Origin of the sequence: Nocardiopsis alba, from assembly GCF_000710955.1 — a bacterium.
Classification (GTDB): domain Bacteria; phylum Actinomycetota; class Actinomycetes; order Streptosporangiales; family Streptosporangiaceae; genus Nocardiopsis; species Nocardiopsis alba.
Map to the genome: position 1 here is coordinate 614,951 of NZ_BAZE01000001.1, position 57,671 is coordinate 672,621.

The 57,671-nt window shown below is 70.2% G+C and carries 45 protein-coding genes (1 of these 45 cut by a window edge); 30 read left to right on the plus strand and 15 right to left on the minus strand.

Annotated elements, in window-relative coordinates; translation table 11 throughout:
- Positions 1–42: 42 nt before the first annotated feature.
- From TR33_RS02615 to hrcA, 3 genes are read right to left on the minus strand one after another with little or no spacing between them, the layout of a single operon-like run.
- A complete protein-coding gene (locus TR33_RS02615) occupies positions 43–786 on the minus strand; it encodes a 16S rRNA (uracil(1498)-N(3))-methyltransferase (RefSeq protein WP_042281130.1) in 744 nt (247 codons plus the stop codon).
- A complete protein-coding gene (gene dnaJ, locus TR33_RS02620; RefSeq protein ID WP_014908589.1) occupies positions 783–1,928 on the minus strand; it encodes a molecular chaperone DnaJ in 1,146 nt (381 codons plus the stop codon). The genes TR33_RS02615 and dnaJ overlap by 4 nt, the downstream gene beginning before the upstream one ends.
- Before the next feature lie 4 nt (positions 1,929–1,932).
- Positions 1,933–2,946 carry a heat-inducible transcriptional repressor HrcA gene (gene hrcA, locus TR33_RS02625; RefSeq protein WP_014910672.1) on the minus strand — a complete coding sequence of 338 codons (1,014 nt, stop codon included), beginning with the start codon at positions 2,944–2,946 and terminating at the stop codon, positions 1,933–1,935.
- Between the two features lie 177 nt (positions 2,947–3,123).
- On the opposite strand from hrcA, the gene TR33_RS02630 reads away from it, so the two are divergent.
- From TR33_RS02630 to TR33_RS02640, 3 genes are all read left to right on the plus strand, one after another.
- Positions 3,124–3,963 (plus strand): DUF3097 domain-containing protein, encoded by an 840-nt coding sequence (locus TR33_RS02630; RefSeq protein ID WP_042281133.1) that lies wholly within the window; start codon positions 3,124–3,126, stop codon positions 3,961–3,963.
- Positions 3,964–4,414: 451 nt separating this feature from the next.
- Positions 4,415–4,795, plus strand: a complete 381-nt coding sequence (locus tag TR33_RS02635) for a DUF4870 domain-containing protein (protein ID WP_084570180.1) — start codon at positions 4,415–4,417, stop codon at positions 4,793–4,795.
- A gap of 201 nt (positions 4,796–4,996) precedes the next feature.
- Complete coding sequence (locus TR33_RS02640) at positions 4,997–5,641, plus strand: DUF4870 domain-containing protein (protein WP_042281135.1); 645 nt, start codon at positions 4,997–4,999, stop codon at positions 5,639–5,641.
- 57 nt (positions 5,642–5,698) lie between these two features.
- Here the strand turns inward: TR33_RS02640 and hemW are convergent, their stop codons facing one another.
- Positions 5,699–6,931: a radical SAM family heme chaperone HemW gene (hemW, locus tag TR33_RS02645; RefSeq protein WP_014909662.1), complete on the minus strand. Its 1,233-nt coding sequence runs from the start codon at positions 6,929–6,931 to the stop codon at positions 5,699–5,701.
- 75 nt (positions 6,932–7,006) lie between these two features.
- Positions 7,007–8,068: a LacI family DNA-binding transcriptional regulator gene (locus TR33_RS02650; RefSeq protein WP_042281138.1), complete on the minus strand. Its 1,062-nt coding sequence runs from the start codon at positions 8,066–8,068 to the stop codon at positions 7,007–7,009.
- A 95-nt stretch (positions 8,069–8,163) separates the two neighbouring features.
- On the opposite strand from TR33_RS02650, the gene TR33_RS02655 reads away from it, so the two are divergent.
- From TR33_RS02655 to TR33_RS02670, 4 genes are all read left to right on the plus strand, one after another.
- Positions 8,164–9,765, plus strand: coding sequence for a glycoside hydrolase family 13 protein (locus TR33_RS02655; protein WP_026124942.1), 1,602 nt, complete (start codon positions 8,164–8,166; stop codon positions 9,763–9,765).
- A 215-nt stretch (positions 9,766–9,980) separates the two neighbouring features.
- Positions 9,981–11,216, plus strand: a complete 1,236-nt coding sequence (locus tag TR33_RS02660; protein WP_026124943.1) for a sugar ABC transporter substrate-binding protein — start codon at positions 9,981–9,983, stop codon at positions 11,214–11,216.
- Positions 11,217–11,218: 2 nt separating this feature from the next.
- Positions 11,219–12,832 (plus strand): ABC transporter permease subunit, encoded by a 1,614-nt coding sequence (locus tag TR33_RS02665; RefSeq protein WP_017534193.1) that lies wholly within the window; start codon positions 11,219–11,221, stop codon positions 12,830–12,832.
- Positions 12,829–13,731 (plus strand): sugar ABC transporter permease, encoded by a 903-nt coding sequence (locus TR33_RS02670; RefSeq protein WP_014909673.1) that lies wholly within the window; start codon positions 12,829–12,831, stop codon positions 13,729–13,731. Before TR33_RS02665 ends, TR33_RS02670 begins: the two co-directional genes overlap by 4 nt.
- Before the next feature lie 98 nt (positions 13,732–13,829).
- Here TR33_RS02670 and lepA read toward each other — a convergent pair whose 3' ends face one another.
- The gene (lepA, locus tag TR33_RS02675; RefSeq protein ID WP_014912000.1) at positions 13,830–15,671 is read right to left on the minus strand and encodes a translation elongation factor 4; all 1,842 of its coding nucleotides are present in this window, start codon (positions 15,669–15,671) and stop codon (positions 13,830–13,832) included.
- A 241-nt stretch (positions 15,672–15,912) separates the two neighbouring features.
- Here lepA and TR33_RS02680 point away from each other — a divergent pair, with 241 nt between their 5' ends.
- The 5 genes from TR33_RS02680 to holA all read left to right on the plus strand — a co-directional run bounded on the left by TR33_RS02680 (position 15,913) and on the right by holA (position 23,017).
- The gene (locus TR33_RS02680) at positions 15,913–16,890 is read left to right on the plus strand and encodes a hypothetical protein (protein WP_042281141.1); all 978 of its coding nucleotides are present in this window, start codon (positions 15,913–15,915) and stop codon (positions 16,888–16,890) included.
- A 220-nt stretch (positions 16,891–17,110) separates the two neighbouring features.
- Positions 17,111–17,380: a 30S ribosomal protein S20 gene (gene rpsT / locus TR33_RS02685; protein WP_014912146.1), complete on the plus strand. Its 270-nt coding sequence runs from the start codon at positions 17,111–17,113 to the stop codon at positions 17,378–17,380.
- 1,691 nt (positions 17,381–19,071) lie between these two features.
- Entirely contained in the window at positions 19,072–19,659 is a 588-nt protein-coding gene (locus TR33_RS27085) for a ComEA family DNA-binding protein (protein ID WP_234305727.1), read from the plus strand.
- Positions 19,660–19,665: 6 nt separating this feature from the next.
- A complete protein-coding gene (locus TR33_RS02695; RefSeq protein WP_042281146.1) occupies positions 19,666–22,014 on the plus strand; it encodes a ComEC/Rec2 family competence protein in 2,349 nt (782 codons plus the stop codon).
- A 40-nt stretch (positions 22,015–22,054) separates the two neighbouring features.
- Positions 22,055–23,017, plus strand: coding sequence for a DNA polymerase III subunit delta (gene holA / locus TR33_RS02700; protein ID WP_014909077.1), 963 nt, complete (start codon positions 22,055–22,057; stop codon positions 23,015–23,017).
- A gap of 20 nt (positions 23,018–23,037) precedes the next feature.
- On the opposite strand, the gene TR33_RS02705 is transcribed toward holA, so the two are convergent.
- Entirely contained in the window at positions 23,038–24,246 is a 1,209-nt protein-coding gene (locus TR33_RS02705) for an amidohydrolase family protein (RefSeq protein WP_014908523.1), read from the minus strand.
- 424 nt (positions 24,247–24,670) lie between these two features.
- A complete protein-coding gene (gene hflX / locus TR33_RS02710) occupies positions 24,671–26,212 on the minus strand; it encodes a GTPase HflX (protein ID WP_042281149.1) in 1,542 nt (513 codons plus the stop codon).
- A 397-nt stretch (positions 26,213–26,609) separates the two neighbouring features.
- On the opposite strand from hflX, the gene aceB reads away from it, so the two are divergent.
- The 8 genes from aceB (at position 26,610) to TR33_RS02750 (ending at position 36,327) form a co-directional block, all read left to right on the plus strand.
- The gene (gene aceB / locus TR33_RS02715) at positions 26,610–28,214 is read left to right on the plus strand and encodes a malate synthase A (protein WP_014909994.1); all 1,605 of its coding nucleotides are present in this window, start codon (positions 26,610–26,612) and stop codon (positions 28,212–28,214) included.
- 237 nt (positions 28,215–28,451) lie between these two features.
- On the plus strand, positions 28,452–29,939 hold the full coding sequence (locus tag TR33_RS02720) for an FAD-linked oxidase C-terminal domain-containing protein (protein ID WP_014909222.1): 1,488 nt from the start codon (positions 28,452–28,454) through the stop codon (positions 29,937–29,939).
- A gap of 38 nt (positions 29,940–29,977) precedes the next feature.
- The gene (locus TR33_RS02725) at positions 29,978–31,195 is read left to right on the plus strand and encodes an FAD-binding oxidoreductase (protein WP_042281153.1); all 1,218 of its coding nucleotides are present in this window, start codon (positions 29,978–29,980) and stop codon (positions 31,193–31,195) included.
- 39 nt (positions 31,196–31,234) lie between these two features.
- Positions 31,235–32,569 carry a (Fe-S)-binding protein gene (locus tag TR33_RS02730; RefSeq protein ID WP_014912932.1) on the plus strand — a complete coding sequence of 445 codons (1,335 nt, stop codon included), beginning with the start codon at positions 31,235–31,237 and terminating at the stop codon, positions 32,567–32,569.
- Positions 32,570–32,928: 359 nt separating this feature from the next.
- Complete coding sequence (locus tag TR33_RS02735) at positions 32,929–33,225, plus strand: lactococcin 972 family bacteriocin (protein WP_014911983.1); 297 nt, start codon at positions 32,929–32,931, stop codon at positions 33,223–33,225.
- Positions 33,226–33,244: 19 nt separating this feature from the next.
- Positions 33,245–33,532: a lactococcin 972 family bacteriocin gene (locus tag TR33_RS02740; protein ID WP_017534198.1), complete on the plus strand. Its 288-nt coding sequence runs from the start codon at positions 33,245–33,247 to the stop codon at positions 33,530–33,532.
- A gap of 57 nt (positions 33,533–33,589) precedes the next feature.
- A complete protein-coding gene (locus TR33_RS02745) occupies positions 33,590–35,665 on the plus strand; it encodes a bacteriocin-associated integral membrane family protein (RefSeq protein ID WP_017534199.1) in 2,076 nt (691 codons plus the stop codon).
- Between the two features lie 23 nt (positions 35,666–35,688).
- Positions 35,689–36,327 (plus strand): ABC transporter ATP-binding protein, encoded by a 639-nt coding sequence (locus tag TR33_RS02750; RefSeq protein WP_042281155.1) that lies wholly within the window; start codon positions 35,689–35,691, stop codon positions 36,325–36,327.
- A 43-nt stretch (positions 36,328–36,370) separates the two neighbouring features.
- On the opposite strand, the gene dapF is transcribed toward TR33_RS02750, so the two are convergent.
- Positions 36,371–37,195, minus strand: a complete 825-nt coding sequence (gene dapF, locus TR33_RS02755; protein ID WP_017534200.1) for a diaminopimelate epimerase — start codon at positions 37,193–37,195, stop codon at positions 36,371–36,373.
- Positions 37,196–37,279: 84 nt separating this feature from the next.
- Between dapF and miaA the strand changes: the two genes are divergently transcribed.
- Positions 37,280–38,275: a tRNA (adenosine(37)-N6)-dimethylallyltransferase MiaA gene (gene miaA, locus TR33_RS02760; protein ID WP_041561892.1), complete on the plus strand. Its 996-nt coding sequence runs from the start codon at positions 37,280–37,282 to the stop codon at positions 38,273–38,275.
- On the opposite strand, the gene TR33_RS02765 is transcribed toward miaA, so the two are convergent.
- Positions 38,260–38,988, minus strand: coding sequence for a class III extradiol dioxygenase subunit B-like domain-containing protein (locus TR33_RS02765; protein WP_014908984.1), 729 nt, complete (start codon positions 38,986–38,988; stop codon positions 38,260–38,262). The two genes, miaA and TR33_RS02765, sit on opposite strands and share 16 nt — an antisense overlap.
- Before the next feature lie 211 nt (positions 38,989–39,199).
- Between TR33_RS02765 and TR33_RS02770 the strand changes: the two genes are divergently transcribed.
- Together TR33_RS02770 and TR33_RS02775 are read left to right on the plus strand one after the other, a co-directional pair.
- Positions 39,200–39,943 carry a TetR/AcrR family transcriptional regulator gene (locus TR33_RS02770; protein ID WP_014908571.1) on the plus strand — a complete coding sequence of 248 codons (744 nt, stop codon included), beginning with the start codon at positions 39,200–39,202 and terminating at the stop codon, positions 39,941–39,943.
- A 19-nt stretch (positions 39,944–39,962) separates the two neighbouring features.
- Complete coding sequence (locus TR33_RS02775; protein ID WP_014912870.1) at positions 39,963–41,237, plus strand: cytochrome P450 family protein; 1,275 nt, start codon at positions 39,963–39,965, stop codon at positions 41,235–41,237.
- A gap of 61 nt (positions 41,238–41,298) precedes the next feature.
- On the opposite strand, the gene miaB is transcribed toward TR33_RS02775, so the two are convergent.
- Positions 41,299–42,765 (minus strand): tRNA (N6-isopentenyl adenosine(37)-C2)-methylthiotransferase MiaB, encoded by a 1,467-nt coding sequence (gene miaB, locus TR33_RS02780; protein WP_017534205.1) that lies wholly within the window; start codon positions 42,763–42,765, stop codon positions 41,299–41,301.
- A 414-nt stretch (positions 42,766–43,179) separates the two neighbouring features.
- On the opposite strand from miaB, the gene TR33_RS02785 reads away from it, so the two are divergent.
- From TR33_RS02785 to TR33_RS02805, 5 genes are all read left to right on the plus strand, one after another.
- Positions 43,180–43,923, plus strand: coding sequence for an amino acid ABC transporter ATP-binding protein (locus tag TR33_RS02785; protein ID WP_014912957.1), 744 nt, complete (start codon positions 43,180–43,182; stop codon positions 43,921–43,923).
- Between the two features lie 57 nt (positions 43,924–43,980).
- On the plus strand, positions 43,981–44,790 hold the full coding sequence (locus TR33_RS02790) for a glutamate ABC transporter substrate-binding protein (protein ID WP_014911163.1): 810 nt from the start codon (positions 43,981–43,983) through the stop codon (positions 44,788–44,790).
- Between the two features lie 80 nt (positions 44,791–44,870).
- Positions 44,871–45,545, plus strand: a complete 675-nt coding sequence (locus TR33_RS02795) for an amino acid ABC transporter permease (protein WP_014908179.1) — start codon at positions 44,871–44,873, stop codon at positions 45,543–45,545.
- Positions 45,542–46,627: an amino acid ABC transporter permease gene (locus TR33_RS02800; RefSeq protein WP_014909511.1), complete on the plus strand. Its 1,086-nt coding sequence runs from the start codon at positions 45,542–45,544 to the stop codon at positions 46,625–46,627. The genes TR33_RS02795 and TR33_RS02800 overlap by 4 nt, the downstream gene beginning before the upstream one ends.
- Positions 46,628–46,874: 247 nt before the next feature.
- Positions 46,875–48,992 (plus strand): S9 family peptidase, encoded by a 2,118-nt coding sequence (locus TR33_RS02805; RefSeq protein ID WP_042281158.1) that lies wholly within the window; start codon positions 46,875–46,877, stop codon positions 48,990–48,992.
- A 117-nt stretch (positions 48,993–49,109) separates the two neighbouring features.
- Here TR33_RS02805 and TR33_RS02810 read toward each other — a convergent pair whose 3' ends face one another.
- From TR33_RS02810 to TR33_RS02820, 3 genes are all read right to left on the minus strand, one after another.
- A complete protein-coding gene (locus TR33_RS02810) occupies positions 49,110–49,700 on the minus strand; it encodes a regulatory protein RecX (protein ID WP_014910113.1) in 591 nt (196 codons plus the stop codon).
- On the minus strand, positions 49,693–50,814 hold the full coding sequence (recA, locus tag TR33_RS02815) for a recombinase RecA (protein ID WP_014911524.1): 1,122 nt from the start codon (positions 50,812–50,814) through the stop codon (positions 49,693–49,695). The genes TR33_RS02810 and recA overlap by 8 nt, the downstream gene beginning before the upstream one ends.
- A 155-nt stretch (positions 50,815–50,969) precedes the next feature.
- A complete protein-coding gene (locus TR33_RS02820; protein ID WP_014908780.1) occupies positions 50,970–51,164 on the minus strand; it encodes a DUF3046 domain-containing protein in 195 nt (64 codons plus the stop codon).
- A 123-nt stretch (positions 51,165–51,287) separates the two neighbouring features.
- Here TR33_RS02820 and TR33_RS02825 point away from each other — a divergent pair, with 123 nt between their 5' ends.
- Positions 51,288–55,805, plus strand: a complete 4,518-nt coding sequence (locus TR33_RS02825; protein WP_199806090.1) for an ATP-dependent helicase — start codon at positions 51,288–51,290, stop codon at positions 55,803–55,805.
- Between the two features lie 62 nt (positions 55,806–55,867).
- Positions 55,868–57,487: a serine/threonine-protein kinase gene (locus TR33_RS25645; protein WP_051067458.1), complete on the plus strand. Its 1,620-nt coding sequence runs from the start codon at positions 55,868–55,870 to the stop codon at positions 57,485–57,487.
- A 73-nt stretch (positions 57,488–57,560) separates the two neighbouring features.
- On the opposite strand, the gene TR33_RS02835 is transcribed toward TR33_RS25645, so the two are convergent.
- On the minus strand, positions 57,561–57,671 hold the final stretch of the coding sequence (locus TR33_RS02835) for an ROK family transcriptional regulator (RefSeq protein ID WP_014911477.1). The gene runs 1,104 nt beyond the window's last position; only the last 111 of its 1,215 coding nucleotides appear in the window; the start codon falls outside the window, past its right edge; it ends in the stop codon at positions 57,561–57,563.

Sequence of the window (57,671 nt, forward strand, 5' to 3'; positions counted from 1 at the left end):
TTCGTTCTCTTCGTGTTCGCGGTCCGGCGGTGCCGGGTGCGGTCACCAGCGTCCGGTGCGCGCCTGGAGTACCGACAGTGCCGCCACTCCGGCCGTGGAGGTCCGTAGGACCGAGGGCCCGAGTAGGGCCCGTACGGCGCCGGCCTCGTCGAAGGCGGCGAGTTCGGCGTCGGATACTCCTCCCTCCGGCCCCACCACCAGGACGATGCCTCCGTCGTGGGGGGCTTCGGGGAGGGTGAGCGTGGAGAGCCGTTCGGCGCCGTCCTCGTGCAGGACCACGGCCAGATCGGCCGCGGCGAGCAGTTCGGCCGCGCCCTTGCGGTCGACCGGTTCGGTGACCTCGGGCATCCGGGCACGCCTGGCCTGTTTGGCGGCCTCTCGAGCGCAGGAGCGCCACTTGGCCAGGGCCTTGGAGCCTCGATCGCCCTTCCACTGGGTGACGCAGCGTTCGGCCGCCCAGGGGACGACGACGTCGACCCCGGCCTCGGTCATCGTCTCGACCGCCAGTTCGCCGCGGTCCCGTTTGGGCAGGGCCTGGATCACGGTGAGCCGTGGTCGCGGCTCGGGTTCGTCCAGGCGTTCGGAGACTCGGCAGAGGAGGGTGTCCTTGCCGACGACCTCCACCACCTCGCAGCGGACCCGGAGGCCGAGACCGTCGGAGAGATCGACGGTCTCGCCCTCACGGATGCGTCGGACGGCGGCGGCGTGCCGACCCTCGGGTCCGTCGAGACGGATCAGGTCGGCGGCCAGGGCCCCGGTCTCCACCAGGAAGACCGGCGGCGTCACTTGTTCGCGCCGAAGGCGTCACGGATCTTGGAGAAGAACCCGCCGTGTCCGGGGCTGAATCGTCCCGGGTTCTGGTCCTCGCCGCGCAGTTCGGCGAACTTGCGCAGGAGGGCCTCCTGCTCCTCGTCGAGCTTGCCGGGGGTCTCCACGTCGACCCGGATGCGCAGGTCGCCCCGGCCTCCGCCGTCGAGGTGGGTGACGCCCTTGCCCGGCAGGGTGATCACGTGTCCGGAGTTGGTCCCCGGGCGCAGGTCGATGTTCTCGGTGCCGTCGAGGGTGTCGAAGGCGAAGGAGGCGCCCAGCGCCGCGGCCGTCATCGGCACGGTGATGGTGCAGTGCAGGTCGTCGCCGCGACGTTCGAACGTCGGGTGGGACTTCTGCACGATCTCCAGGATGATGTCGCCGCGCGGTCCGCCGTTGGGGCCGACCTCGCCCTCGCCGGCGAGCTGGATGCGGGTGCCGTCGTCCACACCGGCGGGGATCTTGACGGTACGGGTGACCTTCTCCCGGACCCGCCCCTCTCCGGCGCAGTCTCCGCAGGGGTTGGTGATGACCGAGCCCTGGCCCGAGCACTGCGGGCAGGGGCGCGAGGTCATGACCTGGCCCAGGAAGGAACGCGTGACCTGGGAGACCTCTCCCTGGCCGTGGCACATCTCGCAGGTGGTGCGGTGCGAACCGGCGGCCGTCCCCTCACCCTGGCAGGTCTCGCACAGGATGGCGGTGGGGAAGGTGATCTCCTTGCTCACGCCGAAGGCGGTCTCGACCAGGTCCAGTTCGATGCGGATCTTGATGCTGCGTCCGCGCCGGACCCGTTCGCGCGGCCCACGCCCACCGGGCTGGCCGCCGCCGAAGAAGGCGTTCATGATGTCGTCGAAGGCGAAGCCGCCCGAGCCGCCGAAGCCGCCGGCCCCTCCCCCGCCGCCCGGAGCGAAGGGGTCCTGGCCCATGTCGAACATCCGACGCTTGTTCTCGTCGGAGAGGACCTCGTAGGCCTGGGTCACCTCCTTGAAGCGCTCCTGGGTCGCCGGGTCCGGGTTGATGTCCGGGTGCAACTCGCGCGCGAGCCGCCGGTACGCCTTCTTGATCTCGTCCTTGGACGCGTCGCGACGCACCCCGAGAACCTGGTAATAGTCTCTGGCCACTGAGTTACTGTCCTGCCAAAATCTGTCCGACATACCGAGCCACCGCACGGACGGCGCCCATCGTCCCCGGGTAGTCCATCCGGGTGGGTCCCACCACACCGATCTTGGCCAGCGACTGGTTTCCCACACCGTAGTCGGCCGACACGATGGAGGTGGATCGAAGCCCCTCGTGGAAGTTCTCCGCGCCGATACGCACGGTGAGCATCGAGGGGTCCTTCGCCTCACCCAACAAACGGATGAGGACCATGTTCTCTTCCAGTGCTTCGAGTACGTCCCGCAGGCTCGCCGCGAAGTCGACCGCCGCGAGGTTGGCGGTGCCCGCCAGGACGATCTTCTCCTCGTGCCGCTCGACGAGGCTCTCCAACAGGACCGAGAGGACGGCGATCGCGAACGATCGGTCCTCCGGCGCGACCTGGGCGGGCAGGTCCTCCACCGCGTCGGGCACGTCACCGAGGTGTTTGCCGGCGATGGCGCGGTTGAGCATGGAGCGCAGGTCCTCCACCACGCTCTCGTCGACGACGCCGAGGCCGTCGATGACCCGCTGTTCGACACGGCCGGTGTTGGTGATGACGACCATCATGATGCGGTGGCCGCCGAGGGGTACGAGTTCCACGTGCTGGACCGACGAGCGGGTCAGCGACGGGTACTGGACGATCGCGACCTGGCGGGTGAGCTGCGCGAGCAGCCGTACCGTGCGAGCGACGATCTCGTCGAGGTCCACGGCGCCGCCGAGGAAGGACTCGATGGCGCGGCGTTCCGCCGCGGAGAGGGGTTTGACCGAGGAGAGGCGGTCCACGAAGAGGCGGTACCCCTTGTCCGTGGGCACCCGTCCGGCACTGGTGTGCGGCTGGGTGATGTACCCCTCCTCCTCCAGCGCGACCATGTCGTTGCGAATGGTCGCCGGAGAGACACCGAGAGGGTGTCGGTCGGCCAACGCCCTGGAACCGACCGGTTCGTTGGTGTTGACGAAGTCCTCGACGACGGCACGCAGGACCGCGAGCTTGCGCTCATCCAGCAACTCGCCACCTCCTGGCACTCCGTGGTCCTCAGTGCCGATTCTATGCCCGACCGCAAACCCGCACGGCTACTCGCCGGGGGCAACGTCCGGGACGCCCTCTCTTCTTCCCGGTGGATCGGCGACCTACCGCACACGGTCGCCGGAGCACCGATCCTCTCACCAGTACACTGCACCACCGTGGCTACCAAGGGAACCGGTCGGTACGGCCGAGACGTTCTGGCGGAGGATCGACGACGACGCGGCGCGAGCGTGGTGCCCGAGGTACCGCTCGCTCGCGACCTGGTCGTGGAGGACGTCGAGGAGACGTTCTGTGGGGCCGTGGTGGCCTGGGACAAGGCCACGGTGACCTTGGAGGATCGGGCCGGTCGACGGCGGGTGTTCGATCTGGAGCCGGCCGCCTTCTCCCTGGAGGGGCGCACGGTGACCCTGGTGCGTCCTCGTGAGGCGCCCAAGGGGCCGTTGCGCAGCGCCTCGGGGTCGATCGCGGTGACCGACGCCCGTGCTCGTACGGCCAGGGAGAGTCGGATCTACGTCGAGGGCGCCCACGACGCGGAGCTGGTGGAGAAGGTGTGGGGTCACGACCTTCGTGTGGAGGGTGTGGCCGTGGAGTTCCTGGAGGGCGTGGACGATCTGCCCTCGGTGGTGGCGGAGTTCTCCCCCGGACCGGGGCGGCGTCTGGGCGTCCTGGTGGACCATCTGGTCCCGGGTTCCAAGGAGAGCCGGATCGCCGAGCGTGTCCAGGGCGAGGACGTGCTCGTGGTGGGGCATCCGTACGTGGACGTGTGGCAGGCGGTGCGCCCCGGGGCGGTGGGGATCCGGGCCTGGCCCGAGGTCCCTCGGGGGCTCCCCTGGAAGGAGGGGGTGGTCTCCGCGCTGGGTTGGCGGATGGAGACGGGCGAGGCCTGGCGGCGCATCCTCGGTTCGGTCCGCGGTTACGGTGATCTCGAACCCTCCCTGTTGGGGCGGGTCGAGGAGCTCATCGACTTCGTCACCGGCCCCCACCCCCTGGAAGACTGAGGTCCCGGGCGCCGTCGTGGTGTGTCCGCCCGACGTCCCGACCGTCGAACCGAGGAAGAGCATGAGCGAGACCCCGTCGAACCCCCCGTCCCCGGACGAGCCTCGGGGGCAGTGGCCGCCGCACCGGGACCAGAGAGGTGGTCCGGGGGCCTCTCCCGATCCGGGAGGTCCGTCGGGCGGGCATCCCGCGCCCCCTCCGCAGCGACCTGAGGGTTCTCCCCGTCCGGCCCCGCCCGCGGCCGGTGACCATCACACCCTCGGACGGCGGCCTTTGATGGGCGGGCGCCCGGACTTCGCCCCTCCGACTCCGCCCGTGCCCCAGGGGCCCCGTCAGGATCACCCGGCTCCGGCGCCACATCACCCGTCGGGCGGGCACCCCGCGCCGACCCCTCAAGCTCCCCAGGGCGCTCCGGTTCAGGGGGGACACCCCGGCCAGGGCGCGCCCCACCCCGTGTCCGCCGCCCCCGCGCCGGTCGGCGGTGGCCGCGACGTCCTGGCGGCGATGCTCGCCCACCTGTCCGGTTTCGTGTTCGCCTTCCTCGGTTGGATCCCACCGCTCGCCGTCTACCTCGCCGAACGCGAGCGTTCCCCGTTCGCGCGGCATCACGCTGCGGAGGCCACGAACTTCCAGCTCACCCTGCTGATCCCCTATCTGCTCTCGGGGGTGCTCTACGTCGTCCTGGGGCTCTTCCTCGGGGGTCTGGCCTGGATCGGCCCTCTACTCGTCGCCCTGATCTGGCTCGTGGCGATCGTCCTCGGCGTGATCGCGGCGTCGGGGGCGAACAACGGGGCCTGGAACCGCTACCCGTTCGCCCTCCGTCTCCTGAAGTGACCCTTGCGCCATGGGATCCATCGCGGGGTCCGCGGAACGTGCCGGCGGGCGACGTGTCGGTGACCGGCCGTACCCTTCTTCCGGAACACCCTCGAAAGTCGTGGTGTCCGTGTTCATTTCCGGTTTCCGCGCGGCCTCGAGGCCGAAGTACTCTCGGAACCGGCAGGTAGACCCAGTTCCCGCACCTCAAGGATTCCAGTCATGTCCTATCCCGGAAACCCCTCACCCGAAGATCCCTACGGTGGGCAGAACCAGGGCGGATACGGCGGGTATCCGCCGCCGCAGGGGGGACAGCCCTCCGGTGGGTATCCGACTCCGGGGCAGCCCGGCGGGTATCCGCCTCCCGGCCACCCCGGCGAGCACCCTCAGCAGGGCGGGTACCCGCCCATGGGCCACGAGCAGGGCGGTTTCCCGCCCCCCGGGCAGGACCAGGGCGGCTACCCGCCCCCTCCCGGTGGCTACGGCGGCTACGGCGGTTACGGGCCCCACCCCGGCGCGGCGGCCTCCTCCGCGACCACCGGTCAGCCCAACGCCGACGAGCGCAGCATGGGTCTGATCTCCCACCTGGGCGGTGGCCTCCTCGGCCTCCTGGTTCCGCTGATCATGTACCTGATCAAGAAGGACGAGTCCCCCTTCATCCGCGACCAGGCGGCGCAGGCGCTGAACTTCCAGATCCTGATCCTGATCGTCTACATCGTCTCGTTCCCGCTCATGCTCCTGATCATCGGCTACCTCACCTGGTTCGCCGCGTGGGTGTGCGCGATCGTGTTCGGCATCATGGGCGGTATGGCCGCGAACAAGGGCGAGTGGTACCGCTATCCGTTCAACGTCTCCTGGATCAAGTAGTCCTCGACGTACGAGAGGGGCCCGGCCTCGCCGGGCCCCTTCGTCGTGTCCGTCGGGTCAGGTGAGGTCGCGGACCACGGCGTCGGCGAGCAGCCGTCCCCGTCGGGTCAGGACGGCGCGGCCCTCGGCGTGCGCGCGGGGGTCCAGGAGCCCGTCCGCGACCAGCCGTTCCGCGGCCGCCAGTCCGTGGGCGTCGAGCAGCTCCAGCGGGCAGCCGGACTCCACCCGCAGTTCGAGCAGGATCCGTTCGAAGCGGCGTTCGGCGTCGGTGAGGATCTCCCTCGCCTGGGCGGGGGTCTCTCCGGCGGCCAGGCGGGCCGCGTAGGCGGCGGGGTGCTTGACGTTCCACCAACGGGTCCCCCCGACGTGGCTGTGCGCCCCGGGTCCCACGCCCCACCAGTGACCGCCGGTCCAGTAGAGCAGGTTGTGGGCGCTGCGTCCCTCTTCGGTGCGCGCCCAGTTGGACACCTCGTAGGGCGTGTATCCGGCGGACGCGAGGGCCTCGTCCGCCATGAGGTAGCGGTCGGCCATGGCGTCGTCGTCGGGTTCGGTGAGTTCGCCTCGGCGGACGCGGGCGGCCAGACGGGTCCCCTCCTCGACGATGAGCGAGTAGGCGGAGACGTGGTCGGGGCCGGCCCCGATGGCGGCCTCGAGCGAGGCGGCCCAGTCCTCGTCGCTCTCGCCGGGGGTGCCGTAGATGAGGTCGAGGTTGACGTGGTCGAACCCGGCCTCGCGCGCCCAGGTGACGCACTGTTCGGGGCGGCCCGGGGTGTGCCCGCGTTCGAGGACGCGCAGGACGTGCGGGCGTGCGCTCTGCATGCCGAAGGAGACCCGGGTGAACCCGGCCCGCCTGAGACGGCGCAGGTAGTCGGGGGTGACGGTCTCGGGGTTGGCCTCGGTGGTGATCTCCGCGTCGGGGGCGAACCCGAAGCGGTCGCCGATCGCGGAGACGATACGTCCCAGGTCCTCGGCGGAGAGCAGGGTGGGGGTGCCTCCGCCGACGAACACGGTGCTCACGCGAGGGCGGTCTCCGGCCAGGACGCGGTCGGCCGTCTCGATCTCGGCCACCGCCTGTCCGGCGTAGGTCTCCCGGGAGGCGGTGGCGGTGCCGTCCCGGGAGACGAGCTCGTCGGCGGTGTAGGTGTTGAAGTCGCAGTAGCCGCAGCGGGTGACGCAGAAGGGCACGTGGACGTAGAACCCGAGGGGTCGGTCCCCGAGCTCGGCGAGGGAGTGCGCGGGAAGGTCCCCGGTGCGAGGGACGGGTTCACCATCGAGGGCTACGGAAGGCATGTCCCCAGTGTCGCCGACCCTCCGTAGTGCCCCGACCGGTGTGTTCCGCCGGTCGAGCGGCCTCGGAGCCCCGGTTCAGCGGCCTCCGGCGACGCGTTCGGGGTCGCGGAGCGGAGGGTCCGCGAGCGTGGGGGCCGGCGGGGCGACGGCGGTCGAGCCGCGCACCACCAGTTCGGGGTCGAAGAGGTACTCGGTGTGCGAGACCGGGTGGCCGGCGATCTCGTCGCACAGGGCGCGGGCGGCGGCCATGGCCATGGCGGTGACGGGCTGCCTGACGGTGGTCAGGGGCGGGTCGGTGAAGGCGATGAGCTGGGAGTCGTCGTAGCCGACCACGGAGAAGTCCCGGGGGACGCGCAGGCCCCGCTGACGGGCGGCCCTGATGGCGCCGAGCGCCATGAGGTCGGATCCGCAGACCATGGCGGTGACCCCGCGTTCGATCAGACGGACGGCGGCGGCGTGTCCGCCCTCGACGCCGAACAGGGAGAGTTCGACCAGCCCGTCGCCGTCCAGTCCGTGTTCGGCCAGGGCGCGATGGAAGCCCTCCAGCTTGCGACGGACCGGCACGTAACGCTCGGGGCCGCTGGTGAAGCCGATGCGGGTGTGCCCCAGGGCGACCAGGTGGTCGACGGCCAGGCGGCCGGCCTCGCGGTCGTCGGCGGAGATGAAGGCGGCGGGGATGGCGTCGGCGTAGCCGTTGACCAGGACGATGGGCAGGCGTCTGGAGACCAGGGCCTGGTAGCGCTCGTGGGAGGCGCTGGTGTCGGCGTGTTTTCCGGAGATGAAGAGGATGCCCGAGACGTTGCGCTCCAACAGGAGTTCGACGTACTCGTCCTCCGATATCCCGCCGGGGGTCTGGGTGCACAGCACCGGTGTGTAGCCGCGTTGGGCCAGGGCGCTCTCCGCGGCCTGCGCGAACATCGGGAACACCGGGTTGTCCAGTTCGGGGGTGACCATGCCGACCAGGCCGGCGGAGCGTTGGCGCAACCTGGCGGGACGCTCGTAGCCGAGCACGTCCAAGGCGGTGAGGACGGCCTTACGGGTGTCGCCGCCGACGCCGGGCTTGTCGTTGAGCACACGCGAGACGGTGGCCTCGCTGACTCCTGCGTGCCGTGCGATGTCGGCTAGTCGTGGACCCATGCGCACAACTCTAGTGGAGATCGGCATCACATGACAGAAAGTTGACGGTAATCTTGCGCAAGAACTTGCAATCCTGATTGGGAAGGATCCCGTTGATGGAGCACAAGGCGCGTTGGTGGCGCGAGGCAGCCATCTACCAGATCTACGTGCGCAGCTTCGCCGACTCCAACGGTGACGGGGAGGGCGATCTGGCGGGCATCCGCGAGCGTCTTCCCGACCTCGCCGAACTGGGTGTCGATGCGATCTGGCTGACCCCCTTCTACGTCTCCCCCCTCGCGGACGGGGGCTACGACGTGGCCGACTACCGGGACGTCGACCCCAGGTTCGGCACCCTCGACGACTTCGACGCTCTCCTTCGGAGCGCCCACGACCTGGGCATCCGGATGATCATCGACGTGGTCCCCAACCACTCCTCCTCGGCCCACCGGTGGTTCCGCGAAGCGGTGGCGGCCGAACCCGGTTCCCCCGCCCGCGCGCGCTACATCTTCCGGGACGGCAAGGGCCCCGACGGGGAGGAGCCGCCGAACAACTGGAAGTCGATCTTCGGCGGCCCGGCCTGGACCCGGCTCCAGAGGCCCGACGGCACGCCCGAGCAGTGGTACCTGCACCTGTTCGACTCCGAGCAGCCCGACTTCGACTGGACCCACCAGGAGGTGCACGACGAGTTCGACGACGTGCTGCGCTTCTGGTTGGACCGCGGGGTGGACGGTTTCCGGATCGACGTGGCGCACGGGATGGTCAAGGATCCGGCGCTGCCCGACATCGACCCGGACGCCAAGGCCGATCTGCTCGACGGCAGCACCACACTGCCCTACTTCGACCAGGACGGTGTGCACGAGATCTACCGTCGCTGGTCGGCGCTGGCCGCCGAGTACCCGGGGGACCGCGCACTGGTGGCCGAGGCCTGGGTGGAGAACGCCGAGCGGGTGGCGCGCTACCTGCGCCCGGACGAGCTGCACCAGGCGTTCAACTTCGAGTACCTGACCGCCCCCTGGGACGCGAACCGTCTGCGCGAGGTGATCGACGGTTCGCTGGCCGCCAATGGAACGGTGGGCGCGACCACCACGTGGGTGCTGTCCAACCACGACGTCACCCGGCACGTGACCCGGTTCGGCGATGGCGAGCAGGGGCTCCGGCGCGCCAGGGCCGCGACCCTGCTCATGTTGGCGCTCCCCGGTTCGGTCTACCTCTACCAGGGCGAGGAGCTCGGGCTTCCCGAGGTCACCGACCTGCCGGAGGAGTCCCTCCAGGACCCGACCTGGAAGCGGTCGGGCCACACCGATCGCGGTCGTGACGGCTGCCGTGTGCCCCTGCCCTGGGAGGGGGACGTCGCGCCGTTCGGCTTCGGTCCCGAGGGGAGCGAGCCGTGGCTGCCGGTCCCCGAGCACTGGGGGGAGCTCTCCCGGGCCGCCCAGCGCGGTGTCGAGGGTTCGACCCTGGAGCTGTACACCGCCGCCCTGCGGCTGCGCCGTGAGCTGGAGGCGTTGGGTGACGGGTCCATGACCTGGCTGGACTCGCCCGAGGGCGTTTTGTGCTTCGAGCGCGAGCCGGGCGTCCGTGTGGCCGTGAACCTCACCGAGGCGCCGGTCGAACTGCCCTTCTCCGGCGAGGTGCTGGTGGACTCCGGCCCCGGTGTGAAGACGACCGACGACGTCCTGCGTCTGCCCGCCGAGACCGCGGTGTGGCTGCGCGTGTGACGCACCCCGCGGGGTCCTCCCCTTCGGTGGAGGACCCCGCCCTTGCCCCATCCGTTTCCGGGGTGTTTCCACATCTTTATCCCTGACGTCTGCAAAGCCTTTCAAAGTTTGCAAGGAGTTGCTAACGTCACATCACCGAGCATGCCCCCGCGTTGGTGCCGACCCCTCGGCGCACCGCATGCCCGACCCCGACAGGCCCCCGGAAGGAAGACACCATGAGATCCAGCAGAGTGTCGGCGGTCGCCGGAATCGCCGCGATCGCGTTGACGGCGAGCGCGTGCGGCGACGGTGACGCCGGTGACACGAGCGCCCCCACCCTCGTCATCTGGTCCGACCCCGAGCGGGCCGACGCCGTTCAGAGCGCCGCCGCCGCGTTCGGCGAGGCCAACGGCATCGAGATCGACGTCCAGAACGTCTCCTTCGACGACATCCAGGGCGACGTCGTCAACGCCCACCAGGCGGGCAACGCCCCCGACATCTTCGTCGGCGCCCACGACTGGGCCGGCAACCTCATGCGCAACGGCACGGTGCAGCCGATCGACCTGCCCGCCGACCGCGAGGCCGCGCTGGACGAGACCGCGTTGGAGGCCATGACCCTGGAGGGACGGCTGCTCGGCGTTCCGTACACGCAGGAGAACATCTTCCTCATGCGCAACACCGAGCTGGCGCCCGACGCCCCCGAGACCTTCGAGGAGCTCGTGGAGATCGGCACGGGGCTCAAGGAGGCCGGAGAGGCCGAGGAGGTCCTGGCCATGGCGGTCGGCCAAGAGGGCGACCCCTACCGGATGAACGCGCTCATGACCTCCGCCGGCGGCTACCTGTTCGGGCAGGACTCCGAGGGCGACTGGGACCCCGAGGACCTGGGCATCGGCTCCGACGAGACCATCGAGGCCATGGAGCTGATCGCCGAATACGGCGAGGCCGGCGAGGGCGTGCTGCGCCGCTCCATCGACCTGGAGAACGAGGCGGCCCTCTTCTTCGACGGGAAGGCCCCCTTCTTCGTGGCGGGCCCCTGGACCATCGGCGACGCCGAGGCCTCCGACATCGACTACGAGATCAGCGCCATCCCCGGCTTCGAGGGCAAGGACCCCGCGGCCCCCTACATCGGCTACCAGGCCTTCTTCGTGACCGACGGCAGCCCCAACAGCGCCCTCGCCGAGGAGTTCGTGGTCAACCACGTCACCGACCCCGACTTCATCCTCTCCCTGTACGAGGCCGACCCGCGAACCCCGGTCCAGCTCGAAGCCCTCGAGACGATCTCCGCCGAGAACCCCGCCATCGCCACGATGGCCGAGACCGGCGAGAACGGCATGCCCATGCCCAACATCCCCGAGATGGGCGAGACCTGGGACCCGCTGGGCATCGCCCAGGCCCGGATCATCGGCGGCGAGGACGTCCGTGAGTCTCTGGAGACCGCCCACGAGACCGTCGCCGAGCGGATCGGCGGATAAGGGTGGCGACCGACCGTTCCGGCGGCACGGGAACTCCCGCATCGGGAGCGACCGGCCGCCGGCATCCCGCGGAGAGAAGGTTCCAAGGCTCCCTCGGCGGCAGGATCGTCAAGATCCTCCTGCTCGGCCTGTTCACCGCCCTGGGCGTGTGGGCGGTCCTGCCGCTGTACCTGGCCGGCGTGTGGTGGGGCATCGGCCTCGTCGTGGCCGTGGTGGCGCTGGTCTACTACGTCTACCTCTCCGGACGCACCGTCCCCGCCAAGTACCTGGTGCCCGGCGTCCTGTTCCTGATGGCCTTCCAGATCTTCCCGGTGCTCTACACGATGAGCACCTCGCTCACCAACATGAGCGACGGGCATCGGGGGTCGAAGGAACAGGCGATCGCCTCCATCGAGGCGTTCTCGGTGGTCCGAGAGGACGACTCCCGGGAGTTCGCCCTCACCGTCGCCACCACGGGCGACCCCGACACCGGCGACCTGGTCTTCCTCCTCACCTCGCCCGAGGGAGACACCTACGCCGGTACCGAGGAGGGGCTGAACGAGCTCATCGGAGCCCAGGTCGACCCCTCGGGCCGGGTCACCGGCGCCCTCGGCTACACGATCCTGACACCCGCGCAGGTCAACGAGCGCAGCGGCGAACTCCAGGAGTTCGCGGTGCCCACCGACGACGGCTCCGGCATCCGCTCCAGCGGACTGTCCACCGCCTTCGAGGGCACCGCCGTCCGCGTCTACGACCAGGCCTGCGACTGTATCGAGGACACCGAGACCGGCACGGTCTACCACGCCGACGACGAACGGGGCGCCTTCTACGACGAGGACGGACGACGGCTCGCCCAGGGTTGGCAGGTCGGCGTCGGCCTGGACAACTTCTCCCGGTTCCTGCTCGACCCGTCCTTCGCCTCCTCCTTCTTCGGCACCCTGGTGTGGAACATCGTCTTCGCCGCCTCGGTCACCTTCCTGGTGTTCGTGGTGGGTCTGGCGGTGGCCCTGACCCTGCACGTTCCGAAGATGCGCGGCAAGACGTTCTACCGGGTCCTGGTGATCCTCCCCTACGCCATGAGCTCGTTGGCCATGTACCTGTTGTGGCGGGACATGTTCAACGTCGACTTCGGTCTCTTCAACCGGATGCTGGGGTTGCAGGTCGACTGGCTCGGGAACGTATGGGCCGCTCGGGCCGCGGTGATCCTGACCAACGTCTGGCTGGGCTACCCGTACATGTTCCTCGTCGCGACCGGCGCCCTCCAGGCCGTGCCCCGCGAGCTGGGCCAGGCGGCCCGGTTGGACGGCGCGGGCCCCTGGCAGGCCTTCCGCCACGTCACCCTGCCCCTGCTCATGGTCGCCATGACCCCGATCCTCATCGCCACGTTCGCTTTCAACTTCAACAACTTCAACGCGGTATGGCTGGTCACCAGGGGCGGGCCGTACGGTTCGGAGGGCACCGCCGCGAGCGGCGCCACCGACCTTCTCATCACCTACACCTACCGACTCGCGTTCAGTGAGGCCACCGCCCAGTACGGGTACGCGGCCGCGCTGTCGGTGATGATCTTCCTGATCGTCTCGGTGATGTCGGTGACCGGTCTGAGCAGGACCAAGGCCCTCCAGGAGGTGGACCGATGAGCGTCCCCGACACCACCGTCCGCCCCGTCCACCGGCGCTCCACCACCGACCGGTTCCTCCTATGGGCCGGCCGACTGGGGTGGCGCCACGCCGTGATGTGGCCCGTGGTGATCTTCGCGGTCTTCCCGGTGCTGTTCGTGGTCTCGGCCGCGCTGAACCCGATCGGCACGCTGAGCGGCTCCCGGCTGTGGCCGACCGGGGCGAGCATGGCCAACGCCCAGGACCTGTTCCAGAACACCCCGTTCGCCACCTGGTACGTCAACTCCCTGTTCTTCGCCATCGGGAACGCGGCGATCACCGTCCTACTGTCCGCGCTGGCCGCCTACGCCTTCAGCCGGATGCGGTTCAAGGGGCGACGCGTGGGACTGATCGGGCTCCTGGTCATCCAGATGTTCCCCCAGTTCCTGGCGATCGTGGCGATCTACCTGATGTTCTCCGACCTCGGAGAGCTCTATCCGGTGATCGGCTTCGACACCCGGTGGGGGCTGCTGCTGGTGTACCTGGGCGGCGCCCTGAGTATCAACACCTGGCTCATGAAGGGCTTCTTCGACACCGTGCCCAGGGAACTGGACGAGTCCGCCCAGATGGACGGGGCCACGCACGCCCAGGTGTTCTTCCGGATCATGCTGCCCCTGGTCACCCCGGTGCTGGCGATCGTGGGGCTCCTGGTGTTCGTCTCCACCATCAACGAGTTCCTTCTGGCCAGCGTCTTCCTCCGAGACACCGGGGCCCAGACCCTGGGGCTGGGGCTGTACCAGCTCGTGGACTCCCAGCGCAACGCCAACTTCGGCATGTTCGCGGTGGGCGCCGTCATGCTCTCCCTGCCCACGTTGGCGGTGTTCTGGTTCCTCCAGCGCTACATCAGCGAGGGCCTGACCACCGGAGCCGTCAAGGGTTAGCGGGGCCACGGAGAACGGAACGAGGGGCGTCCCCGCGTCGGGGGCGCCCCTCGTCGTCTCGTGTGCCGTCCCGAGAGGGGACGGCGCACGAACAGGCACTACTTCTTCTTCTTGTCCTCGGCCGAACCGCCGTCGGTGGACAGCGCGGAGATGAAGGCCTCCTGGGGCACCTCGACCCGGCCGACCATCTTCATCCGCTTCTTGCCCTCCTTCTGACGCTCCAGCAGCTTGCGCTTACGGCTGATGTCACCGCCGTAGCACTTGGCCAGCACGTCCTTGCGGATGGCACGGATGTTCTCACGGGCGATCACGCGGGCACCGATGGCCGCCTGGACCGGAACCTCGAACTGCTGCCGGGGGATGAGCTCGCGCAGCTTCTTGGTCATCTCCACGCCGTAGGCGTAGGCCTTCTCCTTGTGCACGATGGCGGAGAAGGCGTCCACGGCCTCGCCCTGGAGAAGGATGTCGACCTTGACCAGGTCGGCGACCTGCTCGCCGATGGGCTCGTAGTCCAGCGAGGCGTAACCCTTGGTCCGGGACTTGAGGGCGTCGAAGAAGTCGAAGACGATCTCGGCCATGGGGAGCGTGTAACGCATCTCCACACGGTCCTCGGACAGGTAGTCCATGCCCTGGAGCTCACCACGACGGTCCTGGCACAGCTCCATGATCTGACCGATGTAGTCGGACGGGCTGAGGACGGTGGCCTTGACCATCGGCTCGTGGATCGAGTCGATCTTCCCGGTGGGGAACTCGCTCGGGTTGGTCACCACGTGCTCGGCGCCGTCCTCCATCTCCACCCGGTAGATGACGTTGGGCGCCGTCGAGATGAGGTCGAGGTTGAACTCGCGCTCCAGGCGGGCGCGGGTGATCTCCAGGTGCAGCAGCCCCAGGAAACCGCAGCGGAAGCCGAAGCCCAGGGCCGCGGAGGTCTCGGGCTCGAAGTTCAGGGCGGCGTCGTTGAGCTGGAGCTTGTCCAGCGCGTCGCGCAACACCGGGTAGTCGGTGCCCTCGATCGGGTACAGACCCGAGAACACCATCGGCTTGGGCTCCTGGTAGCCGGAGAGCATGTCCTCCGCCGGCTTGGCCAGGGAGGTGATGGTGTCACCGACCTTGGACTGGCGCACATCCTTGACGCCCGTGATGATGTAACCGACCTCGCCGACGCCCAGACCACCGCACTTGGTGGGCTCGGGCGAGCTGACGCCGATCTCCAGGATCTCGTGGGAGGCCCGGGTCGACATCATCTGGATGCGCTCACGCGGGCTGAGCTTGCCGTCCACGACACGCACGTAGGTCACCACACCGCGGTAGGTGTCGTAGACCGAGTCGAAGATCATCGCGCGGGCCGGGGCGTCGGCATCACCGACCGGCGGCGGAATCTGGGCGACGATCTCGTTGAGGAGGGCCTCCACGCCCTCGCCCGTCTTGGCGCTGACCTTGAGCACGTCGGAAGGCTCACAGCCGATGATCCCGGCCAGCTCCTCGGCGTACTTCTCGGGCTGGGCCGCGGGAAGGTCGATCTTGTTGAGCACCGGGATGATGTGGAGGTCGTTCTCCAGCGCCATGTAGAGGTTGGCGAGGGTCTGGGCCTCGATCCCCTGCGCGGCGTCGACCAGCAGGATCGCGCCCTCGCAGGCGGCCAGGGAACGCGACACCTCGTAGGTGAAGTCGACGTGCCCCGGGGTGTCGATGAGGTCGAGCGTGTAGGTGAGGTCGTCCGCCGCGGTGAAGGGGATCCGCACCGCCTGGGACTTGATCGTGATGCCGCGCTCGCGCTCGATGTCCATCCGGTCCAGATACTGGGCGCGCATCTGGCGGTCCTCGACGACCCCGGTGATCTGGAGCATCCGGTCGGCCAGCGTCGACTTGCCATGGTCGATGTGCGCGATGATGCAGAAGTTGCGGATCAGCGCGGGATCGGTCCAGTTCGGCTGTGCCACCGTGCTCCGTTCGACAGGGGTCGGGTCAGGGTCGTGCGCGCCGGTGAGGGCGCCGCCCGCCGTGGCCTCGGGCGCACGGCATCCTTCATCATCCCATGGCGCCCGGACCGCCCTCACCGGATGTTTCCGGGAGGGGTACGGCAGTATGGGCGCGACAAGCGGATGTCGACGTCCAGGTTATGCGAACCGGCGACGGGAACGGGCCCGCCGGTGCCTTGGGAGAGCGGGTGACGTACGGGTGATGTGGTTTCTGAAACGGTTGATCGCCGGAGTGGCGGCGGTCCTGGTTCTGGTGGTGGCCGCGGGAGCGCTGCTGAGCCATCAGTACTCGGGGACGCCGCTGCCCTGGGCGGCCTCCCAGCAGACGGACGCGGCCTGGGTCGGTTCCTGGGAGGACACCGAGAGCCTCGCGGCGCTCCTGGACACCGGTGGTGTGGACACCCTGTACGTGTACGCGGGCGACGTGGCCGACGACGGGACCGTCGAACGCGTTCCGGAGACCGACGCCCTGCTGTCCTGGCTGGACACGCGCCATCCCGACGTGCGCCCGCTGGCCTGGCTCCGGTACGTGGAGACCGGCTCGTCCCTGATCCGCGACCGGTTCCCCGCCGAGGCGCGGGAGATTCTGGCCCCTCGCGTGGCCGAGGTGGTCGAGGACGGCTTCGCCGGCGCGCACCTGGAGATCCGCCCGGTGACGGTCAACGATCCGTCGATCCCCACCCTGATGGAGATGGTCCGCGAGGAACTGGGCGAGGAGCCCGTGCTGTCGCTCCAGGCCCAGCACGTGGAGCTGCTGCCCGGTGGCCGCATGCCGTCCTTCATCGCCGGCGGCGAGGAGAAGTACTGGTCCAAGGGCTATCTGGAACGGGTCTCGCGGCACGCCGACGAGGTCGTCCTTCCCGGTGTGGACGCGAACATGCCCACCGGCGGTATGTACGGCGGTTTCATGGTGCGCCAGGTGACCGAGTCGGTGGCGGCGCTCCAGGGCCGGGAGGACCTGACCCTGCGGTTCGGCGTTCCCACCTACGAGAACGAGGAGTGGGGACCCGCGAGCTCCGAGGAGAACGCCATGACCGCGATCGCCGGCGTACGGCTGGGACTCTCCGAGGCCGAACCCCCCGAGGAGATGGGCCGGGGCGTGGCCCTCTATCTGGCGGACGAGGCCGACGAGGACGACCTGGAGGCCTACCGGAACGGTTGGCTGTCACTGGCTCCGTGATCCGAGGTGGTCGACGCCTCGCGGTACGGGGCCCGAGTGGTCCGTCGAATGCGGCATACTGAGAAGTCCGTGTCTCGGACTTCCACGTTCGAATTTGAGCCCTGTGGACTCACACACCCTGCGTCGGCGCCCACGCGCGCCCCTCACGGATCGGCTGCCCGTGAGATGAGCCGTCTGTTCGACCGACGCGATGATCAGAGCAACTGGAGCACGTTTTCGCATGGCGAACATCAAGTCGCAGAAGAAGCGCATTCGGCAGAACGAGAAGGCCCGTGTCCGTAACCAGGCCGTGCGCTCTTCCCTGAAGACGGCCGTTCGTAAGTTCCGCGAGGCCGCCGAGGCCGGGGACGTCGAGAAGGCCACCGTGGCGCAGCGCGAGGCCGCCCGCGCCCTGGACAAGGCGACCAGCAAGGGCGTCATCCACAAGAACCAGGCCGCGAACCGCAAGAGCGCGATCGCCAAGCGCCTGCACTCGATCCAGTCCGCCTGAGGACCGAGCGATCCGAGCTTCACAGGGCCCGGTCTCCCCACGGGGAGGCCGGGCCCTCGTGTTCCCCCGCTCGGGGAGAACCCGGTCGACGGTCTCGGCCCGGTGAGTTGTCCACAGGGAGGAATCGGCCGGTGACAGAGGCGGACCCCGCTCTCTAGCGTTGTTCCATGACCGTTCCGCGCCGGTCACGGCGCCGTCCCTCCGTGCCGTCCCCCGAGGAACGTCTCCGTTCTCTCGGTCTGCGCCCGCCTCCGCACTCCCCACGTCCACGCGCTCTCCCGTGCCCACCCTCCCCCGCCCGGTCCGAGGCCGGTGTGCCGTGCGCCCCCTACTCCCTTCCGGGGACCACCTCCCCCTATCGGCCGCCTCCGAGGCATGAGGACGATCCTCCGGAGCGTCCCGACGGCCTCGTCGCCGAGAGGCACCCGATCTCCGAGCCGCGCGAAGGTCGCGCTCCCCGGCCCGAGGGCGCGCTTCCGGACGAGGGGGCCCGGATCGAGGGCCGCACGGACGAGATCCCCACCCCGCGTCCCGAGGGCGGGCCCTCGGGCACGTCCGGCCCCTCCCCCGAGCCCTCCTCGGCCGACCCCCGCGAGTCCCCTGAGGCCGCCCCGCGGGGCTCGGAGGTCATCGAGGAGCCCATCACCGAGAGGCTCACCCCCGGACCCGGACCCTCGAACGACCACCCGCCCCGCACCCGAGCGACGCATCCGCACCGGGGGACTCCACCCCTCGAACGCCCCACCGACCGACGGACCACCTCCCCCGGTACGGAGGGCCCCGAAGAACCCACCACCGAGAGGCTCCTCCTCGCCCCACGTCCCGGCCCCACGAACGACCTGCCGGTCCATCCTGAAGGGACACGCCCGGACCGGGGACGCCCCCTCCTCGGACGGTCCCTCGACCGACGACACGAGAACCGGCGGGCCGTCTCCCACACCCCGGAGTGCCTCGAAGAACCCACCACGGAGAGGCTCTCCCTCTCTCCGAGGCCCGGAGCGTACGGGGACCGTGTCCCCCACGACGCGCGCCGGGAGACCATCGGTCACCGCCCCATCACCCGTCCGCGAGCACGACCGAGGAAAGAACACCGTCGGGAGACCCCGTCCGACCTCCCCACCCCGGAGAGGCCCTCTCCGTCACCGGGGCGCGGGCCCACGAACGGTCACCCGGCCCTTCCTCGTCCTCGGGAGGGCGGTGAGGCCGCCCTTCACTCTCGGGAAGGGCTCGACGCCGCCACCGAGAGGCTCGCCTTCGCCCCGACCCGTGCCACGCCCGGGGACCACACCGTCGGAAACCTCCCCCCGTTTCAAGGTCCGAAGCCCTCCACCTGGGAGAGGCCCCGCACCTCATCGCCCTCCGAGCCCCGCGAGAAGGGCGGGCCCGTACCCTCTCCAGAGGGGGTCTCCACCGGGGAGGCCGATCCGGCCGAGGGGCGTCCTCCCTCCCCCGAGAGCGCGGAACCCCGACGAAGGGGGCGCCGGCCTGAGGATTCCCGTCGTGATCCGGCGGAGGAGACCGGGACTCGACTCTCCGAGGAGCTCATCTCCCCCTCGGCCGACCGGCCCCCGGACGTCTCTCCCGACCGCTCTCTCCCGGGGTACACCGAACTCCTCCCCGACGAGCCCGGCTCCCTCCTGGATCGGCTGACCCGCGGCCGGTTCGGCGAACTCGCTCCCCCGCGCCGCTCGGTGACGGTGTTACTGGTGCTGGGCGCGGTGGCGGTGGTGATCGCCTTCCTGACATTGCGCGAAACCCCTCGGGAGGTACCCGAACTCGAACCGGTCTCCCAGACCTCGGCGGAGGAGCTCGAAGCGGTCCCCGAGGGCGGATCCCCCTCCACCGCACCGGAGCCGGAGGGCGAGGTGGTGGTGCACGTCGGCGGCGAGGTGGCCGAACCCGGGCTGTACACCATGCCGGCGGGCTCCCGGGTGGCCGACGCCGTGGAGGAGGCCGGAGGAGCACGGGCCGACACCGACCTGGACCTGCTCAACCTGGCCCGTCCCCTGGCGGACGGGGAGCGGATCCTGGTGGGGGTCGAGGAGGAGCACACCGTCGACGGGGCCTCCGGCGAGGCGGGAGGTCCGATCGACATCAACCGGGCCGGAGAGACGGAGCTGCGGACCCTGCCGGGGATCGGTGAGAAACGGGCCCGGCAGATCCTCGCCCACCGCGAGGCCCTCGGCGGATCCTTCGGCTCGGTCGACGACCTGCTCGGGGTGGAGGGCATCGCGGAACGGACCCTGGAGAACCTGCGCCCCCACGTGACGGCGGGGTGAGCCGCCGTGACGACCTGGTTGGGGACCGACGGTCACGGACTCGACCGGCCGCCCGACCTCCGGTTGTTCGCCCCGGCCGCGGGTGCGTGGGCGGCCGCCCTGGCCGCGTTGGCCGTCCCCGCGTGGTGGGCCTGGGCCGGCGCGGGGACGGCCGCTCTCCTGGCCGCCGCCCTGTTCCTGTGGGGACGTCCTCCCTCGGTCTTCGGGCGGACGGTGGAGTCCCTGGCCCTGGCCGGAGCCGCGACCCTGGTCTGCGCGGCGACGGTGGCGGCGGTGGCCGGGTTCCACACGCACCGCACGGCGATGAGCGCGGCCTCGGAGGCGGCCGACCGGGGCGGGGAAAGGGCGTTCGGCGCGGTCGTGACGGTCGACCCGCGTTCTCGTGCGGGGATGCCCCGCCCCGGGCGCGCGGAGTGGGTGGTCCGGGCCCGCACCCTGTGGGTGGACGCGGAGAGCGGGATCCGCACCTCGGAGGTACCGGTGGTGGTGTTGGCCTCCGGTGAGGCGTGGGGCGACCTGTTGCCGGGGCAGACCTTCACCGCCCGGGGCGCCTTCCTCTCCGTCGAGGACGACCCGCTCACCGCCGCGCTGGTCTCGGTCCGGGGCCCTCCGGAGGAGGTGGGCGAGCCCGGCCGCGCACAGGTCTTCGCGGCCGAGGTGCGGGCCGGTCTGCGCGAGGCCGCCGAGGTCCTGCCCTCTCCCGAGAACGGGCTGCTGCCCGCTTTGATCGTCGGTGACGTGTCGCGGTTGCCGGAGGAGACCGCCGAGGACTTCCGAGCCACCGGCATGACCCACCTGCTCACGGTCTCGGGCGCCAATCTGGCGATCCTGACCGGGTTCGTCCTGGCCGTGGCCCGCTGGTCCCGGGCCCCGACCTGGTGTTCGGTGGCGGGCGGAGCTCTGATGATCTGGCTGTTCGTCCTGGTGTGCCGGCCCGAGCCGAGCGTGGTGCGGGCGGCGTTCATGGGCTCCCTGGGGCTGTTGGCGTTGGCGACCGGAAGACCCGGGGCCGGGCTGGGCGCGCTGAGCGCCACGGTGGTGGGGGTGCTCTTCGTGGCCCCCGGGCTGGCCGCCTCCTACGGGTTCGCGCTGTCGGTCCTGGCCACCGCGGGCATCCTGCTGCTGGTCCCCTCGTGGACCCGGGCCTGGTCCCCGCCTCTGTCGCGGCCGGTGGCCGAGGCGGCGGCGATCGCGGTGGCCGCGCACGTGGCGGTCGCTCCGGTCCTGGTCCTGCTGTCCGGCGAGGTGTCCTGGGTGGCGGTTCCGGCCAATCTCCTGGCGGCCCCGGTGGTCGCGGGTGTGACCGTGGCGGGGGCCGCGGTGACGGTGGTGGCCTCGTTGTGGCCGGAGGCCGCCGCCGTCCTGGTGCACCTGCCGGGCCTGGGGGTGTCCTGGATCGCTCTGGTGGCGGAGACGGGCGCCCGGGTACCCCACGGTGCCCTGTCCTGGCGTTCGGACGTGACGGGAGCCGTGCTGTCGGCCCTGCTCATCACGGCGTTCGTGGTGCTTCGGGGCGGGGTTCGTCGTGTGTTCGCCGCGGTGGTGGCGGCGGTACTGGTCCTGGGCGTGGCGGCCCGGTGCGTACCGGGCGGCTGGCCTCCTCCGGGGTGGGTCCTGGTCGCCTGCGACGTGGGGCAGGGCGACGCGTTCGTGGTCTCCACCGGCCCTGGGAGCGCGATGGTGTTCGATACGGGTGACGATCCGGATCTGGTGAACGGGTGTCTGGAGCGGCTGGGGGTGCGCGAGATCCCCCTGTTGGTACTCAGCCACGACCACGCCGACCACGTGGACGGCACCCCCGGGGTACTGCGACATCGTCGAGTGCTCTCGGCACTGGCCCCCGAGGGGTTCGAGGGCTCCTCCGTCGGCCGTCTGCTGATGGCCGAGGGGGTGGAGATCGGGGCCGCCGTACGCGGGGAGACCTATCGGGTGGACGGGTGGACGCTGCGGGTGCTGTGGCCCCCGAGGGGGCACCTGGGGACGGTGAACGACGGGTCCGTTGTGGTCCGGGCGGACGGCACCCACCTGTCGGCGTTGTTCACCGGGGACATCGAGGAGCCGGCCCAGAGCGCGTTGACGCGCGGTCCCGATCGCGACCTGTTGGCGGTGACGGTGTTGACCACTCCGCACCACGGGTCGAACACACAGGAGCCCGACTTCATCGCGGCGGTCGGCGCCGAGGTGGCGTTGACCTCCGTCGGCAGGGACAACGGCTACGGCCACCCGACCCCGTTCGCCCTGGGGTTGTTGGCGAGGACCGCTCGAGTGAGCGCCCGCACCGACCTCGACGGCGACGTGGCCGTGCTGGACTCACCGGTGCGGGTGGTCGCGCGCGGTCCCGCCCCCGAGGGGTGAACCGCACCGGCCGGTCGGTGGGTCGTGGCATGCTCGTTGTATGCCTGCACCCGCCCTCATCACGCTCATCGTCGGCGACGAGGAACTGCTCGTCGACCGGGCCGTGGCCGCCGTCGTCGCCTCGGCCCGGGAGGTCGACCCCGAGGTGGACGTCCACGACCTCGTGCCCGCCCAGGTGGGCCTGTCCACCCTGGTGGAGGTCACCTCCCCGTCGCTGTTCGGCGACCGCCGGGTGGTCGTCCTGCGTTCCTCCCAGGACCTGACCAAGGACCTGGCCGCGACCGTCGTCGACTACCTCTCCTCCCCCGCCGACGACGTGAACCTGGTGTTGACCCACGCGGGCGGCGCCAAGGGCAAGGCCCTGCTCCAGGCCGCGACGAAGGCGGGGGCGCACAGGGTGGACTGCAAGGGCCCCACCAAGGGTCCCGAGCGGGTGGCGTTCGTCAAGGGCGAGTTCTCCGCCGCGGGCCGGCAGATCACCGGCGACGCGGCCCAGGCCCTGGTGGACGCGGTGGGCACCGAACTACGCGAGATCGCGGCGGCCTGCACCCAGTTGATCGCCGACACCGAGGGACGTGTGGACGCGACCGCGGTGGCCCGATACCACTCGGGTAAGGCGGAGGCCTCGGGGTTCACCGTGGCCGACCGGACCGTGGAGGGCCGGCTCCCCGAGGCCCTGGAACAGCTCCGCTGGTCGTTGGCGGTGGGCACCGCCCCGGTCCTGATCAACAGCGCCCTGGCCGGCGCGGTACGCGGGATCGCGGTGGCGGCGCAACCGCCCCGGGGGATGAGCGAGGCGGACCTGGCCAAGCGGGCCAAGGTGCCGCCGTGGAAGATGCGCGGTCTGCGTCAGCAGGCGCGGGGTTGGAACGTCCGGGGGGTCACCCGGGCGATGGCGGTGGTGGCCGAGACCGACGCGCTCATCAAGGGCGGCGGCCGTGACCCCGAGTACGCGTTGGAGCGCGCGGTCATCGAGATCGCCCGGGCGCGCGGCATCCGCTGAGCCCGCCGGTCCCGGAGCGGTCAGCGGATGGTCCGTCCGCCCTGCCAGACGCGCAGGGTGCTCAACCCCATGGACCAGGCGAAGGCCCCTTCGTGGTCGGCGTCCCACTGGACGAGATCGGCGAGACGCCCGGGGGCGATGAGTCCCCGGTCGTCGAGCCCCAAGGCGTGCGCGCCGCCCACCGTGGCGGCGTTGAGCGCCTCCTGGACGGTCATCTCGAACATGGCGACGGCCAGGGAGATCACCAGGGGCATGGACGTGGTGCCGGCCTGCCCCGGGTTGTGGTCGGTGCCCAGACCCACCGGGACTCCGTGGTCGAGCAGGGAGCGCACCGGCGGGGTGCGCCGTTCGTGCAGGGCCGTGGTGGGGCAGGCCACGACCGGGGTACGGGTGGCGGCCAGGGCCAGCAGGTCCTCGTCGTCGGCCTCGTGGAGCAGGTCGACGGAGTCGCATCCGAGCTCGGCGGCCATGCGGACGGCTCCGTGGCGCGGACGTGAGCAGGCGTGCAGAGTGGTGCGCAGCCCCACCGACCGGCCCACGCTCAGCAGCATGTGGGCGTCCTCGGTGGTGAACTGTTGGTTGTCGCAGTAGATGTCCACCCCGTCGGCGCCGACCATGGCGGCGTCGCCGAGCCAGGAGGCCACGGTGCTCACGTACTCCTGGGGGCGGCCGAAGAACTCCGGGGGCACCCCGTGCGCGGGGAAGAAGGTGACGTGCAGGCGCGGCATCCCGGGTTCCTCCTCCAGGGAGCGCAGCAGTCGCACGTCGGCGAGTTCGCCGTCCCGGGTGAGGTGGTAGCCGGTCTTGGCCTCCACGGTGGTGCTGCCGGACAGCACCCAGTGGCGCAGGCGTTCGCGTACCGCGTTGCACAGGGTCCAGGGGTCGGTCCCGCGGGTGATGGTGACGGTGGTGGACACCCCTCCGCCCGCCGCGAAGATGTCGGCTCGGGTGGCGCCCTTGGCCCACATGTTGACCTCGGCGTAGCGGTCGCCCGCGTAGACCGGGTGACAGTGGGCGTCGACCAGGCCCGGTGTGACGAGCCCGCCGCCGATATTGACGATCTCGTCGACCTCGGTGAGGTCCTCCATCACCCCGGGGATGCGCTGGGGGAGGTCGGCCGCCGGTCCGACCCAGGCGATCCTGTCGTCATCGATGAGGACGGCCGCGTGGGTGATCAGCTCATGGCCCGTCCAGAGACGGCCGATGTTGGTGAGGAGTACTGCCGGCATGGGGTGGTCCGCCCTCGCCGGTCAGTTCCGGCCGAGAGCGCACGGAACGGGGGCGTGGGGTACGCGGGCGGGCATGGCGACCTCGATATCTGGATGCGGTTCCGGCAGGGCCGTGGACGGCTCGGGGCCGACTCGCGGTGCCGTGACGGTGGGGGTTCGACCGTCGGGGGACGGCGACCTCTGCCGGCCGGTGATCCAAAACCGTAGTCCATCCGTCGACATCGTGTACACCTCCCCGGTGGGAGGAATGCGAGCGATACCGACCGAAACTCGCAGGATCGTGAAGTGATGAAGGCCACCCGGACCGTGGGCGGCGCGTACGTCGTCCACGCCGCCGCCCCGGGCGGTGTCTCCCCCACAGAACGAAGGCCGGGGCCTCCCCTTTCAGGGAGACCCCGGCCTCGGTCCGTTCGTCCGGAGCGGATCAGACGCGGGTGAGCGCGTACTCCTCCAGCCTGGCGGCCAGCGGAGCGGGGACGAAGGCGTGCAGCTCGGTGCCCTCTCCGGTGTGCTCCTCGCCGATGATCCGGCCCTCCTCGTGAGCCCTGGCGATGAGGTCGCCGCGCGAGTACGGCACGAGCGCGCGTACCTCTTGGGCGATCTCGGGCAGGGCCTCGGCCAGGGCCGTCACCAGTTCGGGGATCCCCTCTCCGGTGCGCGCCGAGACCTCGACCAGGTCGGGGTGGCGGGTGCGCAGGGTCTTGAGGGTGTCCGGGTCGGCGGCGTCGACCTTGTTGACCACGATGAGCTCGCGGACGTCGCCGGCGTCGATGTCGGCGAACACCTCGCGGACCGCGCTGAGCTGCTGCTCGGGGTCGGGGTGGGACCCGTCGACCACGTGCAGGATCAGGTCTGCGTCGGAGACCTCCTCCAGGGTGGAGCGGAAGGCCTCCACCAGCTGGTGCGGCAGGTGACGGACGAACCCGACGGTGTCGCTCAGGGTGAACCCTCGACCGTCGGGGGTGCGTGCCTGTCGCACCGTCGGGTCCAGGGTGGCGAACAGGGCGTTCTCCACCAGGACCCCGGCTCCGGTGAGCCGGTTGAGCAGGCTCGACTTGCCGGCGTTGGTGTACCCGGCCAGGGCGACCGAGGGCACCTGACGGGTGCGTCGGACGTCGCGCTTGACGTCGCGGGCGGTGCGCATGTGGGAGAGCTGACGGCGCAGCTTGGCGATCTTGTCGTTGATGCGCCTGCGGTCGGTCTCGATCTTGGTCTCACCGGGGCCGCGCAGACCCACACCGCCGTTGCCGCCGCCTCCGGCGCCACCGGCCTGCCGGGACAGGGTGTGGCCCCAGCCTCGGAGTCGGGGCAGCAGGTAGCTGAGCTGGGCGAGTTCGACCTGGGCCTTGCCCTCGCTGCTGCGCGCGTGCTGGGCGAAGATGTCCAGGATGAGCGCGGTGCGGTCGATGACCTTGACCTTGACCACGTCCTCCAGCTGGATCAGCTGGCCCGGTGTGAGCTCACCGTCGCAGATGACGGTGTCGGCGCCGGTGGCCGCGACGGCGTCGCGGAGTTCGGCGGCCTTGCCCTTACCGATGTAGGTGGCGGGGTCCGGCTTGGCGCGGCGCTGGGTGAGGCCTTCGAGGACGAGCGCGCCGGCGGTCTCGGCCAGGGCCGCGAGCTCGGTGAGCGAGTTGTCGGCGTCGGCCTGCGTGCCGCGGGTCCAGACTCCGATCAGGACCACACGCTCCAGACGCAGGGAGCGGTTCTCCACCTCGGTGACGTCGGTGAGTTCGGTGGACAGCCCTTGGACGCGGCGCAGGGCGTGGCGCTCGGCCAGCTCCATCTCGCCCCGGTCAGGGGTGCTCTCGGGGTGTTCACGGCGGTCGCCGTCGGTACCCGGGGCCTCGTGGAACGCGTGGTCGGTACGGTCTCCGTCCTCGACGGTGACCGCCTCACGGAACGCGTCCTCACCGGGCCCTTCGTGGGCCTGACGGTCGCTTCCGTGGATATCGGCAGTATTCATATCCCTCCAGGTGGGTCAACGCGGCCATCGTCGGGTTTCTTCCCGTTCGCCCATGGGCGGGGTGGTGGGCGCGCGGGCCCGTGCCGTCCCCTTTGCGGGTGGGGCGCGTGTCCGCGGAGGCGCCCATGACTCGATGGTGGCACCTTGTTCGGGTGAAGGCACGTGAATTATCGCAGGTGGTGTGACACAAGCCACCACCCTCTACAACCGGGATGGCCTACCGAAGTCCGAGCGAAGCCAAAGAAGTCCGATATTTCATGCAGAAGTTTGACGAATCTTCCCACATCGAAAACATCGCACGTCATGGGTACCGCGAGTGACATTGACCGCTTGACGTCAAGATAGTAGTTTCACTTCCACATACCAGAAGCTTGTTTCGTATTGCGGAAGGTTTTCCATGGGTGCCACGCACGGGGTCGAGATCACGGGCCCCCTCAACGACCGGTTCGACGAGATCCTCACCGACGACGCCCTCGCGTTCATCGCCGAACTGCACCGCGCTTTCGAGTCCCGCCGCCAGGAGCTGCTGGCCGCGCGTAAGACCCGCGAGGCTCAGATCGCGGCCGGGGAGGACCTCGACTTCCTCCCCGAGACCAAGCACATTCGCGAGGACGACGGCTGGAAGGTCGCTCCGCCCGCCCCGGGCATCACGGACCGCCGTGTGGAGATCACCGGCCCGACCGACCGCAAGATGACCATCAACGCGCTCAACTCCGGCGCGAAGGTGTGGCTGGCCGACTTCGAGGACGCCAACACCCCGCTGTGGGAGAACATGATCCAGGGGCAGCTCAACCTGCGCGACGCCCTGGACCGCGCCATCGACTTCACCTCCCCCCAGGGCAAGACCTACGCCCTCAAGGAGGACTCCGAGCTCGCCACGATCGTCGTGCGCCCGCGCGGCTGGCACCTGGACGAGAAGCACATCCTCGTCGACGGTCGGCGGACCAGCGGCGGCATCGTCGACTTCGCGCTGTACTTCTTCCACAGCGCCAAGCGTCAGATCGCCAAGGGCAAGGGCCCGTACTTCTACCTGCCGAAGATGCAGAGCCACCTCGAGGCCCGTCTCTGGAACGACATCTTCGTCCTGGCCCAGGAGCGTCTGGAGATCCCCCGCGGCACCATCCGCGCCACCTGCCTGATCGAGACCATCCCGGCCGCGTTCGAGATGGAGGAGATCCTCTACGAGCTGCGCGAGCACTCCGCCGGCCTCAACGCCGGTCGCTGGGACTACCTCTTCAGCATCATCAAGACGCACCGCACCCGCGGCCGCAAGTTCCTGCTGCCCGAGCGCAACGCCGTCACCATGACCGCCCCGATGATGCGCGCCTACACCGAGCTGCTGGTCAAGACCTGCCACAAGCGCGGCGCCCACGCCATCGGCGGTATGGCCGCCTTCATCCCCTCCCGCCGGGACGAGGAGGTCAACCGGAACGCCTTCGCCAAGGTCCGTGACGACAAGTCCCGCGAGTCCGGCGACGGCTTCGACGGCTCCTGGGTCGCGCACCCCGACCTGGTCCCGATCGCCCGTGAGATCTTCGACGGCGTCCTGGGCGACAGGCCCAACCAGATCGACAAGCAGCGCCCCGAGGTCGAGGTGACCGCCGCCGACCTGCTCGCCGTCGACAAGACCCCCGGCGGGATCACCCTCGCCGGCCTGCGCGGCAACATCAACGTCGCCCTGCAGTACCTGGCCGTGTGGATGGGCGGCAACGGCGCGGTGGCCATCCACAACCTCATGGAGGACGCCGCCACCGCCGAGATCTCCCGCTCCCAGATCTGGCAGTGGCTGCACAACGACGTCACCCTCGACGACGGCCCCAAGGTCACCGTCGAGCTGGTCAAGCAGACCATCGAGGAGGAGCTGGCCGCCATCAAGGCCTCGCTGGGCGACGCCTACGACGAGGACCTGTACAAGCAGGCCAAGGAGCTGTTCACCGAGGTCGCCCTGGACGACGACTACGTCGACTTCCTGACGCTGCCGGCCTACGAGCGCATGCCGTAGGTCCTCTCACGGGGAGACGGAGGCCTTCATCGCCCGAGGCCCTCGGCCCTCCCCGTGAGCGGTTGACCGCTCCCACAGCGCCCCTCGCTCCGGCGGGGGGCGCTTTCGCGTCTTCCGCGACACGGAAGGACGCTCCGACCCTTGAAAACGACGACTCCACGGTCGTACGGTCCCCTTGCGAGGTCGCAGTCGAAGGACACCCCCTGTCCGTCCTTCGATCGAACCCGGGAGGCGCCCATGGCCACGACCGCACCCACGACGAGTTCGACGGCCTTGGCCGACCTCGTCCCCCGGCTGCGGGAGATCTGCGGTGAGGACGGCGTCCTCACCGACCTCTCCCGGCGCCGGGTCTACGAGAGCGACGGACTCACCTACCACCGCGCCACACCGGGGGTGGTGGTCCTGCCGACCACGACCGGCCAGGTCGCCGCGGTCGTCTCCCTGTGCGCCGAGCACGGCGTCCCCTACGTCCCCCGCGGCGCGGGCACCGGCCTGTCGGCGGGAGCGCTCCCCCATGCCGAGGGCGTCCTCCTCGTCACCTCCCGCATGCGTCGGATCGTGGAGATCGACCTGGAGAACGAGTGCGCCGTGGTCGAGCCCGGAGTGGTCAACCTCGACATCACCCGCGCGGTGGCCCCGCACGGCTACTACTACGCGCCCGACCCCTCCAGTCAGCAGGTCTGTTCGGTGGGGGGCAACGTCGCGGAGAACTCCGGCGGGGCGCACTGCCTCAAGTACGGGTTCACCGCCGGCCACGTGCGCGGGCTGGAGATCGTCACCCCTTCGGGCGAGGTCGTGGAGTTGGGCGGCAAGGCGACCGGGGCGCACGGTTACGACCTGATCGGCGCGTTCATCGGTTCCGAGGGGACCCTGGGCGTGGCCACCCGGATCACGGTCTCCCTGACCCGTTCACCCGAGCGCACCGTGACCCTGCTGTCGGCCTTCACCTCGATGGACGCCGGCGGGGAGGCGGTGGGCGCGATCATCGCGGCCGGGGTCCTGCCCTCGGCGATCGAGATGATGGACGCTCTGGCCATCGAGGCGGCCGAGGCCGCGGTGGCCTGCGACTACCCGGCCGGCGCCGCCGCGGTGCTGGTGGTGGAGCTGGACGGCCCGGCCTCGGAGGTCGACACCCAGGTCGAACGGGTCGTCGCCCTGTGCGCGCGGAGCGGCGCCTTCGAGACGAGGACGGCGGACGGCCCCGAGGAGCGCGCCCTCATCTGGAAGGGACGTAAGTCCGCCTTCGCCGCCGTGGGGCGGATCAGCCCGGCCTACATCGTGCAGGACGGGGTGGTACCGCGCACCGCGTTGGGCGAGGTCCTGGGCCGGATCGCCGCGCTGTCCGCCGAGAGCGGCATCCGGGTGGCCAACGTCTTCCACGCCGGGGACGGGAACCTGCATCCGCTCGTCCTGTTCGACGACTCCGAACCGGGAGCCGGGGAACGGGCCGAGGAGGTGTCCGGGGCCATCCTCGACCTGTGCGTCGAGCACGGAGGGTCCATCACCGGCGAGCACGGTGTCGGCGTGGACAAGGCCTGCAAGATGCCGCGCATGTTCGGCGAGGCCGATCTGGAGACCTTCGAGCTGTTCCGGCGGGCGCTGAACCCGGCGGGGATCGCCAACCCGGGCAAGCTGCTGCCCACTCCGCGCCTGTGCGGGGAACGGCCGGGGGTGCGCACCGGCGTGCATCCGTTGGTGGAGTCGGGGGAGGCGGAACAGTTCTGAGCGATCGATCCGGGGTGGAAGAGGCGGGAAGGACGAGCGTGGACGATCCGGACGTGAAGGACGTCTCCCTGAGAGAGGGCACCGACGAGGACGCCATGTGCGGGGTCGTTCCCGCGAGGGTGGCCCGCCCCGAGAACGTCGGAGCCCTGGCCGACCTGCTGGCGGCCGCGCGGGAGTCGGGGCTCACCGTCGCCGCGCGGGGCGGCGGCACGGCGATGGACTGGGGGACGGCGCCCCGTTCCCTGGACCTTCTGGTGGACACCTCGGGGCTGTCCTGGATCGACCACAACGCCGGCGACCTGGTGGTGGAGGTCGGCGCGGGAACGCCGGTCGCCGATCTGGAGCGTGTCCTGGCCGAGGCCGGTCAGCGGCTCTCCTACGATCCGGTGCGTTCGGGAGGCACCGTGGGAGGCGCCCTGGCCACCGGACTGAGCGGTCCCGGGCGGCTGCTCGCCGGGGCGTTGCGCGACCTGGTGATCGGGATGACCGTGGTGCGCGCCGACGGGGTGGTCGCCCGGAGCGGCGGCCGGGTGGTCAAGAACGTGGCCGGATACGACCTGGCCAAACTGCACACCGGTGGCTACGGGACCCTGGGGATCATCGTCTCGGCGACCTTCCGGCTGCATCCGAGGCCACCGGCGGTCCGTCTGGTGAGCGCCCCGGCCCCCTCCCCCGAGGCGGTGGAGCGGGCGGCGGCCGCCCTGCGCGCGAGCACGGTGGTGCCCTCGGCCGTGGAGTCGATACACCCTCTGGCGGGACCACCACGTCTGTACGTGCTTCTGGAGGGCACCGAGGAGGGGACGACGGAACGCGCGGACGTGACCGCGCGGGCCCTGGGCGGCACTGGGGTGGAGGTGGCCGAGGCGACGCCTCCCGGTTGGGGACTCGTACCGGACGAGGGCTGTCTGATCCGTGTCCTGGCACCTCCCGCGGAGCTGCCCGGGCTCGTCCACGATCTGGTGGCGGCGGCCGATCGCCTCGGGGGCCGGGTCGGGGCGACCGCTTCGCTCCCCGCCGGGACCCTGTACCTGTACACCGCTCCGGGGGCCTCCGCCGAGGCGGTCTCCTCGCTCTTGGAGAGGGCCCGCTCCGGCTCCGGGAGGTCCGCGACCCTCCTGCGCGCCGAACCCCACGTACGCGACGCCGACGTCGATGTCTGGGGCGAGGTTCCGGGACTGGCCCTCATGCGCGCGATCAAGGACTCCCTGGACCCCGACCACCGTCTGTCCCCCGGCCGTTTCGCGGGCGGGATCTGAGCCATGGACCACACGCCCCGTACCCCCTCGGAGGACTCCGTGACCGATCGACCGGACGAGAGCACGATCGCCCCCGGCCCCGAACGGTCCTTCGGCGACCTGCTCGGGGACTGTGTCCACTGCGGTTTCTGTCTGCCGACCTGCCCCACCGACGTCCTGTGGGGGCAGGAGATGGACTCGCCCCGCGGTCGTATCCACCTCATGGGACAGATGCACGAGGACGACGTGCTCACCGAGACCGCGGTCGGGCACTTCGACAACTGTCTGGGTTGTCTGGCGTGTGTGTCCGCCTGTCCCTCGGGGGTGGCGTACGACGCCCTGATCGAGCACACACGTCATCGGGTGGAGACCGAGTACGAGCGGCCTCGCGGGGAGCGCCTCCTGCGCGAGGCGGTGTTCTCCCTCTTCCCGCATCGGGGGCGCCTACGGGCGCTGCGCGGACCGTTGCGCGCCTACCAGGCCACCGGGGTCTCCTCCCTGGTGCGCCGTTCGGGCCTGTTGGACCGTCTCTCGCCCGGTCTGGCCGCCATGGAGCGGGTCGCTCCGAGGCTGTCCTCTCCCCCGCCGCCGCTGCCCGAGCTCGTGCCCGCCGTGGGCGAGCGCCGTGCGCGTGTGGGCATGCTGGTGGGTTGTGTCCAGGGAGCGTTCTTCCCCGAGGTCAACACCGCGACCGCCCGGGTCCTGGCTCTGGAGGGGTGCGAGGTGGTGATCCCGCGCTCTCAAGGCTGCTGTGGCTCCCTCTCCTCGCACTCCGGCCGTCTGGAGGAGGCGGTGGACTTCGCCAAGGGGCTCATCGAGGTGTTCGAGGCGCGCCAGGTGGAGCGGATCGTGGTCAACTCCGCCGGTTGCGGCTCCGGCATGAAGCACTTCGACCGGACCATGGCGGAGGCCGGTGAGAGCCGGGCCTGGGTGGATCGTGCCCGCGCGGTGTCGGAGAGGGTGGTGGATCTGGCCGAGTTCCTCGTGGATCTGGGCCCCCGCGCGGAGCGTCACCCCCTTCCGGTCCATGTGGCCTACCACGACGCCTGCCATCTCTCCCATGGCCAGGGCGTCACCGCCCAGCCCCGTGAGCTGCTTCGCGGGATCCCGGGGCTGACCGTGTCCGACCTGCCGAACCGGGAGGTCTGTTGTGGTTCGGCAGGTGTGTACAACCTGCTCCGTCCGGAGGCAGCGAACGCCTTGGGCGACCGGAAGGGCGAGGACGTGGCCTCGACCGGGGCGCGGGTCCTGGTGTCGGGGAACCCCGGCTGCTCCTTGCAGATCGCGGCGGCGATGGAGCGCGCCGGAAGGCCGGTGGTGGTGACCCATACCGCCCGTGTCCTGGACGCCTCCCTGCGCGGTCTGGGCGTGGAAGGGCTGCTCGGTTCCGGGTGATACCCGTGTGACGGAATACCCTTAACGAGATTCAACGAGAAACATCAATGTCGGGAGAAGAATCCCGACATGGGCGTACCGATAGCTTGGTACATATGTATCTCGTAGCCACATTCGGCCTTATGCATTTGCAGACATCTTGAGCTGCACGAACGACACACCGGGTCACCTCATGCATACGCGAGGAAAACTCGAACAAATCCATAAATGATCTCACCATCCCCCTCTCCACCTGCGGATATTCATTCGACTCGACCGCGTACACCCCGATCCGACTCGATTGACTCCAGAGAAAAGGGAGGCATAATTATTTTCAGGGCGACCGAAGGACCGTCCTGAATCCCCCACAGAAGGAAACCATGAGCAGAACGAAGAGAGCGATCGTCACCTTACTGGTCGCGGCGGGCATCGGCGTGGGAAGCGCGGGTGTCGCCTCGGCGGCCGTCGAATACGTGGGAGGTGGCGTCTGGGATCACGGCATCGTCTCCGACCGTGTCTACTCGAACTACCTCCACGACAGCAGGTGCCACGGTTCCACCGCCGTGGGAATTCGCACCGTCCGGTCCGCGAACACCGGAGCCGGCCTGTGGTCACGGGCGAGCGTCCAAAAGGCGAACACCAACAACCAGACGTACTGGCGTAATACCTGTGGCTGACCGAACAGGAGAATCCCCCATGAGACTCACCGAGTACCTCTTCGTGACCACACTGCTGACCGCGGGGATCGCCGCCGGTTCCGCCTCCGCCGCGAACGCGAGCAGCCCCGTCTGGAATTACGGCGTCACCGGCGCCGGGTTGTCGGGAACCAGCTACTCGCACTACTACCACCCCACCGCGTGCCATGGCGCCACCGCCGTGGGCCGCACGACCGTGCGCACCCCCGACGTCAGGGCCGGTGCCTGGGCCCGCGCCGACGCGCCCAGGGCGATCGCCAACAACCAGGCCTACCGCCGCACCTGCTGACCCCCATGATCCGGCCCGCCGGCGCCGAGCACCGGCGGGCCTTCGACAGGACCCCCCGTGCCCGACCGAACACTCACCTTCGCCTACACGGCCTGTGCCGTGTTCGCCGTGGTCATCGCCTTCCTCCTGGCCACGACCGCCGAACGCACCCTCTTCGTGCTCGAGGACTCCCCCGTCGTGTGGATCACCGAGAACGACGGGAGCCACGACACCGACGAGGTGGCCGCCACCGTCCAGCGTGTGGCCGACGAACACGACGCCGCGATCGGTTACGCCATCGCGGACGTCCGAGAGCCGACGACCAGGATCCACCTGTACCTGGCCGTGTCCGACCCCGACTCCCGCCACGCGGCCTGGTCCGAGGAGGGATATCCGACCTTCGGCCGCGGGTTCACCATCGACACCCACCCCATCGCCGACTTCGGCGATGTCGGCCCCAACGGCCACTACCTCGTCCTGGACGCGCCCGAGGCGGAAGAGGCCCTGCGGACCGAACTGGCCGCGCTCGGGCTCCATGAGGCTCCGGGTACACAGGCCGTCCGGATGTGGCACTACTTCACCGGCGGCCACCTGTTCCATCTTCTGATGGTCGCCCTGCTCGGGACGGTGACGGCGGCGGGCGCCGGCGTACTGCTCGGCTCCCGCGACTACGGGGTCATGCGTCTCCAAGGGCGCTCGTACCCATCGATCCTGGGCCACGACCTGCTCAGGACGGCCCGATCGACGGCCGTGGCTCTCGCGGTGATCGTCCTCGGCACACTCGTGTTCCTGGGCTGGTACAACGAATGGAACCAACTGGGGTTCTACTCCCGGACGGCCCTCCTCTTCCTCGGCGCTCTCACCGTTCCCTGCCTGCTGGTGCACGCGGCGACCCTGGCACTGGTGCACACCACGCGCATCCTGCCATCGCTCAAGGGGCGGCTCCCCCTGAAGGCGACGACCACGGCGATCTACCTGGTCAGAGCGCCCTCTCTCGTCCTGGCCCTGATCATCCTCGGGGGCGTGGCCTCCTATTCCCAGAACGTCCGCGACCTGGAGACGGCGCTGGAACTGCACGAGGAACAGGGCGAGACCTCCTTCCCATCGCTCAGCGCGAACTACGGCTGGGCCGACGATGAGGCCGTCGACGAGGAACTCGGCCCTTGGCTGCGCGAGGTCGACGCCTCGGGGGACATGGTGTTGGCCGTACACGGATATCCACTGCTGTCGACGCCCTACGATCCGCGGCCGTCCGGCGCGGCGTCTCCGGAACCTCCACTGCTCATCGTCAACGACACCTATCTGGCCGAACAGGAGGTGCTCTCGCCCACCGGTGAACCGTACGGCCCCGATGAGGACGTTCGCGTCCTGGTCCCCGAGAGCGCCACCCTCGACACCGAGGAGCTGGTCGAAGCGGTCCGGAGCCAGTGGGTCGAGACCTCGGACGCCTCCGACGTCGCCCTCGAGATCGAGGTGTTGCCGGCCGCCGCCGAGCAGACCCTGTTCACCTACTCGGCCAAGCGTTCCGACGCTCCACGGCCCTACCTGCCCCTGCTGTACGAGCCGGTCATGGTCGTCCTGCCCAACGGCGGTGTGCTCTCCGACGGCGCCTATGTCTCTCACATGACCCGGGGGTCCACGATCTTCCCCGACCCGGAGGTCGTGACGGAGTACCGGGACCGCGTCCCCGAGGCCTCGCGCTACCTGGCCATGGTGGAGACGCTCTCCACGAGCGCGCGGGACGAGCTCGCTCGTCATCTGATCGTGCTGCGCGGTGAGCTGTTCAACCTGGTGGGGGTCGCGGTGGTCCTCCTTCTCACCGGTATGGCGGCGTGCGTCGTCCACGTGCGCACGCGGGCCCAGGAGATCTTCGTCCGGCACATCAGCGGATGGACCTTCCTCGCGACCCACCGACGCCTACTGCTCGTCGAGGGCGCCCTCGCCCTGGGTTTCCCGGGCTGGGCCACGTGGGACACGCTCCGTCGACTCGCGGTCACCTCCGACCCCATGTACGGCGGTCCTCTGGAGGCCGCTCCCAGTGGGGCCGAGCCGTTCTACGCCCTGGGGATCGCGTTGGTCTGCCTGTCGGCCACCATCGCGGCACTGGCCCTCTTCCACCGTCGCATCGTCCGTGAAGGCGCCTCCCAGGCCTGAGGCCCGAAGAGACCGAGGAACCCATGATCACCCTGAACAAGCTCACGAAGTCCTTCGGCGCGCGCACGCTGTGGGAGGACCTCGACCTGAGCGTCGAACCCGGGCGGATGCTCGCCCTGGTCGGCGCCAGCGGCTCCGGGAAGACCACCCTGCTCAACTGCATGGGCCTATTGGAGAGGCCCAGTGGAGGGAGCGTCCGTTTCCGGGACACCGACGTCACCCGACTGGGCCCCGGGGGACAGCGCCGATTCCGACGTGACCACCTGGGCTACCTGTTCCAGGACTACGCCCTGATCGAGAACGCCACGGTGAAGGCCAACCTCGACGTGGCCGCGCGCCGGGGAGACCGGTCCGACACCGCGGAGGCGTTGGAGCGGGTGGGGCTGGGCGGACGCGAGAAGGAGAAGGTGCACCACCTGTCCGGTGGGGAACAGCAGCGCGTGGCCCTGGCACGTCTGATCGTCAAACGACCGTCGCTGGTGTTGGCCGACGAGCCCACCGGGGCCCTGGACCACGCCAACGGGGCGATGGTCATGGACGTCCTGCGCCGGATGAGCCGCGAGGGTCGTGCCGTGGTCATCGCCACACACGACGACGCCGTCCGTGACGCCTGCGACGTCGCCTTCGACGTGTCCACACTGAGGATGTTCTCTCCCCACTGACCGGACCTCGCCGTCCCGAGGGCCTTCCCGGGACGGCGAGGGTTCAGATCAGGGAGGTCTCGCCCTCGGCGACGATGACGGCGGGGCCGCTCAGACGGGCGCCGGAGGCGTCCAGCTCGACGGTGCACTCGCCTCCCAGGACACGGACACGCCAGGTGGCGCTCTGCCCTTCGGGGGTCGCCGCGGCCGCGGTGGCCACGATTCCGGTCCCGCAGGAACGGGTCTCGCCGGAGCCGCGCTCGTACACGCGCATGTCCAGCACACCGGGGGCGACCCGGTTGTACAGCTCGACGTTGGCTCCCTCGGGAAAGTCGTCCGCGTCGAGTTCGGGCGGGCGGGACAGGTCGAGGTCGGCGACCGGCTCGTCTATCTCGCAGGCCAGGTGCGGGTTGCCCACGGAGATCTGGGCTCCGTGGACGACCCCGCGGGCGAGCCCGGCCGAGGAGACGCCCTGACGCTCCACGCGCCCCATGTCTATGGTGATGTCGCCGTTCGCCTCGACGGTGACCCCCTTGGCCCCGTCACGGGTCCCGATCTCGAAACGGTCCGAGTCGACGAGGCCGACGTGCAACAGGTAGCGGGCGAAGACCCGGACCCCGTTCCCGCACATCTCCGCGATGCTGCCGTCCGCGTTGCGATAGTCCATGAACCACTCGGCCCGTTCGGCGGTCCGCGCGGCCGGGGCCAGCGTCTCGCCGAGCACACGCGTGCGCACCACTCGTAGGACACCGTCGCCGCCGATGCCCGCTCGGCGGTCGCACAGTGACCGGACGTCCTCCTTCGTGAGTTCGAGCTCCCCGTCCGGGTCGGGGAGGATCACGAAGTCGTTCTCTGTTCCGTGGCCCTTGGCGAATCGCATGTCGACCATCCTAAAACCGTATTTCCGGGCCGCCGACAGGCGCGAACACTCCACCTGGACGCGTGGCGTCCTCGGCGTGACTACGCTGGAGGGATGATCAAGGTGATCGCGGTCGTGGGCCCGACCGCTGTGGGCAAGTCGGACCTGGCCGTCGATCTCGCCTCCCGGTTGGAGGAACGTACGGGGCGTCGCGGCGAGGTGATCAACGCCGACTCGATGCAGCTCTACCGCGGTATGGACATCGGTACCGCCAAGCTCCCCGAGTCCGAGCGCCGGGGCGTGCCGCACCATCTCCTGGACATCTGGGAGGTGCACGAGCCCGCCGACGTGGCCAGCTACCAGACGCTGGCCCGCGAGCGGGTGGAGGATTGCGCCGACCGTGACGTCGTCCCCATCCTGGTGGGCGGGTCCGGCCTGTACGTGCGCGCGGTCCTGGATCACATGGACTTCCCCGGCACCGACCCCGAGGTACGGGCCCGGCTCGAGGCCGAGTTGGCCGACGTCGGCCCCGGTCTGCTGCACGCCCGTCTGACCGAGGCCGACCCGGCCGCGGCCCGCACCATCCTGCCCGGCAACGGGCGTCGGATCGTCCGGGCCCTGGAGGTCATCGAGCTCACCGGGCGGCCCTTCACCGCCAACCTGCCCGACCACACCTCCTTCTATCCGTGCGTCCAGTTGGGTCTGACGGCCCCTCGGCCGGAGTTGGACGAACGCATCGACCTGCGTGTGGAGCGGATGTGGGACGGGGGTCTTCTGGAGGAGGTGCGCCGGTTGGACCCGCTCGGCCTACGGGAGGGTCGTACCGCCTCCAAGGCCCTCGGATACGCGCAGGCGCTGTCCCAGCTGGACGGTGATCTCACCGAGGCCGAGGCCAAGGAGAGCACCGCGCGGGCCACCCGCAGGTTCGCCCGCCGACAGGAGTCCTGGTTCCGCCGCGACCCTCGGGTGCGCTGGCTGCCCTACGACGCCCCGAACCTGGTGGAGCGGGCGATGACCCAGGTCGAGTCGGCCCTGTCCGATCGTGTCGAGGAGGAGTCGGGCGAGGCCCTGGTGGACGTGGCCACCATGCTCCCCTACTCCCGGAGCTGAGCCCCCGGGGCCTCGGCCCCGTCGAAGTCGCTCCCGATCCAGGTGGCGACGAGGTATCCGACTCCGTAGGGCGCTTCGTAGGCGATCGTCTCCCCCTCGAAGGGCGCCCCCTCCGTCGCTCCGGCCAGGACCTGCCAGGCGGGGCGACCCGCGACCATGAGCTCGCGCGCCGTGTCGACCGTGAGTCCGGCCAGGTACGGAGCGTCGGCGCGGGCCAGGGCCTCGGCGACCGCGTCGTCGTAGGGCACGGCCCGTTCGTCCACGTACCCGGGTGAGTGTTCGTCGCGGCGCGCGCTGCCGTCCCCCATGACCAACAGGGCGACCCGTTCCGCCTCTCCCGCCAGCTCGCGCCCCAGTTCCACCGCGCGTTCCGGGGTGGTGTCCGCGGGCAGCTCCAGGTAGCCGTCGGGGACCGTGCCCGCGCGTTCGGCCAGTCGACGACCCACCGTCGCGGCCAACCCCAGTACCCCGGGGGCGGGTCCCACCCGCACGTCGACCCCATAGGCCGTCAGGTCTCCCCCGGCGTCCGATCCGTGACGCCGTTCGGAGTCCCCCCGCCCCACCACGTGGAGCCGGTCGGCCCCGCTCTTCACGAGCAGGGCGACGGCCCGGTCGCAGGCGGCGCGCAGAGGGTCGAGCTCGGCGGCCGCGCCCTGGGCGACCTCGGGGAACAGGACGGGCGGATGGGGGCACACGGCGGCGGCGATCAGCACAAGGGCGAGGCTATCGCTCCGAGCCCCGTCCGGTGCCCGCACACCCCTTGTGGACGGGCACCTTCCGACCTACTCTTGACCATGTGACCAGATTTGAAATCTGGTCACATGGTCAAAGACGATCGGCTCGGGAGCGGAGGTGCGGATATGGTCATCGCGTCAGCGCCGGTGGGGACCCCCGTCGGCGGTCCCCGAGCCGAAGGAGTCGTCCGTGACCCGGCCCACCGAGAAGCCCACCGACCGACGCGAACTGCGGGCCGACCGCATCCTCGACGCGGCGGGGGAACTGATGCTGGCCTGGGGGGACCGCAAGGTCACCATCGAGGACGTCGCCCGACGGGCCGGGGTCGGCAAGGGCACCGTCTACCTGCACTTCTCCACCAAGGAGATCCTCCTGCTGACCGTCGTCATGCGGGCCCAACTGGCGATGATGGAACGGATCCTGGCGTCCATGCGAAAGGATCCCGAGCACGTACGTCCCAGCGAGGTGGCGGGCCGGATGTACCGGGAGCAGTTCGACTCGCCCATCATGCGCTTCGTCCTGACCTCGGGGACGAACCCGCTCCACCGGCTCACGGAGGACGCGAGGGAGCTGGTCGGCGAGACCGTCGCCTACCGCTGGCGGACCCTGTTCGAGTACTGGGAACTGCTGCGCGAACACGGGGTCATCGCCGCCGACGCGGACGCCGGGGAGCAGGTCTACGCCTACAGCACCACGGTGATCGGCCATCTCATGGCCGAACCCCTCCTGCGCGAGCAGGGGCTCATCCCGCCCGGCCAAGAGGCCCGGGCCCTCCTCTTGACCCGAAGCGTCCGCTCCCTCCTCGAACGGGAGACGGTCCCGAACACGGAGATGCGAGCGCTGCAACCGAAGGTCGTCGCCCTCTTCGAACGACTGGCCGAGCGCCTGAGGACGGAGATCGGCGAGCAGAAGCGCGTCGAACGCGCCCCCTGAAACCCCGAAGGAGACCCCGATGACCGGCACGGCACGGAAGCGACCCGATCCCGCCTTCCTCGAGCTCGACCACGAGTTCGCCCACGATCCCCACACCGCCCTGGAGCGCGTCCGTGCCGCCGGAGGCTCCATGCCGGGCTCCCTGCGAGGCGCCCCCGCCCGGCTGTTCGTCGACGACGCCGACGTGCGCACCATCCTGAGCGACCGGCGTTTCGTCGTGGACTCCGCCTCCCTGGCCCCGTCATCGGACGAGGGCGCCGCCCTCTCCCGTGACGAGCTGCTGCGGCACCTGGGCATGGAACCCGATCTGGTCGTCTACATCACCCAGGGGCTCCTGGACAAGGACGGGATCGACCACGTCCGTCTGCGCAAGCTGGTCTCACGCGCCTTCACCGTGCGCCGGGTGCGGGAGATGCGTCCCAGGGTCCAGGCCATCGCCGACCGGCTTCTGGAGGAGCTTCCCGACCACGTCGAGGACGGTTCGGTCGACCTGTTGGAGCACTTCGCCTACCCCCTGCCCATCGCGGTGATCTGCGACCTCGTCGGCGTCCCCGAGGAGGAACGCGAGGTGTGGCGGCGTTGGAGCCACACCTTGACCTCCTTCGCCCTAGACGATCCGGCCCTGCTCAACCGGACCATCGGGGCCCTGGTCGAGGCCGCCCGGCGACTGATCGTCGGCCACCGGGAGCGGGAGTACGACGACCTCCTGGCCGATCTGGTCCGGATCAGCGACGACGACGGCGACCGTCTGTCGGAGGACGAGCTGATCACCATGATCTTCAGTCTCGTCATCGCCGGACACGAGACCACGGCCGGCCTCATCGGCAACGGCACCCACGCCCTGCTCACCCACCCCGAACAGCTCTCCCTGCTCAAGGACGATCCGACGCTGCTGCCCTCGGCCGTCCACGAGCTACTGCGCTGGTGCGGCCCGGTCTTCCAGACCCGGATGCGCTACCCCACCGAGGACGTCGAACTCCGCAGCGGCACGGCGCGACGTGGGGAGGCCGTCATCGCGATGATCTCGGGCGCGAATCGGGACCCGGAGACCCACCCCGAACCCGAGCGGCTCGACGTCACCAGGCACCGCGGCCGCCCCGGAGAGGCCCACGTGGCGTTCGGCCACGGACTGCACTACTGCCTGGGGGCGGCTCTGGCCCGCATGGAGGGCGAGGTGGCCTTCGGTTCACTGACCTCGACCTTCCCCGACCTTTCCCTGGACCCGGCCCGGCCGCCCGTACGTCGGCCCAACCCGGGGTTCAACCGTTTCGAGGACCTGTACGTGCGCCTGTGATCCTCCTCCGGACATGGACGAGGCCCCCGATGGACACCGGGGGCCTCGGAGCACGAACGGATCAGAGGTCGCAGCAACCGCCGGCCGGGGCCGGCTGCTCCTCGGGCACCCCGATCCGGGGCATCCCCAACATCACGTCGGGCTTCTCGATCTTCACCGGCCGCCCCTGACGGGCGTCCCAGGCGTCGCCGGCACGGGTACGGCGCAGGGAGCGGATCCCGGAGTCGGCGACCAGGTGGTGCGGGGCCGCGTAGGTCACCTCGACGGTGACCATGTCGCCGGGGCGGGGCTCCTCGGAGTCGCCCACGGCGAAGTGCACGAGCCGGTTGTCGGGGGCCCGGCCGGACAGACGACGGTGCTCGCCGTCCTTCTTGCCCTCGGCCTCGGCCACCATCAGCTCGACCTCGCGGCCGACCAGCCGCTGGTTCTCCTCCCAGGAGATCCGGTCCTGGAGGGCGACCAGGCGCTGGTAACGCTCCTTGACGACCTCCGGGGGGACCTGGTCCTCCATGGTGGCGGCCGGGGTTCCGGGACGCTTGGAGTACTGGAAGGTGAACGCCATCGCGAACCGGGACTCCCGGACCACGTGCAGCGTCTCCTCGAAGTCCTCCTCGGTCTCGCCGGGGAAGCCCACGATGATGTCGGTGGTCAGCGCGGCGTCCGGCATGGCGGCGCGCACCTTCTCCACGATGCCGAGGAAACGCTCCTGACGGTAGGAACGGCGCATCGCCTTGAGCACCTTGCTGGAACCCGACTGCAACGGCATGTGCAGCTGCGGCATGACGTTGGGGGTCTCGGCCATCGCCTCGATGACGTCGTCGGTGAAGTCGCGCGGATGCGGAGAGGTGAAGCGGACCCGCTCCAGCCCCTCGATCTCGCCGCAGGCGCGCAGCAGCTTGGAGAAGGCCTGTCGGTCGCCGAACTCACTGCCGTAGGCGTTGACGTTCTGGCCGAGCAGGGTCACCTCGGTGACGCCCTCCTCGACCAGGGCCCGCACCTCGGCGAGCACGTCGCCGGGGCGGCGGTCCTTCTCCTTGCCGCGGAGTGCGGGCACGATGCAGAAGGTGCAGGTGTTGTTGCACCCGACCGAGATCGAGACCCAGGCGGCGTAGGCGGACTCCCGACGGCTGGGCAGCGTGGACGGGAAGTGCTCCAACGACTCGGCGATCTCGACCTGCGCCTCCTTCTGGACGCGCGAACGCTCCAGGAGGGCCGGCAGGGAACCGATGTTGTGCGTTCCGAACACCACGTCCACCCAGGGGGCGCGGCGCACGATCTCCCCGCGGTCCTTCTGCGCCAGACATCCGCCCACGGCGATCTGCATCCCGGGGTTGGCGTCCTTGACCGGACGCAGATGCCCCAGGTTGCCGTAGAGGCGGTTGTCCGCGTTCTCCCGGACCGCACAGGTGTTGAAGACGACGATGTCTGCGGTGGTGTCCTCGGCTGCGCGCGCGTACCCAGCGTCCTCCAGCAGACCGGAGAGGCGCTCGGAGTCGTGGACGTTCATCTGGCAGCCGTAGGTCCGCACTTGGTAGGTACGACTCTGGCTCACCCTCCCAGGCTATCCGTTCCCCGACGACGTCCGTGCCGCCGCGAGAGGCGGGCCCGTGGGCGGGCGGGCTCTTCGGAACACCGTGCCGAAAAGGAGATGGACCCGGAATCGGCCCGCACATAATCCCCCTTTTCCCGATGTCGGGAGTGACCGTCTTCGGTCACGGGTATCTCCGAGACCGATCGAGATCGTTCAACAATCACCGGAGATCTCCTGGAAGCGCGACCGGAACTCTCCGGAAGACGGGATCAACACAGAGTGCGACAGGAACGAATCCATGCGTCACGGTGCATAACGGTTTCGCGGATTCCGTCGTAACAAGTCTGCTACTCCGGGGTCAGGTGGCGTTTTCGTGATGACACGGCAACATGGACCCATTAAGTTCCGAACATGACCTCAACTCCTCTCGTCGTGCTGGAGAACGTCAACAAGCACTTCGGCGACCTGCACGTGCTCCGCGACATCGATCTGACGGTTAACTCCGGCGAGGTGGTAGTCGTCATCGGTCCGTCCGGATCCGGCAAGTCGACGCTGTGCCGCACGATCAACCGGCTCGAGACGATCGACTCCGGCACCATCACCCTGGACGGACAGCCGCTCCCCGCCGAAGGCCGCGGACTCGCCAAACTGCGCAGCGACGTCGGCATGGTGTTCCAGTCCTTCAACCTGTTCGCGCACAAGACCGTGCTCCAGAACGTGACGCTGGGACCGCTGAAGGTACTCCGACAGTCGAAGTCCGAGGCCGAGGCACGCGGCATGGAACTGCTCGACCGGGTACGGATCGGCAACCAGGCCCACAAGTACCCGGCGCAGCTCTCCGGCGGCCAGCAACAGCGTGTGGCCATCGCGCGCGCCCTGGCGATGAACCCGAAGGTGATCCTCTTCGACGAGCCGACCTCGGCTCTGGACCCCGAGATGGTCCAAGAGGTCCTCGACGTCATGACCGACCTCGCGAGCGAGGGCATGACCATGGTCGTGGTGACGCACGAGATGGGCTTCGCCCGCCGTGCGGCCAACCGCGTCGTCTTCATGGCCGACGGCCAGATCGTCGAGGAGAACACCCCCGACGAGTTCTTCACCTCCCCCCGGTCCGAGCGGGCCAAGGACTTCCTGTCCAAGATCCTGACCCACTAGCTCGACCGCCAAGGTTCCCTCGTGTTCTTCGCACGCTCTCAGGAAGAGGTACCCCACATGCGAGCACGTCGCTCCACCAAGATCATCGGTAGCGTCGCCGCCCTGGCCATGGCCGCCGCCCTCACGGCGTGCAGTGGCGACAGCGACACGATCCGTATCGGTGTCAAGTACGACCAGCCCGGCCTCGGTCTCGACGAGGGCGGCACCCCCGTCGGCTTCGACGTCGACGTCGCCACCTACATCGCCGAGCACCTCGGTTACACGGAGGACCAGATCGAGTGGTCGGAGGCCGCCTCCGCCAACCGCGAGTCCTTCCTCCAGCAGGGCACGGTCGACATGATCCTGGCGACCTACTCGATCACCGACGAGCGCCGTGAGGTCGTCGACTTCGCCGGCCCGTACTACGTCGCGCAGCAGGACATCCTGACCGCGGCCGACGACACCGACATCGAGTCCCCCGAGGACCTCGACGGCAAGGTGCTCTGCTCGGCCTCCGGTTCGCGTTCGGCCAACAACATCGTCGACGACATGGGCATCGGCGCCGAGCTCCGCGAGGCCGGCAACTACTCCGAGTGCCTGGAGCTGCTGAGCAACGGCACCGTCGCCGCGGTCACCACCGACAACACCATCCTCGCCGGTTTCGCCGCGCAGAACCCCGGCAACTACCGCATGACGAACAACCCGTTCGGCGAGGAGCAGTACGGCGTCGGTCTCCCCAAGGGCTCGACCGAGCGCTGCGAGGAGATCAACGAGGCCATCACCCAGATGTGGGACGACGGCTCGGCCGCTCAATTCCTCGAGGACGCCTTCGGCGAGACCGACTTCGCCTACGAGGAGTCCACCCCCGAACTCGCGCCCTGCGCCTGAGAGTCCCTTAACTGACCACGCGCCCGTAGCGGCGGAGCCGCCCCCGGCCCCGCCGCTCGGCCCTTGACCGGCTGGGACCCATGGAAGCCTTTCTCAGCAATATCGACAGGGTTGTCGACGGTTTCTCATGGACCGTCCGGCTGACCCTCTTCAGCGCCTTCTTCTCGTTCGTCCTCGGTGTGGTGCTCACCGCGATGCGGGTCTCCCCCGTACCGCTGTTGCGCACGCTGTCCACCGTCTACGTCGAAGGCATCCGTAACAGCCCGCTCACCCTCGTCCTGCTCTTCTGCGGCCTCGGCCTCAACAGCGCGATGGGGTTGAGCCTGGCCGACTCCGTGGCCTGGGACGTGTTCTGGTGGGCCGTCATCGGTCTGTCCGCCTACACCTCCTGCTTCGTCTCCGAATCGCTGCGCGCCGGTATCAACACGATCCCGGTGGGCCAGGTCGAGGCCGCCCGTTCCCTGGGTCTGACCTTCACCCAGAACCTGCGGCTGATCGTCATCCCGCAGGCGCTGCGCACCGTGGTCGGCCCGCTGGGCAGTGTGCTCATCGCTCTGATCAAGAACACGACCGTCGCCTCCGTCGCGGGGTTGGGCGTTCAGGAGGCGTCCCGCCAGATGAAGCTGATGTTCGACCAGGGCATCGCCCCGGTCCTGCCGACCTTCGTCGGCTTCGCGATCGGATTCCTGATCCTGACCCTGCCGACCGGTTACTTCTTCGGCTGGCTCGCCAAGCGTGTGGCGGTGGTCCGATGAGCGCGCAGGCGGTTCTCTTCGACGTCCCGGGTCCCAAGGCCCGGGCCCGCAACAGGATCTACTCGGTCCTCAGCCTGCTCCTGATCGCGAGCGGCCTGGCCGCCATCTACCTGGGTTTCAACCGGACCCTGGTGATGGTGTCCTCTCCGGGCGACCTGACGAACACGGCGATCTGGGCGGTCAACCCGAGCGGCCAGTGGGCCGCCGACCGTTGGGCGCCGTTCATCGACCCCTCCACCTGGACCAACTACGTCCTTCCGGGTCTGATGAACACCCTGACCGCCGCGCTGATCGCCTCGGTGCTCGCGGTGCTCTTCGGTCTGGTCTTCGGTATCGGCCGGCTCTCCGACCACTGGTGGATCCGTATCCCGGCCGGGGCCGTCGTGGAGTTCTTCCGCGGCATCCCGCTGTTGATGCTGATCTTCTTCACGATGGCCATCCCCATCGTGATGAACCAGGTGTTCGGTCTGCCTCCGGCCCAGTTCCAGGTGACCGCGCTGGCGGCCGTGGTGACCGGTCTGACCCTGTACAACGGTTCGGTGCTGGCCGAGGTGTTCCGCGCGGGCATCAACGCGGTGCCCAAGGGACAGACCGAGGCCGCGCAGTCCATCGGTATGACCAAGACCCAGACGATGTGGACGATCCTGATCCCTCAGGCCGTCACCTCGATGATGCCCGCGATCGTGGCCCAGCTCGTGGTCCTGCTCAAGGACTCGGCCCTGGGTTACATCATCGCCTTCCCGGAGCTGCTGCGTAACTTCACGCTGGTGGCCACCCGGGAGAACAACGTCATCCCGGCGGCGATCGTCTGCGCGATCATCTACATCGTCATCAACCTGTCGCTGAGCCGTCTGGCGATCTGGTTGGAGCGTCGCAACGCGCGGCGGGGCAAGCCCTCCGCCAAGGCCACCGCCGCCGGCGGGGCCCCGGTCGCCGTGAACGGCGCGGCCGCGACCCCCACCGGTGACGAGGCGGCCGGGATCGCTCCCTCGGAGCCCCGGAACGAACCGCTCCCCGACGCGGAGGAGCGGGACGGACGGGACGACGACGGAACGGACGGCGACGGCTCCCAGAAGAGCTGAGTCCGCCGGAACCGACCTTCCCGAAGGCCCCGGCGAACCACGCTCGCAGCGTGGTTCGCCGGGGCCTTCCCCTATGGGGCGGCCCCTCATCGGGCATGGCCCCGGGAAGGTCGGGCGTTCCGGTCGCTCACCGGGCCCGTGGCCCGATGCGGCCCCGGAGACCGGTGATCCTGACTGCACAAGGCGGCCTCCCTGGCATTAAGGTCGATATGTCATCTGAAAGCACTCGACCCTTCCTGAGCGGGACATGTCTGAACTGTCGAGCCCCCACGGCTCCTGGCCCTCGCCCATCAGCGCCGGTGACGTCGCCCGAGGAGTGCGCCTTCCCGCCTACCCGTCCGTTCGGGGCGACGAGGTGTGGTGGGAGGAGTACCGCCCGGACGAGGACGGCCGCACGACCCTGATGCGGCGGGACGCGGACGGGACCGTGCACGACCTTCTTCCCTCCTCCTGGAGCGCGGGCACCAGGGTCCACGAGTACGGAGGACGCTCCTACCTCCCGGTCCCCCGCCGTGACGACAAGGCTATCCCCCGGATGGGCGTGGTGTTCTCCGCCCGTGAGGACCAGCGTCTGTATCTGCTGGAGCGCGGCGCCAAGGAACCCGTCCCGCTCACCCCCGAACCCGCGACCCGGGCCACCGTACGCTACGCCGACCCCGCCCTGTCCACGGACGGCAGGCACGTGTTGTGCGTGCGAGAGGAGCACACCGACGGGGAGGTCCGCCGCTCCATCGTCTCGGTCCCCCTGTCCGGCCGAGGCGCCCAGACCCCCTCCGCCGTTCGCGAACTGGTCTCCGGGGCGCGCTTCTACGCCTCCCCTTCCCCCTCCCCCGACGGCCGGCACCTGGCCTACGTGCGTTGGAACCACCCCCGGATGCCCTGGGACGGTACGGAACTGCGCGTGGGAGAGGTGACCGACTCCGGGCTGATCGGGGAGTACACCCTCAAGGGCGGGGTCGACGAGTCCGTCCTCTCCCCAGTCTGGGCCGACGACGAGACCCTGTACCTGGCCTCGGACTGGCCCGGGTTCTGGAACCTCTACCAGGCCGGGCTGAAGGGTCAGGCCATCGCCCTGTACCCGGCCGAGGAGGAGTTCCACGCGCCCCCGGGCCGCCTGGGCTCGCGCTCCTTCTGTGTACTGGACTCGGGACGTCTGGTGACCCTGCACGGGGACGTCTCGATGAGACCGAGCGTCTACGACCCCGACACTCTGGACCTGACCGGGATCTCCACCGAACTCACCTCCTGGTCGCAGGTGGACACCGACGGGACGAGCGTGGTGGCCGTGGCCGCCTCCGCCGACACCTCCCCCTGCGTCGTCCGGCTCGACCCGGAGCGCCGGAGCGTGGAGGTCCTGCGTCGTTCGATGACCGAGGGCCCCGACCCCGCCTACCTGCCGACCCCGATCCAAGAGACCCTCCGCGGACGCTACGGGGCGACCGTGCACGCCAACGTCTACCCTCCCACCCACCCGGACGTCACCACCGAGGGACCGGCCCCCTACGTGGTGTGGGCCCACGGTGGCCCCGTGAGCCACGCGGGTCGGGAACTCGACCTGGTCAAGGCCTACTTCACCAGCCGAGGGATCGGCGTGGTGGACGTGAACTACGGCGGTTCCACCGGGTACGGGCGCTCCTACCGTCGCCGCGTCAACAAGGAGTGGGGCGTCGTGGACGTGGCCGACTGCGAGGCCGCGGCCCGCGCCCTGGTCGAGCGCGGCGTCGCCGACCCCGAACGTCTCGCCATCCGAGGCCCCAGCGCGGGCGGATTCACCGCTCTCTCCGCGGTGACCGGCGACACCTTCGCCTGCGGGGTCTCCTATTTCGGGGTGACCGACCTCCTGGGACTGACCCGGACCACCCACGATTTCGAGTCGCGTTTCCTGGACAGCCTGGTGGGCACCCTCCCCGGCTTCGTCGAGACCTACCGGGAGCGGTCGCCGATCAACCGGGTCGACGAGATCGACGTACCGGTCCTGCTGCTCCAGGGCCTGGACGACCCGGTCGTCACCCCGGACCAGGCCTTCCGCATGGCGACCGGTCTGGGATCGCGCGGCGTACGGCACGCGCTCTTGGAGTTCGAGGGAGAGGCCCACGGGTTCCGCGGCGAGGAGGCGCGCGTGCGCTCCCTGGAAGCGGAACTCGCCTTCTACGGCGAGGTGTTCGGGTTCGAGACGGACGTGCCGTCCCTGGAATTGAGCACCGTCCCGCCAGAGCCCCGGGTCGAGAGGGCCGAGGCGACGACGGACGAGGCTGTGGGTGAGGACGAGGAGGACGATCTCCCCGTCGCGGAACGACTTCCCGAGGTCACCCCGGCCGCCGGGGTCGACGCCGAGACCGGAGAGCCCGCGCGGCCTCGGGAGTGAGAACGTTCGGGCCCGTACGGGCCCGACGAACCGAGGGCATGCGCTCGGTGGCCGCTTCGGCCCGTGTCCACACGGGCCGGGAGCGCTCGGGCCGCCGCGAGGGGTGGAGCGGCCTCCTCACAGGTCCGGGTCGGCGAGGAGGTCGCTCTCCTCGCCCTCGGCCTCCAGCTCCTCGCGGACGAGGCGATAGGACATCCCCGCCGGATATCCCTTGCGGGCCAACGCCCCCAGGGCACGTCGGATCCGTACCTCCTGGTCGCGCCCCCGGGTGCCGGCCAGTTTCTTACGGGCCAGGGCCCGAGCGGCCTCCCGCTCGTCCTCGTCGTCGATCTCGGCGACCGCCTCCCGTACGGTCTCCTCCTCCACGCCCCGGGTGCGCAGCTCTCTGGACAGAGCACGACGGGACAGACCACGGCTGTGGTGTCGGGAGGAGACCCACCCGCGCGCGAAGGCCGCGTCGTCGATCAGCCCGGCCTCCTCGATCCGGTCGAGGACCCGCGTCACGACCTCCTCCTCGTAGCCCCGACGGTGCAGGGAACGGTCGAGTTGGGCGCGGGTGCGCGGAGAGTGCGTGAGCATACGCAGGACCAGGTTCCGGGCCTTGTTCTCCATGTCCTCTCCGGACGGGCCCGCGGGCCCGTCCGGGGACTCGTCGGCGTTCACCGGATCCCGTCCGGTGCGGTCGGACGACCGTCGCCGCTCAGGCATCCGTCGCGGGCGCCTTCGCGGTCTTGACCGTCGTCTTCTTGGCCGGAGCGGCCTTGGTGGCGCTCTCCTTGGCCGGTTCGGTCTTGACCTCGTTCTCGGGGCCGGAGGCGCTGTCGTCGCCCGAGGGCACGCCCAGCTTCTCCTTGATCTTCTTCTCGACCTCGTTGGACATGTCGACGTTCTCGCGCAGGAACTTGCGGGCGTTCTCCTTGCCCTGTCCCAGCTGGGTGCCCTCGTAGGTGTACCAGGCGCCCGACTTGCGCACGATGCCGTGCTCGACACCGAGGTCGATCAGGCTGCCCTCACGGGAGACCCCGACACCGTAGAGGATGTCGAACTCGGCCTGCTTGAAGGGCGGCGCGACCTTGTTCTTGACCACCTTGACCCGGGTCCGGTTGCCGACCGCGTCGGTACCGTCCTTGAGGGTCTCGATCCGACGCACGTCCAGACGGACCGAGGCGTAGAACTTGAGCGCACGTCCGCCCGAGGTGGTCTCGGGGGAGCCGAACATGACTCCGACCTTCTCGCGAAGCTGGTTGATGAAGATCGCGGTGGTACCGGTGGAGTTGAGCGCGCCGGCGATCTTGCGCAGCGCCTGCGACATCAGCCGGGCCTGGAGACCCACGTGGCTGTCGCCCATCTCACCCTCGATCTCGGCCCGGGGCACCAGGGCCGCCACGGAGTCGATGACGATGATGGAGATGGCGCCGGAGCGGATGAGCATGTCGACGATCTCCAGCGCCTGCTCACCGGTGTCGGGTTGGGAGAGGAGGAGGTCGTCGGTGTTGACGCCGATCTTCTTGGCGTACTCGGGGTCCAGGGCGTGCTCGGCGTCGACGAAGGCGGCGATACCGCCCTGTTTCTGGGCGTTGGCCACCGCGTGCAGCGCGACGGTGGTCTTACCGCTCGACTCCGGGCCGTAGATCTCCACGACCCTGCCCTTGGGCAGTCCTCCGATGCCCAGGGCCACGTCCAGCGCGATGGCGCCGGTGGGGATCGCCTCGATCGGCGGGCGGTCGTCGTCGCCCAGGCGCATGACGGAGCCCTTGCCGAACTGCCGCTCGATCTGCGCGAGCGCTGTTTCGAGAGCCTTGTCTCGGTCTCCAGAAGCCACGGGATTCCCCTGTTGGGTCGATGCTTTCTTCTTCATGATGCGCATGACGCTACGCGCTCGGTACGACAATCGCGACGCTCAACGTCCGCTCTCGGTGCACCCACCCTACCCGAACTCCTGTTCGATTCAGGGCCGGCACTCCGTGCCTTCTCCGTTCAGCGGGCCGTCGCGGGGAGGTCGAACGCGTCGCACACGGCACGCCAGACCTCCTTGGCCGCGATCCCGTCGGCCAGGGCGCCGTCGACGGTGCGCGAACCGAGCCCCTCGATCACGTAGTCCTTGGCCAGACTGTGCGCGTAGGCCTCGCCGAACTGCTCGTACATGTTGTTCCAGAAAACGGTGAGTCTCATCGGCCCCAGTATGGGTGATCGCCGCCCCCTCACGGAGGTCGTCCACAGGACGGATCGCGTCGCTTCGGGAGGCGGGCGTGTCCTCGCCCCCGTTCCGTCACCGGTCTTGGGCAGACTGACCGGATGACCGATGTGACCGATCCCCTGGCACCCTTCGGCCCGGCGACGCGGACCTGGTTCGAACGGGCCTTCCCCTCCGGCCCCACCCCGGCCCAGGCCGAGGCCTGGGCCTCGGTGTCCCGAGGCCTGGACACCCTGGTGGTGGCCCCCACCGGTTCGGGGAAGACCCTGTCGGCCTTCCTGTGGGCCCTGGACCGGCTGTCGCACACCCCTGTGCCGGAGGAGCGTTCTCACCGGTGCCGGGTGGTGTACGTGTCCCCGCTGAAGGCCTTGGCCGTGGACGTGGAGCGCAACCTGCGCCGCCCCTTGGCCGGGATCGCGGAGGAGGCCGAGGCGTCGGGCGAGTCGTTGTCCCCGGTGACCGTGGGCGTCCGCACCGGGGACACCCCCGCCCGGGAGCGCCGCGCGTTGGCCTCGCGCCCGCCGGACGTCCTGATCACCACGCCCGAGTCCCTGTTCCTGGTGCTGACCTCCAAGGCCCGGGAGGGGTTGGCGGGGGTGGAGACGGTCATCATCGACGAGGTGCACGCGCTCGCCGGGACCAAGCGAGGGGCCCACCTGGCGTTGAGTCTGGAGCGGCTGGGCGCCTTGACGGAACGTCGTCCCCTGCGGATCGGTCTGTCGGCCACGGTCCGCCCCCGTGAGGCCGTGGCCGGATATCTGGGCGGGGCACGGATCGTCGCCCCGCCGGACACTCCGAGGATGGAGCTGAGGGTGGAGGCCCCGGTCCCGGATCTGGACGAGCCGGGCGGCCCGCCCTCCCCGTCCGAGGGGGCGACGTCAGACGCCGGGGCACGAGGGTCGGTATGGCCGCACGTGGAGCGCCGGGTGCTGGACCTGGTGGAGGCGCACCGCTCCACCATCGTGTTCACGAACGGTCGCCGCTCCGCCGAGAGACTGTGCGCCCGCGTCAACGACCTGTACGCCGAACGCGTCGGCGCGACCCTGCCCGTCGAGGAGGTCGCCGCGCTGGTCTCCGGACAGTCGGGGCAGGGCCGGGGAGGAGAGGCCGTCATCGCCAGGGCCCACCACGGGTCGATGTCCAAGGCCGAGCGGGCACGGATCGAGGACGACCTCAAGGCGGGCCGGCTGCGCTGCGTGGTGGCCACCTCCAGTCTGGAACTGGGGGTGGACATGGGCGCCGTCGACCTGGTGGTGCAGGTGGGCGCTCCCCCGTCGGTGGCGAGCGGTCTGCAACGGGTGGGGCGCGCCGGCCACCACGTGGGCGAGGTGTCGCGCGGGGTGTTCCTGCCCACCCATCGAGGCGATCTGTTGGCCTCCGCCGTGATCGCCGGTCGGATGCGCGAGGGCGGGATCGAACGCCTGGAGGTGCCGCGCGATCCGTTGGACGTGCTGGCGCAGCAGATCGTGTCCATGGTGGCGATGGACGACTGGACGGTGACGGATCTGGCGGCGTTGGTACGCCGGGCCTCTCCGTACGCGGACCTGTCCGATCGGGTTCTGGACGCGGTGCTGGACATGGTGTCGGGGCGTTACCCGTCGGACGAGTTCGCCGAGCTGCGCCCCCGTCTGGTGTGGGACCGGGAGGAGGGGATCCTGCGGGCCCGCCCGGGGGCCCAGCGACTGGCCGTGATCGGCGGCGGGACGATCCCGGACCGGGGGCTGTACGGGGTGCACCTGGTATCGGACGGGTCGGGAGGGGCTCCCACCAGGGTGGGCGAGCTGGACGAGGAGATGGTGTACGAGTCGCGGGTGGGCGACGTGTTCGTCCTGGGTTCGTCCTCCTGGCGGATCGAGGCGATCACCGCCGACCGGGTCCTGGTCTCTCCGGCGCCGGGGCGACCGGGGCGGCTGCCGTTCTGGAAGGCCGACACCACGGGGCGTCCCGCCGAGCTGGGCCGCGCGGTGGGGGCTCTCGCGCGTGAGCTGGGTTCCCGGTCGGAGGAGGAGGCGCTGACGCTGGCCGGTGAGAGCGGGGCGGGCCCCTGGGCCGCGGAGAACCTCGTGGCCTACGTGGCCGAACAGCGCGAGGCCACGGGCGAGGTCCCCGACGATCGCACGGTGGTGATCGAACGCTTCCAGGATCAGGTGGGCGATTGGCGCGCGGTGGTGCACTCCCCCTGGGGCGCCCGGGTGAACGGGCCGTGGGCGATGGCGATCGCCGCCGGGCTCCGGGAACGGTTCGGAATCGACGCGCGGGTGGTCCACGGTGACGACGGGATCGTGCTGAGCCTTCCGGACGTGGCCGAGGGCGGGATCGGCCGTCTCGGCGAGCTGGTGGACCTGGTGTCCCTGGACCCGGAGACGGTGGAGGGGACCGTCGCCGAGGAGCTCACCGGGTCGGCGCTGTTCGCCTCCCGGTTCCGCGAGTGCGCGGCGCGGGCCCTGTTGTTGCCCAGGCAGAGGCCGGACCGTCGGATGCCCTTGTGGCAGCAGAGGTTGCGGGCCGGGCATCTCCTGTCGGTGGCGGGACGGTACGGATCGTTCCCGATCGTGTTGGAGACGGTCCGCGAGTGCCTGCGCGACGTGTTCGACGTACCGGCGTTGACGGAGCTGTTGACCGACCTCCGGGCGCGACGGATCCGTGTGGTGGAGGTGCGCACCCCTCGGGCCTCTCCTTTCGCCCGGACGTTGTTGATGGAGTACACGGCCGCGTTCCTGTACGAGGGGGACGCCCCCGCGGCGGAGGCGCGGGCCCAGGCGCTCACCCTGGATCCGTCGTTGCTGCGGGACCTGTTGGGCGGCGCGGATCTGCGGGAGCTGTTGGACCCCGAGGTCGTGGAACGCATCGACGGTCTGTTGCAGCGGACCGCCGCCCCGGTGCGGGACGAGGAGGGGACGGCCGACCTGCTGCGCGAGGTCGGACCGTTGAGCGACGAGGAGGCCGAGGCCCGAGGGGTCCGCCGGGAGTGGCTGCTCGATCTGGAACGGGCCGGACGCGCGGTGCGCGCGAGGGTGGCCGGGGTGGAGCGCTGGTGCGCGGTGGAGGACGTGGCCCGTCTGCGCGACGCCTTGGGAGTCCCACCGCCTCCGGGGGTGCCCGAGGCGTTCCTGGAGCCGGTGGAGGCCCCGCTGCTCGACCTGGTCTCCCGGTACGCGCGCACGCACGGACCGTTCACCGTGGAGGAGGCGGCGTCCCGGCTCGGGGCGGAGGACGGCGTGGTGGAGGAGGCCCTTCGGACCCTGGAGGATCGAGGTCGGCTGTCCCGGGGCGGGTTCCGGCCCGGCGGTTCGGGGACCGAATGGTGCGAGGTCGACGTGCTGCGCCGGTTGCGGCGCGGGTCGATCGAACGGTTGCGTCGCGAGGTGGAGCCGGTCGCGCCCGAGGCGTTGGCGACGTTCGTCCCACTGTGGCAGCGGGCCGCTCCGGGCGAGCGGTCACGCGGTCCGGACGCGGTGTTCGAAGCGGTGGAGTCGCTGAGGGGGACCCCTCTGGTGGCGTCGAGCCTGGAGTCCCTGGTGCTGCCCGCCCGTGTGGAGGGGTACGTCCCGGCGGAGTTGGACGCCCTGACCCAGGCGGGAGAGGTGCTCTGGGCCGGCGCGGGGTCGTTGCCGGGCGGGGACGGGCGGCTGATGCTGTTCCCCGCCGAGGACGCCCCGTCGCTGACGCCCGAACCCGTCCCGCCGGAGGAGGGGTCGATGACGGCGACCGTCCTGGAGGTCCTGCGGGGCTCGGGGGCCCTGTTCTTCCGGGACGTCGCCGACCGCGCCGCCCGTGCGTCGGGGGGCGCGTCGGTCTCCGACGCCGACCTGGTGGCGGCCTTGTGGGAGCTGGTGTGGGCCGGATGGGTCACCAACGACACCCTGGCCCCGCTGCGCGCGTCGTCGGGTTCGGGCCCCGTGCCGAGGCGTTCGTCCTCGCGCGGGCGTCGACGTCCGACGTTGCCGACCCGTTCGGGCCCTCCCACCGTGGCCGGGCGTTGGTCGTTGCTGCCCGCCCCCGACCCGGACCCGACCCGGCGCGTACTGGCACGGGTGGAGTCCCGGCTGGAACGCGACGGTGTGCTGGTCAAGGGGCGGCAGGGCCAGGGGTTCACTTCGGACGAGTATCGGGTGCTGCGCTCCCTGGAGGAGGCGGGCCGGGTCCGTCGGGGGTACTTCGTGAAGGGTCTGGGCGGGGCCCAGTTCGCCCTTCCCGGAGCGGTGGACCGGCTGCGCGCCTCGTCCCGCGAGGCGTCGGACGGGGCGTTGGATCCCGTGGTGCTGGCCGCCTCGGACCCGGCGAACCCGTTCGGCGCCGCACTGCCCTGGCCCGAGGCCGCCCGGAGCGGGGAGGGCGGCCGTCCGGGGCGCAGCGCGGGGGCCGTGGTGGTGATCGACGGAGGTCGGCCCACCCTGTACCTGGCGAAGGGCGGGCGGACGGCCACGACGTTCGGGGCCTCTCCCGAGGCGTTGGTCCGGGCGACCCGAGCGGTGGCCGGGCTGATCGGCGAGGGCTCGCTGGAGTCGTTGACGGTGGAGCGTGCCGACGGCGGGGAGGTGTTCGGCACCCCGTTGGACGCCGCTCTGGTGGCGGCGGGTTTCCACGTCACCCCCAAGGGGCTGCGGATACGGCGTTGATCGTCGAGGTGGGCCGGGCTCCGGAGGAACGACCCGAAGGTCCTGTTTGAGAGAATGGGCCCATGACCCCCACAGATCCCTTCGATCCCCGGCGTCCGACCGAGGACCTCTCCCGCTCCGGGCGGCAGAGGTTCACCGACCGTTACGAGATCCGTGACGAGCTCGGCAGCGGCGCCATGGGCACGGTGTGGCGTGCCCACGACACCCGGCTGGACCGCGAGGTGGCGATCAAGGAGGTCCACCTCCCCGACGGCATGCCCCCTCGTGAGCGTGAACGCGCCCGGGCCCGCATGATCCGCGAGGCCAGGGCCGCCGCCCGCGTCCCCCACCCCTCGGTGGTGACCGTGCACGACGTGCTGGAGGTGGACGGGGTCCCCTTCATCGTCATGGAGCTGCTGTCGGGCGAGTCTCTGCGCGACCGTCTGGCGCGGTCGGGTCCTCTGTCCGAGACCGAGGTCGAGCGGATGGCCCGCCCCTTGTTGGGCGCGCTGTGGGCGGCCCACCGGGTGGGGGTGGTCCACCGCGACGTCAAGCCCGCCAACATCATGCTGGTCGACGGCGGGACCCGCCCCGTGCTGACCGACTTCGGCATCGCCAACCTGCCCGACCACGGCGGGACCGCTCTGACCGGGACGGGGACCGTGCTGGGGACCGCCGCCTACGCGGCGCCCGAACGGTTGGAGGACGAGGACGCCGGTCCGATCTCGGACCTGTGGAGTCTGGGCGCCACCCTGTTCGCCGCGCTGGCCGGAGAGTCGCCCTTCAAACGGGAGACTCTCACCTCGACGCTCACGGCCGTACTGACCATGCCGATTCCACCGCCGCCCGCCCGGGGGCGATTGTCGGAGGTGGTCTCCGGTCTCCTGGCCCGTGACCCCCGTGCGCGTCTGGTGCCCGAGCGGGCGCTGGCCCTGCTCGACTCCCCCACCCCGAGCACGTCGCCGACGCCGGTGCCGCCGCCTCCGAGCGGGCGCCGTGACCTCCGGGCCCCGTTGTGGATCGGTTCCGTGGCCCTCGTGCTGCTCTCCCTGGGCGGCCTCACGGCCTGGAGCCTGCTCCCCGATCGGGAGGCGGAGGGCGAGGCCGCCGTCGACGTCTCGGACGTGGAGAGCCCCTCCCCCACCCCGTCGGCTTCGGAGGAGGTGGGCACGGTGTCACGTGAGGACGTCCCCGAGGGGTTCGTCCGGTTCCGGGACCGGAGGGTGGAACTGCTCGTCCCCGAGGACTGGGAGGCACGGGAGGCCGAGCAGGAGGGCGCCTCGGGGAACACCCGACTGGCGGGGTACGAGTTCGACACCGGGGTGGAGACGGGCACGGCGACCGTCCTCGTCAACCGCTACGACCTTCCCCTCTACGACGCGGAGGCCGCCGTGCTCCGTATGGAGGAACTGCTCGAGGGGGACGATTCCTTCGACGAGGTCGAACGATTGGCGCTGGACGTGACCCCCGAGCGGGACGGTGTCGACAGCGCCGTCTACGAGGTGCTCTTCCGCCACGAGGAACGTGAGGTCCCGGAGCGCTGGATGTTCACCCGGGAGATGACCCGACACGGCGGGAGCATGTCCTACAGGGTCAGCCTCAACTTTCCCGCGGAGCTGCGCGAGGAGTACCGGGACGACTTCGAGGTCGTGCTGGACTCCTTCACGCCCCTCACCGACGACGAGGGCGACGAGACCGAGTAGACGCACGACCGCGCCCCGGCGGGTGAGGAGGGCCGGGGCGCGGGAACGTCGTGGATCCTTCGGTTCGCTCCTCTCAGACGGTGGAGGAGAAGACCTCTTCACGGGCGCGCTCCAGGCCGTGCAGCAGGGCGCCGCGCACCACCGGACTGCCCTGGACCGACCCCAGGGCCACCTCGGGGGTGTT

Bases quoted from the DNA above. Each gene is read 5' to 3' on its own strand.
- TR33_RS02825 (WP_199806090.1), top strand. From the start codon at position 51,288: ATGACCGATGTGACCGATCCCCTGGCACCCTTCGGCCCGGCGACGCGG.
- dapF (WP_017534200.1), bottom strand. From the start codon at position 37,195: ATGGTCGACATGCGATTCGCCAAGGGCCACGGAACAGAGAACGACTTC.
- TR33_RS02795 (WP_014908179.1), top strand. From the start codon at position 44,871: ATGGAAGCCTTTCTCAGCAATATCGACAGGGTTGTCGACGGTTTCTCA.
- TR33_RS02670 (WP_014909673.1), top strand. From the start codon at position 12,829: ATGAGCGTCCCCGACACCACCGTCCGCCCCGTCCACCGGCGCTCCACC.
- aceB (WP_014909994.1), top strand. From the start codon at position 26,610: ATGGGTGCCACGCACGGGGTCGAGATCACGGGCCCCCTCAACGACCGG.
- TR33_RS02660 (WP_026124943.1), top strand. From the start codon at position 9,981: ATGAGATCCAGCAGAGTGTCGGCGGTCGCCGGAATCGCCGCGATCGCG.
- TR33_RS02820 (WP_014908780.1), bottom strand. From the start codon at position 51,164: ATGAGACTCACCGTTTTCTGGAACAACATGTACGAGCAGTTCGGCGAG.
- hflX (WP_042281149.1), bottom strand. From the start codon at position 26,212: ATGAATACTGCCGATATCCACGGAAGCGACCGTCAGGCCCACGAAGGG.
- TR33_RS02650 (WP_042281138.1), bottom strand. From the start codon at position 8,068: ATGGGTCCACGACTAGCCGACATCGCACGGCACGCAGGAGTCAGCGAG.
- TR33_RS25645 (WP_051067458.1), top strand. From the start codon at position 55,868: ATGACCCCCACAGATCCCTTCGATCCCCGGCGTCCGACCGAGGACCTC.
- holA (WP_014909077.1), top strand. From the start codon at position 22,055: ATGCCTGCACCCGCCCTCATCACGCTCATCGTCGGCGACGAGGAACTG.
- TR33_RS02790 (WP_014911163.1), top strand. From the start codon at position 43,981: ATGCGAGCACGTCGCTCCACCAAGATCATCGGTAGCGTCGCCGCCCTG.
- TR33_RS02680 (WP_042281141.1), top strand. From the start codon at position 15,913: ATGTGGTTTCTGAAACGGTTGATCGCCGGAGTGGCGGCGGTCCTGGTT.
- TR33_RS02655 (WP_026124942.1), top strand. From the start codon at position 8,164: ATGGAGCACAAGGCGCGTTGGTGGCGCGAGGCAGCCATCTACCAGATC.
- TR33_RS02810 (WP_014910113.1), bottom strand. From the start codon at position 49,700: ATGCCTGAGCGGCGACGGTCGTCCGACCGCACCGGACGGGATCCGGTG.
- hemW (WP_014909662.1), bottom strand. From the start codon at position 6,931: ATGCCTTCCGTAGCCCTCGATGGTGAACCCGTCCCTCGCACCGGGGAC.
- TR33_RS02785 (WP_014912957.1), top strand. From the start codon at position 43,180: ATGACCTCAACTCCTCTCGTCGTGCTGGAGAACGTCAACAAGCACTTC.
- TR33_RS02775 (WP_014912870.1), top strand. From the start codon at position 39,963: ATGACCGGCACGGCACGGAAGCGACCCGATCCCGCCTTCCTCGAGCTC.
- rpsT (WP_014912146.1), top strand. From the start codon at position 17,111: ATGGCGAACATCAAGTCGCAGAAGAAGCGCATTCGGCAGAACGAGAAG.
- TR33_RS02740 (WP_017534198.1), top strand. From the start codon at position 33,245: ATGAGACTCACCGAGTACCTCTTCGTGACCACACTGCTGACCGCGGGG.
- TR33_RS02705 (WP_014908523.1), bottom strand. From the start codon at position 24,246: ATGCCGGCAGTACTCCTCACCAACATCGGCCGTCTCTGGACGGGCCAT.
- TR33_RS02735 (WP_014911983.1), top strand. From the start codon at position 32,929: ATGAGCAGAACGAAGAGAGCGATCGTCACCTTACTGGTCGCGGCGGGC.
- TR33_RS02800 (WP_014909511.1), top strand. From the start codon at position 45,542: ATGAGCGCGCAGGCGGTTCTCTTCGACGTCCCGGGTCCCAAGGCCCGG.
- TR33_RS02805 (WP_042281158.1), top strand. From the start codon at position 46,875: ATGTCTGAACTGTCGAGCCCCCACGGCTCCTGGCCCTCGCCCATCAGC.
- TR33_RS02640 (WP_042281135.1), top strand. From the start codon at position 4,997: ATGTCCTATCCCGGAAACCCCTCACCCGAAGATCCCTACGGTGGGCAG.
- TR33_RS02750 (WP_042281155.1), top strand. From the start codon at position 35,689: ATGATCACCCTGAACAAGCTCACGAAGTCCTTCGGCGCGCGCACGCTG.
- miaA (WP_041561892.1), top strand. From the start codon at position 37,280: ATGATCAAGGTGATCGCGGTCGTGGGCCCGACCGCTGTGGGCAAGTCG.
- TR33_RS02720 (WP_014909222.1), top strand. From the start codon at position 28,452: ATGGCCACGACCGCACCCACGACGAGTTCGACGGCCTTGGCCGACCTC.